At 68.5% G+C, this 56982-nt stretch carries 47 protein-coding genes (2 of these 47 running past the window's edge); 21 read left to right on the top strand and 26 right to left on the bottom strand.

What is annotated here, in order from left to right; all coding sequences use genetic code 11:
* On the top strand, positions 1 to 62 hold the final stretch of the coding sequence (locus ACZ50Q_RS13525) for a surface-adhesin E family protein (RefSeq protein ID WP_464081851.1). It extends 397 nt beyond the left edge of the window; 62 of the gene's 459 nt are visible here — the last part of the coding sequence; the start codon falls outside the window, past its left edge; the stop codon is at positions 60 to 62.
* A 30-nt stretch (positions 63 to 92) separates the two neighbouring features.
* On the opposite strand, the gene ACZ50Q_RS13520 is transcribed toward ACZ50Q_RS13525, so the two are convergent.
* From ACZ50Q_RS13520 to ACZ50Q_RS13445, 16 genes are all read right to left on the bottom strand, one after another.
* Positions 93 to 1388: an O-acetylhomoserine aminocarboxypropyltransferase/cysteine synthase family protein gene (locus ACZ50Q_RS13520; protein WP_464081850.1), complete on the bottom strand. Its 1296-nt coding sequence runs from the start codon at positions 1386 to 1388 to the stop codon at positions 93 to 95.
* A gap of 170 nt (positions 1389 to 1558) precedes the next feature.
* Complete coding sequence (ubiT, locus tag ACZ50Q_RS13515; RefSeq protein ID WP_464081849.1) at positions 1559 to 2005, bottom strand: ubiquinone anaerobic biosynthesis accessory factor UbiT; 447 nt, start codon at positions 2003 to 2005, stop codon at positions 1559 to 1561.
* Entirely contained in the window at positions 2002 to 2895 is an 894-nt protein-coding gene (locus ACZ50Q_RS13510) for a U32 family peptidase (protein ID WP_464081848.1), read from the bottom strand. The genes ubiT and ACZ50Q_RS13510 overlap by 4 nt, the downstream gene beginning before the upstream one ends.
* Positions 2892 to 3908 carry a ubiquinone anaerobic biosynthesis protein UbiU gene (gene ubiU / locus ACZ50Q_RS13505; protein ID WP_092578271.1) on the bottom strand — a complete coding sequence of 339 codons (1017 nt, stop codon included), beginning with the start codon at positions 3906 to 3908 and terminating at the stop codon, positions 2892 to 2894. The genes ACZ50Q_RS13510 and ubiU overlap by 4 nt, the downstream gene beginning before the upstream one ends.
* 102 nt (positions 3909 to 4010) lie before the next feature.
* A complete protein-coding gene (locus tag ACZ50Q_RS13500; RefSeq protein ID WP_076520644.1) occupies positions 4011 to 4673 on the bottom strand; it encodes a response regulator in 663 nt (220 codons plus the stop codon).
* A 14-nt stretch (positions 4674 to 4687) separates the two neighbouring features.
* Entirely contained in the window at positions 4688 to 6625 is a 1938-nt protein-coding gene (locus tag ACZ50Q_RS13495; RefSeq protein ID WP_092578272.1) for a type IV pili methyl-accepting chemotaxis transducer N-terminal domain-containing protein, read from the bottom strand.
* Between the two features lie 78 nt (positions 6626 to 6703).
* Positions 6704 to 7201, bottom strand: coding sequence for a molybdopterin-guanine dinucleotide biosynthesis protein B (gene mobB / locus ACZ50Q_RS13490; protein WP_464081847.1), 498 nt, complete (start codon positions 7199 to 7201; stop codon positions 6704 to 6706).
* Positions 7198 to 7863 (bottom strand): carbonic anhydrase, encoded by a 666-nt coding sequence (locus ACZ50Q_RS13485; protein ID WP_092578276.1) that lies wholly within the window; start codon positions 7861 to 7863, stop codon positions 7198 to 7200. The genes mobB and ACZ50Q_RS13485 overlap by 4 nt, the downstream gene beginning before the upstream one ends.
* Before the next feature lies 1 nt (position 7864).
* Positions 7865 to 8863, bottom strand: a complete 999-nt coding sequence (gene moaA / locus ACZ50Q_RS13480; RefSeq protein WP_464081846.1) for a GTP 3',8-cyclase MoaA — start codon at positions 8861 to 8863, stop codon at positions 7865 to 7867.
* Entirely contained in the window at positions 8860 to 9621 is a 762-nt protein-coding gene (locus tag ACZ50Q_RS13475; RefSeq protein WP_464081845.1) for a peptidylprolyl isomerase, read from the bottom strand. The genes moaA and ACZ50Q_RS13475 overlap by 4 nt, the downstream gene beginning before the upstream one ends.
* 22 nt (positions 9622 to 9643) lie before the next feature.
* Positions 9644 to 10327: a respiratory nitrate reductase subunit gamma gene (narI, locus tag ACZ50Q_RS13470; protein ID WP_076520638.1), complete on the bottom strand. Its 684-nt coding sequence runs from the start codon at positions 10325 to 10327 to the stop codon at positions 9644 to 9646.
* An 18-nt stretch (positions 10328 to 10345) separates the two neighbouring features.
* Positions 10346 to 10993, bottom strand: coding sequence for a nitrate reductase molybdenum cofactor assembly chaperone (narJ, locus tag ACZ50Q_RS13465; RefSeq protein WP_464081844.1), 648 nt, complete (start codon positions 10991 to 10993; stop codon positions 10346 to 10348).
* 15 nt (positions 10994 to 11008) lie between these two features.
* Positions 11009 to 12574, bottom strand: coding sequence for a nitrate reductase subunit beta (gene narH / locus ACZ50Q_RS13460; RefSeq protein ID WP_464081843.1), 1566 nt, complete (start codon positions 12572 to 12574; stop codon positions 11009 to 11011).
* Entirely contained in the window at positions 12571 to 16314 is a 3744-nt protein-coding gene (locus ACZ50Q_RS13455) for a nitrate reductase subunit alpha (protein ID WP_464081842.1), read from the bottom strand. Before ACZ50Q_RS13455 ends, narH begins: the two co-directional genes overlap by 4 nt.
* Positions 16315 to 16494: 180 nt before the next feature.
* Entirely contained in the window at positions 16495 to 17880 is a 1386-nt protein-coding gene (locus ACZ50Q_RS13450) for a NarK family nitrate/nitrite MFS transporter (protein WP_464081841.1), read from the bottom strand.
* A 30-nt stretch (positions 17881 to 17910) separates the two neighbouring features.
* Positions 17911 to 19170 (bottom strand): MFS transporter, encoded by a 1260-nt coding sequence (locus tag ACZ50Q_RS13445; protein WP_076520633.1) that lies wholly within the window; start codon positions 19168 to 19170, stop codon positions 17911 to 17913.
* A 241-nt stretch (positions 19171 to 19411) separates the two neighbouring features.
* On the opposite strand from ACZ50Q_RS13445, the gene ACZ50Q_RS13440 reads away from it, so the two are divergent.
* Entirely contained in the window at positions 19412 to 20668 is a 1257-nt protein-coding gene (locus ACZ50Q_RS13440; RefSeq protein WP_464081840.1) for an NnrS family protein, read from the top strand.
* Between the two features lie 12 nt (positions 20669 to 20680).
* Here the strand turns inward: ACZ50Q_RS13440 and ACZ50Q_RS13435 are convergent, their stop codons facing one another.
* Positions 20681 to 21637 (bottom strand): molecular chaperone DnaJ, encoded by a 957-nt coding sequence (locus tag ACZ50Q_RS13435; protein WP_464081839.1) that lies wholly within the window; start codon positions 21635 to 21637, stop codon positions 20681 to 20683.
* A gap of 174 nt (positions 21638 to 21811) precedes the next feature.
* Here ACZ50Q_RS13435 and ACZ50Q_RS13430 point away from each other — a divergent pair, with 174 nt between their 5' ends.
* The 8 genes from ACZ50Q_RS13430 to ACZ50Q_RS13395 all read left to right on the top strand — a co-directional run bounded on the left by ACZ50Q_RS13430 (position 21812) and on the right by ACZ50Q_RS13395 (position 34911).
* Positions 21812 to 23053: an efflux RND transporter periplasmic adaptor subunit gene (locus ACZ50Q_RS13430; RefSeq protein ID WP_464081838.1), complete on the top strand. Its 1242-nt coding sequence runs from the start codon at positions 21812 to 21814 to the stop codon at positions 23051 to 23053.
* Positions 23054 to 23068: 15 nt separating this feature from the next.
* Positions 23069 to 26149 (top strand): multidrug efflux RND transporter permease subunit, encoded by a 3081-nt coding sequence (locus tag ACZ50Q_RS13425; protein ID WP_464081837.1) that lies wholly within the window; start codon positions 23069 to 23071, stop codon positions 26147 to 26149.
* Entirely contained in the window at positions 26146 to 29220 is a 3075-nt protein-coding gene (locus ACZ50Q_RS13420) for an efflux RND transporter permease subunit (RefSeq protein WP_464081836.1), read from the top strand. Before ACZ50Q_RS13425 ends, ACZ50Q_RS13420 begins: the two co-directional genes overlap by 4 nt.
* Positions 29221 to 29342: 122 nt before the next feature.
* Positions 29343 to 30335: a polysaccharide pyruvyl transferase family protein gene (locus ACZ50Q_RS13415; protein ID WP_464081835.1), complete on the top strand. Its 993-nt coding sequence runs from the start codon at positions 29343 to 29345 to the stop codon at positions 30333 to 30335.
* Positions 30336 to 30625: 290 nt separating this feature from the next.
* Positions 30626 to 32182, top strand: coding sequence for an efflux transporter outer membrane subunit (locus tag ACZ50Q_RS13410; protein ID WP_464081834.1), 1557 nt, complete (start codon positions 30626 to 30628; stop codon positions 32180 to 32182).
* On the top strand, positions 32179 to 33342 hold the full coding sequence (locus tag ACZ50Q_RS13405) for an HlyD family secretion protein (protein ID WP_464081833.1): 1164 nt from the start codon (positions 32179 to 32181) through the stop codon (positions 33340 to 33342). Before ACZ50Q_RS13410 ends, ACZ50Q_RS13405 begins: the two co-directional genes overlap by 4 nt.
* On the top strand, positions 33332 to 34417 hold the full coding sequence (locus ACZ50Q_RS13400) for a DUF2955 domain-containing protein (RefSeq protein WP_464081832.1): 1086 nt from the start codon (positions 33332 to 33334) through the stop codon (positions 34415 to 34417). Before ACZ50Q_RS13405 ends, ACZ50Q_RS13400 begins: the two co-directional genes overlap by 11 nt.
* Positions 34414 to 34911 (top strand): transporter suffix domain-containing protein, encoded by a 498-nt coding sequence (locus tag ACZ50Q_RS13395; RefSeq protein ID WP_464081831.1) that lies wholly within the window; start codon positions 34414 to 34416, stop codon positions 34909 to 34911. The genes ACZ50Q_RS13400 and ACZ50Q_RS13395 overlap by 4 nt, the downstream gene beginning before the upstream one ends.
* Before the next feature lie 53 nt (positions 34912 to 34964).
* Here ACZ50Q_RS13395 and ACZ50Q_RS13390 read toward each other — a convergent pair whose 3' ends face one another.
* The gene (locus tag ACZ50Q_RS13390) at positions 34965 to 35897 is read right to left on the bottom strand and encodes a LysR family transcriptional regulator (protein ID WP_076520620.1); all 933 of its coding nucleotides are present in this window, start codon (positions 35895 to 35897) and stop codon (positions 34965 to 34967) included.
* Positions 35898 to 36009: 112 nt separating this feature from the next.
* Here ACZ50Q_RS13390 and ACZ50Q_RS13385 point away from each other — a divergent pair, with 112 nt between their 5' ends.
* Positions 36010 to 37476, top strand: a complete 1467-nt coding sequence (locus tag ACZ50Q_RS13385) for a M20 family metallopeptidase (protein ID WP_464081830.1) — start codon at positions 36010 to 36012, stop codon at positions 37474 to 37476.
* Positions 37477 to 37493: 17 nt separating this feature from the next.
* Positions 37494 to 38474, top strand: a complete 981-nt coding sequence (locus ACZ50Q_RS13380; protein WP_464081829.1) for a Bug family tripartite tricarboxylate transporter substrate binding protein — start codon at positions 37494 to 37496, stop codon at positions 38472 to 38474.
* A gap of 72 nt (positions 38475 to 38546) precedes the next feature.
* Here ACZ50Q_RS13380 and ACZ50Q_RS13375 read toward each other — a convergent pair whose 3' ends face one another.
* The 3 genes from ACZ50Q_RS13375 to ACZ50Q_RS13365 all read right to left on the bottom strand — a co-directional run bounded on the left by ACZ50Q_RS13375 (position 38547) and on the right by ACZ50Q_RS13365 (position 42245).
* The gene (locus ACZ50Q_RS13375) at positions 38547 to 39125 is read right to left on the bottom strand and encodes a lipid-binding SYLF domain-containing protein (protein ID WP_464081828.1); all 579 of its coding nucleotides are present in this window, start codon (positions 39123 to 39125) and stop codon (positions 38547 to 38549) included.
* Positions 39126 to 39242: 117 nt separating this feature from the next.
* Positions 39243 to 41618 carry a catalase gene (locus ACZ50Q_RS13370; protein ID WP_464081827.1) on the bottom strand — a complete coding sequence of 792 codons (2376 nt, stop codon included), beginning with the start codon at positions 41616 to 41618 and terminating at the stop codon, positions 39243 to 39245.
* A 12-nt stretch (positions 41619 to 41630) separates the two neighbouring features.
* Positions 41631 to 42245, bottom strand: coding sequence for a hypothetical protein (locus ACZ50Q_RS13365; protein WP_092578323.1), 615 nt, complete (start codon positions 42243 to 42245; stop codon positions 41631 to 41633).
* 331 nt (positions 42246 to 42576) lie between these two features.
* Here ACZ50Q_RS13365 and ACZ50Q_RS13360 point away from each other — a divergent pair, with 331 nt between their 5' ends.
* From ACZ50Q_RS13360 to ACZ50Q_RS13345, 4 genes are all read left to right on the top strand, one after another.
* Positions 42577 to 42927, top strand: coding sequence for a DUF3325 domain-containing protein (locus ACZ50Q_RS13360; protein WP_076520614.1), 351 nt, complete (start codon positions 42577 to 42579; stop codon positions 42925 to 42927).
* 171 nt (positions 42928 to 43098) lie between these two features.
* Entirely contained in the window at positions 43099 to 45093 is a 1995-nt protein-coding gene (locus ACZ50Q_RS13355; RefSeq protein ID WP_464081826.1) for a ribonucleoside triphosphate reductase, read from the top strand.
* Positions 45094 to 45188: 95 nt separating this feature from the next.
* The gene (gene nrdD, locus ACZ50Q_RS13350) at positions 45189 to 45371 is read left to right on the top strand and encodes an anaerobic ribonucleoside-triphosphate reductase (RefSeq protein ID WP_464081825.1); all 183 of its coding nucleotides are present in this window, start codon (positions 45189 to 45191) and stop codon (positions 45369 to 45371) included.
* Complete coding sequence (locus tag ACZ50Q_RS13345) at positions 45337 to 46143, top strand: anaerobic ribonucleoside-triphosphate reductase activating protein (protein ID WP_464081824.1); 807 nt, start codon at positions 45337 to 45339, stop codon at positions 46141 to 46143. The genes nrdD and ACZ50Q_RS13345 overlap by 35 nt, the downstream gene beginning before the upstream one ends.
* Here the strand turns inward: ACZ50Q_RS13345 and ACZ50Q_RS13340 are convergent.
* Entirely contained in the window at positions 46134 to 47552 is a 1419-nt protein-coding gene (locus ACZ50Q_RS13340) for an aminotransferase-like domain-containing protein (RefSeq protein WP_464081823.1), read from the bottom strand. The two genes, ACZ50Q_RS13345 and ACZ50Q_RS13340, sit on opposite strands and share 10 nt — an antisense overlap.
* 129 nt (positions 47553 to 47681) lie before the next feature.
* On the opposite strand from ACZ50Q_RS13340, the gene ACZ50Q_RS13335 reads away from it, so the two are divergent.
* The 3 genes from ACZ50Q_RS13335 (at position 47682) to ACZ50Q_RS13325 (ending at position 50912) form a co-directional block, all read left to right on the top strand.
* Entirely contained in the window at positions 47682 to 48971 is a 1290-nt protein-coding gene (locus ACZ50Q_RS13335) for a hydroxymethylglutaryl-CoA reductase, degradative (protein ID WP_464081994.1), read from the top strand.
* A 70-nt stretch (positions 48972 to 49041) separates the two neighbouring features.
* Complete coding sequence (locus ACZ50Q_RS13330; protein ID WP_464081822.1) at positions 49042 to 49527, top strand: hypothetical protein; 486 nt, start codon at positions 49042 to 49044, stop codon at positions 49525 to 49527.
* The gene (locus ACZ50Q_RS13325; RefSeq protein ID WP_076520609.1) at positions 49524 to 50912 is read left to right on the top strand and encodes a tripartite tricarboxylate transporter permease; all 1389 of its coding nucleotides are present in this window, start codon (positions 49524 to 49526) and stop codon (positions 50910 to 50912) included. Before ACZ50Q_RS13330 ends, ACZ50Q_RS13325 begins: the two co-directional genes overlap by 4 nt.
* Here ACZ50Q_RS13325 and ACZ50Q_RS13320 read toward each other — a convergent pair.
* Positions 50896 to 52041 carry a type VI secretion system Vgr family protein gene (locus ACZ50Q_RS13320; RefSeq protein WP_464081821.1) on the bottom strand — a complete coding sequence of 382 codons (1146 nt, stop codon included), beginning with the start codon at positions 52039 to 52041 and terminating at the stop codon, positions 50896 to 50898. The two genes, ACZ50Q_RS13325 and ACZ50Q_RS13320, sit on opposite strands and share 17 nt — an antisense overlap.
* Before the next feature lie 243 nt (positions 52042 to 52284).
* Here ACZ50Q_RS13320 and ACZ50Q_RS13315 point away from each other — a divergent pair, with 243 nt between their 5' ends.
* Complete coding sequence (locus ACZ50Q_RS13315; RefSeq protein ID WP_092578338.1) at positions 52285 to 53442, top strand: NAD(P)H-dependent flavin oxidoreductase; 1158 nt, start codon at positions 52285 to 52287, stop codon at positions 53440 to 53442.
* Positions 53443 to 53455: 13 nt separating this feature from the next.
* Here ACZ50Q_RS13315 and ACZ50Q_RS13310 read toward each other — a convergent pair whose 3' ends face one another.
* Positions 53456 to 54124 (bottom strand): HAD family hydrolase, encoded by a 669-nt coding sequence (locus ACZ50Q_RS13310; RefSeq protein WP_464081820.1) that lies wholly within the window; start codon positions 54122 to 54124, stop codon positions 53456 to 53458.
* 111 nt (positions 54125 to 54235) lie between these two features.
* Entirely contained in the window at positions 54236 to 55444 is a 1209-nt protein-coding gene (locus tag ACZ50Q_RS13305) for an MFS transporter (RefSeq protein ID WP_464081819.1), read from the bottom strand.
* Between the two features lie 118 nt (positions 55445 to 55562).
* Between ACZ50Q_RS13305 and ACZ50Q_RS13300 the strand changes: the two genes are divergently transcribed.
* Positions 55563 to 56474, top strand: a complete 912-nt coding sequence (locus ACZ50Q_RS13300) for a LysR family transcriptional regulator (RefSeq protein ID WP_464081818.1) — start codon at positions 55563 to 55565, stop codon at positions 56472 to 56474.
* Here ACZ50Q_RS13300 and ACZ50Q_RS13295 read toward each other — a convergent pair.
* Positions 56465 to 56982: the 3' portion of a DUF169 domain-containing protein gene (locus ACZ50Q_RS13295; protein WP_464081817.1), read on the bottom strand. Its footprint extends 283 nt past the window's final position; 518 of the gene's 801 nt are visible here — the last part of the coding sequence; its start codon lies off the right edge, out of view — the gene reads right to left on this strand; its stop codon occupies positions 56465 to 56467. The genes ACZ50Q_RS13300 and ACZ50Q_RS13295 overlap by 10 nt on opposite strands.

Raw genomic sequence — 56982 nt, 5'->3', positions numbered from 1 at the left:
CGGTCCAGCGGCGCCTGCGCGACCTTATCTGCGTTGAAAATGGCAAAAGCGCCCGCAAGTAGCGGACGCCTTGCCGGCCGCCGGCGCGGCGATCACACCTGTTCCAGCGCCTGCTCCAGGTCGGCGATCAGGTCGTCGATATGCTCGATGCCGATGGACAGACGCACGGTTTCCTCGCGCACGCCGGCCTTTTGCAGTTCTTCGGGGTTGAGCTGGCGGTGCGTGGTGGATGCCGGATGCGTCGCCAGGGACTTGGAATCGCCAATGTTGACCAGGCGCGTGAAGAGCTGCAGCGCATCCTGGAAGCGCGCGCCGGCCTCGCGGCCGCCCTTCACCCCGAACGTGAACAGGCCGGGGACCTTGCCGCCCAGGTACTTGCGGGCGAGCGCGTGGTCCGGATGGTCCGGCAGGCCCGCGTAGTTCACCCATTCCACCTTCGGATGCTCTTTCAGGTACCCGGCGATCTTGACCGCGTTCTCGACGATGCGGTCCACGCGCAGGGCGAGGGTCTCGATGCCCTGCAGGATCTGGAAGGAATTGAACGGCGAAATGGCCGCACCGGTATTGCGCAGCGGCACCACGCGGGCGCGGCCGATGTAGGCGGCCGGGCCGAAGGCTTCTGTGTAGACCGCGCCGTGATAGCTGACGTCGGGCTCGTTCAGCCGCTTGAACCGCGCCTTGTGCTCGGCCCACGGGAACTTGCCCGAGTCGATGATGGCGCCGCCCAGGCTGGTGCCGTGGCCGCCCAGGTACTTGGTCAGGGACTGCACCACGATGTCGGCGCCGTGTTCGATGGGGCGCAGCAGGTACGGCGAGGGCACGGTGTTGTCGACGATGAGCGGCAGGCCGTGGCGATGGGCCAGCTCGGCCAGCGCGGCGATGTCGGTGATGTTGCCCAGCGGATTGCCGACCGACTCCGCGAAGATGGCCTTGGTGCGGTCGTCGATCTGCGCCTCGAACGCGGCCAGGTCCGAGGGGTCGGCAAAGCGCGTGGTGATGCCGTACTGCGGCAGCGTGTGGGCGAACAGGTTGTAGGTGCCGCCGTACAGCGTGCTGGACGAAACGATGTTGTCGCCGGCCTCGGCGATGGTCATGATGGCGTAGGTGACGGCCGACTGGCCCGACGCCAGCGCCAGCGCGGCGATCCCGCCTTCCAGGGCCGCCACGCGCTGCTCCAGCACGTCGGTGGTGGGATTCATGATGCGGGTGTAGATGTTGCCCGCGACCTTCAGGTCGAAGAGGTCCGCGCCGTGCTGCGTGTCGTCGAACGCGTAGGCCACCGTCTGGTAGATCGGCACCGCTACCGCGCGCGTGGTCGGATCGGGGCGGTAGCCGCCGTGGACGGCCACGGTTTCCAGGCGCCAGTTGGGCTTCTTCGCTTCAGTCATGAGTCTCTCCGGGTAATGCGTTTTTCAAGGGTTCAGATCAGGCGGCAAACGCGCGCGCGGCGCGCGGGATGCCTTCTATGTCTGCCTGGTTGTCATTGGGCCCGTTGGACGGGCGCACGTAACCATACCCCACGATGCGCGCCGCGGCACTAGCCGGCGATCCCGGACCATCACCCCCCCACCCCGCCGCTCAGGCGCTGCAACCACGCGGGCCGGGGCGCCGCGTCCAGCCAGTTCTTCACGATCAGGCCCAGCTCCGTATCGCCCGCGATGCGCAGGCGGCGCTGGAAGAACAAGGTGTCGGCGTCGGTCTGCGCGCGCATCAGCGCCAAAAAGTCGGCCAGCTTCGCGCCCAGTTCCAGGTCGGCGGCCGCCTCGGCCGCGCCGCGGCTCCAGAGCGGCCGGAAAGCCCCGTCCCGCACGATGAAGCGGCTGCGCAGGCCCAGGTCTTCGACCGTGATGGCAAAGCTGCGCCCGTCCAGTTCGGCGGGCGGCTCCAGCCACTTGAGGCGGCGCGCCAGTTCCAGCCCGGCGGCGAAATGCAGCGAGACGAAGGGCCCCGGCACGCGCCGGCCCAGCTTGGCCAGCAGCGGCGGCAGATTCAGGGCGGCGCTCATGCGGCAACCTCCTGCAGCGCGATCCCGGCCTGCCCGTAGTAATAGCCGTTGCAGCGGCCGATGCCGGCCGGCGGCGACACGGCGTCCGGCTTGCCGCCTCGGCGCGTGGCGTCCAGCGCGGCGATCGCTTCCAGCGTGCCGGCCGATTGGGGGCTGACGCGCAGCACCTCGATGCCCATCCCCGCCAGTTCCGCGGCTTCGGCCAACAGGTCCAGGCAGGCGGCCGACTGCACCTGGATGCCGTTGATGCCCAGGAATTCGCGCGATTCGCGCGTGCGCATGTCCAGCCCGTCGGGATGCTCGATGCAGCGAAACCCGCAGTCGTCCTTCTTGAGCCGGAAGTGGCGCGCCGTAAAGCAGCGCGCCGAAAACGCCAGCGCCATCCTGCCCCAGACCATGACTTCGGCCTGCATGCCGGCCGGCCGCTCTTGCAGCAAGCGGGCCAGCGTGGGGCCGTCCATTTCGAGCGGCGCGACAAAGCGCACCGCGCCGCGGTTGGCCAGCCAGGCCAGCGTGCCGCCGTGATAGGCGTTCAGGTGCGGCCCCGCCACGAAACCGCGCCCGCTCAGATGGCGCACCGCGCCCAGTTCGCCGGCTTCCACCATGAAGTCCGGCTGCTCGCACAGCTTCTTGAGGGCGCTGGCCTCGGCCCCGGTTTCGATCAGGGTGCGGCCCGACAGCACGACGGTCTTGCCCTCGGCGCGCAGGTCCCGGGCAAGCCCCAGCCAATCGTCGGCGCGCAGTTCGTGGCGCCGGCTGCAGACGGTTTCGCCCACGTACACGATGTCGGCGGGGCTGTCGGCCACGGCGGCGTAGAAGTCCATGGTGCGCTGGCGCGGCCAGTAGTAGAGCAAGGGACCGACTGAAATCTGGAATGGGAGCAGGTTCATTTCCATGGCCTTTCGAATGCGCCTTGAGTGACTTGGGAGCCCTCGGCATGGCGCGCCAGCATGGCGTTCCATTCGGGGCGCGGCGAGTAGCGCGCGGCGTTCGCGTGCACGCTGTCCAGCGCGGCGCGCAAGGTGGACACCACCTGCGTGACGTAGGCCGGGCTGCGCTGGCGGCCTTCGATCTTGATGGCGGACACGCCCATCTCGGCCAGGCGCGGCAACAGGCCGATGGCGTTCAGGCTGGTGGGCTCTTCCAGCGCGTGGTCGGCGTGCCCGTCCACGTCGAACCGCCCCTTGCACAGCGTGGGATAGGCGGCGGGTTCGCCGGGTTCGTAGCGGTCGATGAGAATGCCCGACAGGCGCGCATCCATGCGGCCGTCCTCTTCCACCCAGCGCACCGCGTGCGCGGGCGAACAGACGCCCTTGTTGTTGGGGGAATCGCCCGTGGCGTACGAGGACAGCAGGCAGCGGCCTTCGGCCATGACGCACAGGCTCCCAAAGCCGAAGACCTCGACCTCGACGCTGACGTTGGCGCAGATGCGAGCCACCTCCGCCAGCGTCAGCACGCGCGGCAGCACCACGCGGCGGATGCCGAACTGTTCCTTCATCAGTTCGATGGCGTCGGCGTGGGTGGCTGAGCCCTGCACGGACAGATGCAGGCGCAGGTCGGGGTAGCGGTCGCTGGCGTACGCGAGCAGACCCGGGTCGGCCATGATGACGGCGTCGGCGCCCAGGTCGTGCGCGGCATCCACCGCCGCCCGCCATTCGGCCATGCGGCCCGCCTGCACGAAGGTGTTGATGGCGAACAGCACCTGCCGGTTGCGGCGATGGGCGAGTTCGACGCCTGCGCGGATGTCTGCTTCGGTGAAATTGAGCCCGGCGAAATTGCGGGCATTGGTGGCGTTCTTGAGCCCGAGATAGACGGTGTCGGCGCCCGCCTCTATCGCTGCCTTCAGCGCGGCCAGGCTGCCCGCCGGGGCCACGAGCTCCATGGGAGTGGTTCGAGTTTGCATGACGGCCAGTCTATGGGCCGCCCGTGCGCCGGGCCTTGTCGAAAATCAAACGGCGCGGCGCCTTCGGGTGTCTGACACCGAAGTGCTCGCAATCGCGGGCGCCTATTCTTCCGTATACAGGCCGCGCTCCACCGCATACACGGCCACCTGCACGCGGCTGGTCAGATTGAGCTTTTTCAGCACGTTCTGCACATGGATCTTGACCGTGCTTTCGCTGACGTCCAGTTCGCGCGCGATGACCTTGTTGCTGGCGCCGCGCGCCAGCCATTGCACGATCTGCGTCTCGCGCGCGGTGAGGCGGTGGCGTTCGGCGGACCCGGGCGGCGGCGGCGTCTGGCTGGCCTGGCCGCGGAACTGCTCGACCAGCTTGGCGGTCATGCTGTCGGCGATCACGGCTTCGCCGTTGGCGGCGCGGCGGATCGCCGACACCAGCGCGTCGGCGTCGATGTTCTTGACGAGGTAGCCGCGGGCGCCATCGCGCAGCGCCTGGCCGAGTTCGTCGGCCTCTTCGGAGACCGTCAGGATGATGACTGCGCACCCGGGCAGGTCCTGCGTCAGGAGCTGCAGCGTTTCCAGCCCCGACAGCCCGGGCAGGTTCAGGTCCAGCAGCACCACGTCGGGCTTGAGCTCCTGGGCGCGCTTCAGGCCCTCCACCCCGTCCCCCGCCTCGGCCACGACTTCGAAGTCGGGCTGGCGCTGCAACAGCAGGCGGACCCCGGAACGGAACAGGGTGTGGTCGTCGATGAGCAGGATGCGGATGGTCATGATGGACAGGAAGGTCAGGCAGCCTGGCGTTCAGCGCCAGGCAGGGTGAGCGCCACGCGCGTGCCGGCGCCGGGCTGCGATTCGAGTTTTATCACGGCGCGCATGCGCGCGGCGCGCTCGCGCATGATGTGCATGCCCACGTGGGATTCGCCGCGTTCGGCGACGTCGGCCGGGTCGTAGCCCTGCCCGTCGTCGGCGATCTGCAGGGTGAAATCGCGGCCGTTCTCGACAGAAATGCGCACGCGGCTGGCTTCGGAATGCTTGCGTACGTTGGACAGGGCCTCCTGCAGGATGAACAGCACCTGGAGCTGCTGCTCGGGCTGCAGCGGCGCGCCCTCGCCCTGGCTGAAGGTGAGCTCGGTCTCGATGGCTGTCTGGCGCCGGAAGCGGGCGACGGTGTCCTCGATGGCGGCCTGCAGATCGCCCTGCGACAGCTTGCTGCGGAAATTGGTCAGCAGTTCGCGCACGTCCTGGTAGCTTTCGTCCACGCCGGTGCGCAGGAGCGGCAGGATCTCGCTGACCTCTTCGTCGTCGCCGCGCTTGATGGCGGCGTCCAGCATCTGCAGTTGCAGGTTCAGGAAGTTCAGCCCCTGGGCCAGGCTGTCGTGCAGGCCTTGCGCGACCAGTCCGCGCTCCTGCACGACGGCAAGCTGGCGGGCCTGCGCGCTCAGGCGCCGGTTGTCCAGCGCCACGCCAAGGTGCTGGCCCAGCGTTTCCAGCAATTGCGACTCCGACGCCATCAGGCGGCGCTGCTGGCGGAAATGCAGCGAATACGAGCCCAATACCTCGTCGCGGGTCACGATGCGGAACACGGCCACGCTGGAGAAGCCCTCGCGCTGGCAGTTCAGGTCCAGCTCCTGCGGCGACTGGCGGAAGTCCTGAATGACGATGACCCCCGCCTGGCGCGTCGCCACGCCGCAGTAGCAGTCGTCCACTTTCATGCAGTGCTCGGCCTGCACCAGTTCGTCGGACAGGCCGACCGACACCACCAGGTTGAGCTTTTCGTTGTTGGGGTCCAGCGCGCGGATGCTGCCGGCGTCCGCGTCGAATTGCAGCATGACGCGGCGCAGAAAGCCGTCGCACATGGCTTCGATCTCATTGGGCTGGTTCAGGAACGCCGCCATGTCGTACAGCGCGCCGATATCGCGGTTCTGCGCCGCCAGCTGCGCGGTCTTTTGCTCCACCCGCTGCTCCAGGCTGGTGTACAGGTCCTGCAGTTCGTCGGCCATGCGGTTGTAGCCGCGCGCCAGCACGCCGAACTCGTCCTGGCTTTCCACCGGCAGCCGGGTGCTGAACTCGCGGTCGGCCATGCGCTGCAGGCCGTCGCGCAGGCGCAGCACGGGAGAGATGATCCACAGGTAAAGCAGGTAGATCATCGCCAGCGTCCCGGCGCTGGCGATCGCCGCCAGCACGCCCTGCGACAGGCGCAGCGACGTGGTCTTGCCGGCGTTGTCCTGTTCGATCATGCGCACCAGCGTGTCGGCCCGGGCCACGAACTCGGGCAGCGTCTCCAGGTACGCCGAGGCGTCCGGCTGGGCGATGGCCCGCAGCGCCGCCGGCTTCATGATGTCGCGCCAGTAGGCCGCCACGTCCTGCCACTGGGCGCGGATGGCGGGGTCGTTGGGGATGAAGAGCGGACGCGCGGGGTTGCCGCGCGCCAGGCGCGCGATGGTCTCGTCCAGCACGGCGATCTGTTCGGCGGTCCGCACGTCGCGGCCGGCTTGCGGGCGCATCAGTTCCACCGCCACGCGGTTCGCGCGCATGCGCAGGCTGCCGGTGTCGTTGATGGCCGCGCCCGCGCCTTCGAGCTGCCACGACAGCCAGAGCGTCCAGCTCACCATGGCAAGCACCACCACCAGCGCCAGCAGCGAACTGGCCACGATGCGCGTGGAAAGGCGGTGCCGGGGCGACGGAAGCGCGTCGGAACGGGCGGCGGTATCGGCGGGCGTCATGGTGGTCGGTGCGAAGAGCGCAATTCGGGCATCAGTGTAGTCCCTTCCCGCTGGCATTCAGACACCATGTTCGCGCGATCATCCCAGCCCGAGGGCGCGGCAGAGAAAGTCCGCGACCCGGGCGGGTTCGTTCAGTGGCAGGCAGGGCAAGGCGATGCCTTGCGGCGCGTCCGTCACGACCGCGAGAAATCCGGGGTCCTCGGTGTGCAGCGGCGGCTTGCCCAGCGCGGGCCGGTAGACCTCGATGCGCGGAATGGACGCCTGCTTGAAGCCTTCGACCAGCACCAGGTCGGCGGGCGACAGGCGCGCCAGTTGCGCGTCCAGCGTGGGTTCGGGCGCGTCGCGCAGCTCATGCACGATGGCGTAGCGGTACGGCGAGGCGATCATGACCTCTTGCGCGCCCGCCGTGCGAAAGCGCGCGCTGTCCTTGCCGGGCGGCTCCATCTGGAAATCGTGATGGCTGTGCTTGATGACGTTCACGCGCAGGCCGCGCGCGCCCAGCAACGGCAGCATGGCTTCGATCAGGGTGGTCTTGCCGCTGCCGGAGCGGCCGGCGATGCCGAATACAGGGGTCATGGGAGGGCAGGTTCCGTCAGCAGAGGGCAAACGATGGGCAGAAACGTATCCGCACGCGGGGAGTATGCCAGCAAAGCGCCGGCCACCAGGTCGAAATACCAGCCGTGCAGCGTCAGGCTGCCGCCGTCCACGGCCCGCCGGACAAAGGGCAGGTCTTCAAGGTTGCGCAGCGAGATCAGGATGGACGCCTGCTCGCAGGCGCGGCGGCGCTCTGCCTGGGAGGCGTGCGGCATCTGCCGCAGCACCTGTTCCCGCGCCGGTTCGGCGATGTCCATCCAGCGCCCGAGATAATCGGTTTCGCCATCGCGGCGGATGCCCCGCTCCATCAGCGCACGGATGCCGCCGCACTGCGCATGCCCAAGCACGATGATGCGGCTGACCTGCAGTTGCTCGACCGCGAACTGAATGGCCGCCAGCACGCCCTGCAGGCCGCGGTCCTTGCTGGACGGGGGCACCAGGTTGGCCACGTTGCGCACGGTGAAGATGTCGCCGGGGTCGCACCCCAGCAGCATGGCCGGGTCCACCCGGGAATCGCAGCAGCCGATCAGGAGCGTGCTGGGATGCTGGCCGTCGCGCAGGTTGCGGTACAGCGATGGCGCGTCTTCGTAATACTGCTGCTGGAAGCGCTGGAAGCCGCCGACCAGCCGTTCGAGGTCTTGCATGTCAGCCTCCCGTCTGCGCCATGAAACGCACGATGCGTTCGGGACGGGCGTTGAATTCGTGGCGCTCCGGCTTGGCGGCGATGCCCGCCACGATGGCCTGGATGAGGTCCGCGTCGCTGGCGCCCGCGCGCAGCAGGCGTCCCAGCGGGACCTGGTCTTCCTGCCCCAGGCAAAGATACAGGGTGCCGTCCACGCCCAGCCGGACGCGGTTGCAGGTGGCGCAGAAATGGCGCGACATCGGCGTGATGACGCCCAGCACGGGCGCGCCCTGCCCGCCCGTCCAGTACCGCGCCGGACCGTTGCGCGATTGCGCCAGCGACGGCACCAGGCCGGCGTCCGCCGCCAGCCGCGCGCCCATCGCGTTCAGGTCGGTGTGCGTGTGGCCCCGTCCGCATTCGCCCATGGGCATGGGCTCGATGAGGCGCAGCACGAAGCCCTGTTCCATCGCGTACGCCAGCAGGCGCCGCACGTCGGATTCGGGCGTGGCGGCGTGCACTACGCTGTTGAGCTTGATCGGGGCAAAGCCGGCCTGCCGCGCCGCCGCCAGTCCGGCCAGCACGGACGCCAGGCAGTCGCGCCCGGTGATCTGCGCGAAGGCCGCGGCGTCCAGCGTGTCCAGGCTGATGTTCAGGCGGTCCACCCCCGCCGCGCGCAGCGACTGCGCATGGCGGGCCAGTTGCGTGGCGTTGGTGGACACGGACAGGTCGCGCAGGCCGGGCATGGCGGCGATGGTGGCGGCCAGCCCGGCCACGCCCTTGCGCAACAGCGGCTCGCCGCCGGTCAGCCGGACCTTGGCGACGCCCAGGCCGACAAACAGCCCGACCAGCCGGGCCATTTCGTCGTGGGACATCCAGTTGGACGGCGTCTCGAACCCCTTGAAATCCTTGGGCAGGCAGTAGCTGCAGCGCAGGTCGCAGCGGTCGGTGACGGACACGCGCAGATAGTCGATGCGGCGGCCGAAGCCGTCCGTCAGGGTGGCAGGCGCAGGCTCGTCCATCATGCGGCGCTCCCGGCGAAGACCCGCTCGGGTTCGCCGTCGTCCAGGTCGATGCCCGAGATCCTGGCCCGCCCCACCAGCAGCTTGGTGTACTGCCGCCAGGCCGTGTCGCGGCTCATGGCGGTGAGCGCCGTGGCGATCTGCCGGGCGACCTGCTCGAAAGGCAGCAGCCGCCCTTCGACACGCCGCGTGACGCGCACGATGTGCAGGCCATGCCGCGTCTGCAGCAATTGCGGCAGCAGCCCGCCTGAGGGCAGCGCGAACACCGCGCGTTCGAATTCCGGCACGGTGTCGCCGCGCCCGAGCTGTCCCAGGTTGCCCCCCACGGCCGCGGACGGGCAGTTGGACTGCGCGCGCGCGACCTCGGCAAAGCGCGACGGGTCCGCCAGCAGGTCGGCCAGCACCACGTTGGCATGCGCTTTCAGCATGTCCAGGTTCACGTCGGGCGTGACCTGGAACAGGATGTGGTCCGCCTCGACCAGCTCGCCCACCATGAAACGCTCGGGGTGCATCTGGTAGAAGCGGCGGCAGGCCGCCTCGTCGGCCTCCGGCGCGGGCGCCTGGCTGGCGAGCAAGGCGCCGATGGCGCTTTCCTCGTCCGAGACGTCCAGGCCCTGGCGGCCGGCCTCGTCCAGCAGCACGCGCCGCAGCACCAGGGCCGTGACGGCCTCGCGCATGGGATTGCCGGCTTCGGCGTGCAGGGGCAGTTCACGTTCCAGATCCGCGTCGTTCAGTTCGACGCCATTGACGATGACAGGCATGGTCGGCTCCTTGGACGAGGGATCAGCGCGGGCGGACCAGCTGCCAGGCGCGGCCCAGATAGCCGACCGACGCGAAGCCGCTCCACACGTGCACCAGGCGGGTGAACGGGAAGATCACGAAGAGCGTCAGGCCCATGAAGAGGTGCGCCTTGAACAGCAGCGGCACGCCGGCGATATAGCTGGCGGCGTCGCCCTGGAAGGTGACGATGTGCTGCGCCCAGGTCATCAGGTGCACCATCATCTCGCCGTCCATGTGGCCGGCCGACAGCACGATGGTGGACAGGCCCAGCAGCAGCGTGACCAGGATCCACAGCAGCAGGAGCTTGTCGCCCGGCCGGGTGGCGCGGGCGATGCGCGGGTCCGTCAGGCGGCGGTGGATCAGGATCAAGAGGCCGATCAGGCACAGCCCGCCCATTACGCCGCCGGCCACCATCGCGACCATCTGCTTCAGGGAATGCGACACGCCCAGCGTGTCCCACACGATGACCGGCGTCAGCAGCCCGACCAGATGCCCGAAGAACAGGCCCAGGATGCCGATGTGGAACAGGATGTTGCCCAGGCGCAGTTGGCCCCGGTGCAGCAGCTGCGAGCTGTCGGACTTCCAGGTGTACTGCTCGCGCTCGAAGCGCGCCAGGCTGCCCAGCAGGAAGACCGTCAGCGCGATGTAGGGATAAATGCCAAAGAGAAACTGATTCAGGGAATTCATGATGCGTCGTCCTGAGCGTTAATGGGTCGCGGGCGAACGGGGATAGAAGCGCACGGTCTGCGCGCCGTCGCCCGAGAACGGCCGCAGCAGCGGCTCCACGCCGTCCGCGCCGGCGCCGAAGATCTCCATCGCCTCGTCCATGTCGCGCACCGGCGCCTCGGTCTGCACGCGCGGGACCACGCGGGATTGGGCCCGCAGCACCGCGAAGATGCAGGCGTAGGGGCTGTCGCCCTTGGCCAGGCGGGCGCCGATGGCCGCGAGCACGTGGATGGCTTCGTCCAGCAGTTCCTGCGCCTTGTCGGGGTCGATGACCCCCAGGAATTCCAGGAACAGCGGCACGTGGTCCGGCAGTTCGGACACCATCGGCTCAAAGCCATGCTCGCGGTAGGTGTCCAGCAGGTCGACCATGGCCTGGCCGCGGTCGCGGCTTTCGCCGTGCACGTGTTCGAACAGGTGCAGCGAGTGCGAGCGGTTGCGGTCGAAGGTGGCGACGTAGTTTTCCTGCAGCGGGATCAGGTCGTTGGCGGCCAGGTAGCCCACCAGCGGCTGCAGGGTTTCCTCGGCGTCCGGATAGGCCGCGATGGCGGCTTCCAGTTCGCCCAGGTGGTCCAGCAGTTCGGGCTCGGGGTAGCACAGCATGGCGGAAAGCAGGCGGTACAGGCTCATGGTTTTCTCCTTTCCTCAGGCCGACACGGCCTTCTTGCGGGACTTGGGCATCTCGATGAAGATTTCGCTGCCTTGCGGCTTGCGGCCGAACAGGGATCCTTCCGACACGCCGCCCGAGCAGCCGTTGCCGAACGTGAAGCCGCAACTGCCCTTTTCGTTGAAGCTGTCCTCGACCACTTCCTTGTGGCTGCTGGGCACGACGAAGCGGTCCTCGTAGTTGGCGATGGCCATGATGCGATACATGTCCTGCACGGTTTCCTCGGACAGGCCCACCTGGTCCAAAAGGGCCGTGTCGCGTTCGCCGTGGACGGTTTCGGACCGCTTGTAGGCGCGCATGGCCAGCATGCGTTCCAGGGCCTGCAGCACCGGCGCTTCCTTGCCGGCGGTCAGCAGGTTGGCCAGGTAGCGCACGGGGATGCGCAACGACGACACGTCGGGGATCATGCCGCTTTTGCCCACGGTGCGCTGCGGCATCTTGCCGGCCTCGGCGGCCGTCTGGATGGGCGACAGCGGCGGGATGTACCAGACCATGGGCAGCGTGCGGTATTCCGGATGCAGCGGGAAGGCGACCTTCCACTGCACGGCCATCTTGTAGACCGGCGAGTTGCGGGCGGCTTCCAGCCACGATTCCGGGATGCCCTGCTCGCGCGCGGCGGCGATCACCTCGGGCGAATGCGGATCCAAAAAGAGACCGAGCTGTTCTTCGTACAGGTCCTGCTCGCTGGCGGTGGACGCGGCGCTTTCGATCTGGTCGGCGTCGTACAGCAGCACGCCCAGGTAACGGATGCGGCCCACGCAGGTTTCCGAGCACACGGTCGGCTGGCCGGCCTCGATGCGCGGATAGCAGAACGTGCACTTCTCGGCCTTGCCGCTGCTCCAGTTGTAGTAGATCTTCTTGTACGGGCAGCCCGAGATGCACATGCGCCAGCCGCGGCACTTGTCCTGGTCGACCAGGACGATGCCGTCGTCTTCGCGCTTGTAGATGGAACCGGACGGGCAGCTCGCGACACAGGCCGGGTTCAGGCAGTGCTCGCACAGGCGCGGCAGGTACATCATGAAGGTGTTCTCGAAGGTCGAGTACATCTCCTTCTGCACGCCTTCAAACAGCGCATCGCGGCTGCGGGCGCTGAATTCGCCGCCCAGGTCGTCTTCCCAGTTCGGGCCCCACTGGATCTTGTCCATCTTCTTGCCGGTCAAGACCGACACCGGACGCGCCGTGGGCGGGGTCTGCGACAGCGGCGCGTTCTGCAGGTGCTCGTAGTCGTAGGTGAACGGCTCGTAGTAGTCGTCGATGGCGGGCAGGTTCGGGTTGGCGAAGAGGTTGGCCAGGATGCGCAGCTTGCCGCCCTGGCGCGGTTCCAGCTTGCCCGCGGCGGTGCGGGTCCAGCCGCCCTTCCACTTTTTCTGGTTCTCCCATTCCTTCGGATAGCCGATGCCGGGCTTGGTTTCCACGTTGTTGAACCAGGCGTATTCGACACCGTCGCGGCTGGTCCAGACGTTCTTGCAGGTGACCGAGCAAGTGTGGCAGCCGATGCACTTGTCCAGGTTCAGCACCATGCCGATTTGGGCGCGTATCCTCATGATTGCTTCTCTTCTTGTTGCAGTTCTTCGACGAGCGGGCCTTCCAGCCAGTCCACCTTGTTCATCTTGCGCACGACCACGAATTCGTCGCGGTTGGCGCCCACGGTGCCGTAGTAGTTGAAGCCGTAGGCCTGCTGGGCGTAGCCGCCGATCATGTGCGTGGGCTTGAGCACGGTGCGCGTGACCGAGTTGTGGATCCCGCCGCGCTTGCCGCTGGTTTCGGCGCCGGGCACGTTCACGATCTTTTCCTGCGCGTGGTACATCAGGCACATGCCGACCGGCACGCGCTGGCTCACGACCACGCGGGCGGTCAGCGTGCCGTTCACGTTGAACACTTCCACCCAGTCGTTGTCGACCAGCCCGGCCTGCTTGGCCTCGGCCTCGGACACCCACACGTGGGGACCGCCGCGCGACAGCGTCAGCATGCGCAGGTTGTCCGAGTACGTGCTGTGGATGCCCCACTTCTGGTGCGGCGTGATCCAGTTCAGGACCAGTTCCTTTTCGCCGTTCGGGTACTTGCCCAGCATGGGCGCGACCGTCTTGGTGTCGATGGCCGGCTTGTACACGCACGAGCCCTCGCCAAAGTCCAGCATCCAGCGGTGATCCTGGTAGAACTGCTGGCGGCCGGTCAGCGTGCGCCATGGGATCAGTTCATGCACGTTGGTATAGCCGGCGTTGTAGCTGACCTCTTCGCTTTCCAGGCCGGACCAGGTGGGCGCCGAGATGATCTTGCGCGGCTGCGCCTGGATGTCGCGGAAACGGATCTTGTCGTGCTCGCGGCCGACGGCCAGGTGCGTGTGGTCGCGTCCGGTGATCTTGCCCAGTGCCTCCCAGGCCTTGACCGACACGTGGCCGTTGGTCTCGGGCGCGAAGGTCAGGATCATTTCGGCCGCGTCGATGGCCGTGTCCAGGCGCGGACGGCCCTGGCTGACGCCGGCTTCGGTGACGCTTTCATTGATGCCGGCCAGTTCGTGGACTTCGTGCTGGGTGTTCCAGTTGATGCCCTTGCCGCCATTGCCCAGCTTGTCCAGCAACGGCCCCACCGACGTGAACTTGCGGTAGATGTCGTTGTAGTCGCGTTCGACCACCGTCATGGACGGCGCGGTCTTGCCGGGGATCAGGTCGCACTCGCCCAGCTTCCAGTCCTTGGGCTCGAAGGCCTGGCCCAGTTCTCCCGGGGTGTCGTGCATCAGCGGGGTCAGCACCAGGTCGCGGCGCTTGCCCAGGTACGGGCCGCCGATGTCGCTGAACTTCTTGGCCAGCAGCTTGTAGATCTCCCAGTCGGTCTTGCTTTCCCAGAGCGGCTGCACGGCTTCGCTCAAGGGGTGGATGAACGGGTGCATGTCGGACGTGTTGAGGTCGTCCTTTTCGTACCAGGTGGCCGTGGGCAACACGATGTCGCCGTACAGGCAGGTGGTGCTCATGCGGAAATCCAGCACCGTCAGCAGGTCCAGCTTGCCTTCGGCGGCGTCTTCCTCGTAGGTGACTTCGGTCGGCTTGATGGCGGCGGCTTCGTCGCCGAACACCGCGTTCTGCGTGCCCAGCAGGTACTTCAGGAAGTACTCGTGGCCCTTGCCGCTGGAGCCCAGGATGTTGGAGCGCCACACGAACATGTTGCGCGGGAAGTTGGCCGGGTCGTCCGGGTTTTCGCAGGACATGCGCAGTTCGCCGGATTTCATCAGCTCGACGGCGTGCGCGACCGGATCCTTGCCCAGGCTGTCGGCCTGCGCCACCACGTCCAGCGGATTGGTGCGCAGCTGCGGGGCCGACGGCAGCCAGCCCATGCGCTCAGCGCGGGCGTTCAGGTCGATCATGCTGAGGTCGCCGTACTTGGCGCGGTCGGCGGTGGGGCCAAGCACTTCCTGCACGTTCAGCTTTTCATGGCGCCACTGGCTGGTGTGCGCATAGAAGAAGGACGTGCCATTCATCTGGCGCGGCGGGCGGACCCAGTCCGCGGCAAAGGCAAGCGGCGCCCAGCCGAACTGCGGACGCAGCTTTTCCTGGCCGACGTAATGTGCCCAGCCGCCGCCGCTCTTGCCCACGCAACCGCACATCATCAGCATGTTGATGATGCCGCGGTAAATCATGTCCATGTGGTACCAGTGGTTCAGGCCGGCGCCGACGATGACCATGGACTTGCCTTCGGTGTCGTGCGCGTTCTGCGCGAACTCGCGCGCCACCTGGATGACCTGCGCGCGCGGCACGCTGGTGTGCTTTTCCTGCCAGGCCGGGGTGTAGGGCACGTCATCGTCGTACGAGGACGCGACGTTGCCGCCGCCCAGGCCGCGGTCCAGGCCGTAGTTGGCCATCTGCAGGTCGTACACCGTGGCGACCAGGGCCTCGCTGCCATCGGCCAGGCGGATGCGGCGGGCCGGCACGTTGCGCACCAGCAGCTCGTCGTGTTCGCTGCCGAAGTACGGGAAGCCCACGCCGACCACCTCGTCCGACTGGCCCACGAGGGTCAGCGTCGGGACGATCTCGCGCCCCGTGCCGCCGTCCTTCGATTCCAGGTTCCAGCGGCCGACCTTCTCGCCGCCGTTCACGGCGCCCTCGCCCCAGCGGAAGCCGATGCTGCCGTTGGGCGCCACCAGGTCGCCGCTGGTCTCGTCCAGCACCAGCGTCTTCCAGTCGGGGTTGTTCTGTTCGCCCAGCGCGTTGTCCAGTTGCGAGGCGCGCAGGAAGTGGTCCGGCGCGTAGAAGCCGTCGCGCTGCTTGAGCTGCACCAGCATCGGCATGTCGGTGTAGCGGCGCACGTAGTCCGTGAAATAGGCCGACTTGCCCGACAGGTGGAATTCCTTGAGGATCACGTGGCCCATGGCCATGGCCAGCGCGGCGTCGGTGCCCTGCTTGGGCGCCAGCCAGATGTCGCCGAACTTGACCATTTCACCGAAGTCGCTGGACACGGCCACCGTCTTGGTGCCTTTGTAGCGGACTTCCGTGTAGAAGTGCGCGTCCGGCGTGCGGGTCTGCGGGACGTTCGAGCCCCACACCATCAGGTAGGTCGAGTTGTACCAGTCGGCCGATTCCGGCACGTCGGTCTGCTCGCCCCAGATCTGCGGGCTGGCGGGGGGAAGGTCGCAATACCAGTCGTAGAAGCTGAGGCAGGCTCCGCCCAAGAGGCTCAGGTAGCGGGCGCCGGCGGCGTAGCTGACCATGGACATGGCGGGGATGGGCGAGAAGCCGATCACGCGGTCCGGACCGTACTTCTTGATGGTGAGCGCGTTGGCGGCGGCAATGATCTCCGTGGCCGTGTCCCAGTCCGCGCGCACGAAGCCGCCCAGGCCGCGCACCGACTTGTAGCGCTTGGCGCGCTTGGGGTCCTGGCTGATCCATTCCCAGGCCGCGATCGGGTCCATGGTCTTGCGGGCCTCGCGCCACATTTCGATCAGGCGGCCGCGGATCATGGGGTACTTCACGCGTTGCGCCGAGTACACGTACCAGCTGTACGACGCGCCGCGGGGACAGCCGCGCGGCTCGTGGTTGGGCAGGTCGGGCCGCGTGCGCGGGTAATCCGTCTGCTGCGTTTCCCAGGTGATCAGGCCGTTCTTGACATACACCTTCCAGGAGCAGGAGCCGGTGCAGTTCACGCCGTGCGTGGAGCGCACCACCTTGTCGTGCTGCCAGCGGGCGCGGTAGGCGTTCTCCCACTTGCGGTCTTCGTTGACCGTTTCGCCGTGACCGTCCGCGAAGGTGGACTTCACCCGCGACATGAACTTCAACCGGTCCAGAAAATGACTCATTGTGTTTCTCCAAGAACGCCGGGCTTCCCGGCGCGTACTGCGATCGATGCTGTTGAAACCACTTTAGGGCTGGGGCGTGCGCCGGACCATTCGCCGGTGGCACAACCAGGGGTCGGCAGAGTGACTAGACACCCGGGCGGGCCGGACTAGCCGGTCCCGGTCCCGGTCCCCATCCGGCCGTCAGCACGGCACGGGCGCGTTGCGGCGCGCGTAGTACCACCAGGTGATGACCATGCAGGTGGCGTAGAAGGCGATGAAGCAGTACAGCGCGGTCTGCACGCTGCCCGTCATCTCCAGCGACGTGCCGAAGCTGCGCGGAATGAAGAAGCCCCCGTACGCCCCGATGGCGCCCGAGAAGCCCAGCACCGCCGCCGATTCCTTGGCGGCGTCCGCCGTGGCCTGCTTTTGCGCGGCCGGCCCCTTGCCCTGGGCGGCCTGCGTGCGCTCACGCAGGAAGATCACGGGAATCATGCGGAACGTCGAGCCATTGCCCACGCCGGTCAGCGCGAACAGCACGATGAACATCGACAGGAAGCCATTGAAGTCGCCCGCGCGGCCGCCGGCCGGCAGGAACATCATCACGCCGGCCACCGCCGCGATCATCCCGGCGAAGGTGAACAGCGTGACCCGCGCGCCGCCCAGCTTGTCCGAGATCCAGCCCCCCACGGGGCGCGTCAGGGACCCCACCAGCGGGCCCAGGAACGCATAGGCCATCGGGTTCACCGTCGGGAACAGGGTCTTGGTCAGCATGGCGAAACCCGCCGAGAAGCCGATGAAGGACCCGAAGGTGCCCACGTACAGCCAGCACATCAGCCAGTTGTGCTTGCGCTTGAAGATCACGGCCTGGTCGGCGAAAGAGGCGCGCGCGTCGGCGATGTCGTTCATGCCGAACCACGCCGCGATCGACGCCAGCGCGATGGGCAGCACCCAGATGAAGCCGGCGTTCTGCAGCCACAGGTTCTGCTGCGCGCCGTTGGCGGTGATGACCTGGGGCTCGCCGCCGGCCACGCCGAAGACGCCCACCGAGATCACGACCGGCACCACGAACTGCACCAGCGACACGCCCAGGTTGCCGATCCCCGCGTTCAGGCCGGTGGCCAGGCCCTTCTTTTCCTTGGGAAAGAAGAAGCTGATGTTGGCCATGCTGGAACTGAAGTTGCCGCCGCCCAAGCCGCACAAGAGCGCCAGGATCAGCAGCGTCGGAAACGAGGTGGTCGGGTCGCGCAGCGCGAAGCCCATGCCCAGCGCCGGAATCAGCAGCGAGGCGGTCGAGATGGCGGTCCACTTGCGCCCGCCGAAGACGGGCACCAGGAAGGAGTAGAAGATACGCAGCGTGGCGCCCGACAGCGCGGGCAGCGCCGTCAGCCAGAAAAGCTGGTTCTTGGACAGCATGAAGCCGGCGCGGTCCAGGTTGACCACGACCACGCTCCACAGCATCCAGATGCTGAACGCCAGCATCAGCGCCGGGATCGAGATCCACAGATTGCGGTTGGCGACGCGCGCGCCGGTCTGTTTCCAGAAACCGGGATTATCCGGTTCCCAGCGCGCAAGAACATGAGTGGACATGGGATTCTCTCAGGGGGTGGGGGTGGTGGGTCAGGCGGCTTGCTGCCGGGCGATGGCCGCGCTTTCGGGCCGGAAACTGAAATGCATGAAGACGAGCGAAACGCAGACGGTGCCGTACAGCAGCATGAACGCGCTGGAGCGGATGCCCGTCAGGTCCAGCAGCACGCCGAACATGATGGGGAGCACGAAGCCGCCCAGGCCGCCGGCCAGGCCGACGATGCCGGACACGGCGCCGATGTTGCCGCTGAACTCATCGGAGATGAACTTGAAGACCGAGGCCTTGCCGATGGCCATCGCGATGCCCACGATGAACAGCAGGATCGTGAACGTGACGGGGCCCAGGGCGATGCCGAACGAGCGCGGGCCGCCGGCGGTCAGAATGGTGAACTCGGTTTGCGGGTAGCTCAGGATGAAGAACGCGACCCAGCACACCCACATCACCCACCAGGTGGTCTTGTAGGCGCCGTAGCGGTCGGAGATCCAGCCGCCCAAGGCGCGCAGCACGCCGCCGGGCAGCGAGAAACATGCGGCCAGCAGCGCGGCCAGCTTCATGTCGAAGCCGTATTCGCCGATGTAGTACTTGGTCATCCAGAGCGCCAGCGCCACGTAGCCGCCGAACACCACCGAGTAGTACTGGCAGTAGCGCCAGACGCGCGGGTCCTTGAGCATGGCGAACTGGGCCGACAGCGACGCGCCGCCTGCGACGCGGTGCGAGGGATCGGACGACGAAAACAGCCAGAAGAGGATCGCGGTGACCAGCAGCGCCACGGCGTACACCTGCGGCACGATGACCCACGCGCCGCCGGCGGAGGCGATCAGCGCGGGCGCCACGAACTTGGTGATGGCCGAGCCGGAATTGCCGGCGCCGAAGACGCCCATCGCCAGGCCCTGCTTGTTGCGCGGGAACCAGCGGGCCACGTAGGGCGTACCCACCGAGAACGAACCGCCGGTCAGGCCGACGAAAAGCGCCAGCACCAGGAAGTGCCAGTACTCGGTGGCGTAGGACAGCAGCCAGATCGGCGCCACCGCCAGCAGCATCAGCACAAAGAACACGGGACGGCCGCCGTAGCGGTCGGTCCAGATGCCCAGGGGCACCCGGACAAGAGAGCCGGTCAGGACCGGCATGGCGGCCAGCAGGCCGAATTGCGTTTCGGACAGGCCGAGCTGGTTCTTGATGGGAATGCCCAGCACGGCGAAGATCATCCACACCGCAAAGCAGATGGTGAAGGCAAACGTACTGGATATCAGGACCCGCATCGGCGCGCCGGCCGAGGATTGATGTGCTGCCATGGTTAGTCTCGCTTTTGCTGACGAATTCCTATGTGGCTAGCCTAAGGAGGCCGCCTACGGCTCACCATTCCCCAGCCGGCCAAAGGGGCATTTCCGATGTGCCTAGTCATGCGGGCGATCCGGCCAGGCTTGCGCTGGATCAATTCCAGCCGACACGGCGGCCGGCCCGCGGAGTTAATATGTATTTCAAATACACGTTCAAAACCGCAACCCCGCGCCGGCATGGCGCAAGGGCCAGACCATGACGACGCTGCTCTCCATCGAAGAACCCGCACGGCCCGCGCGCCGCCCGCCGCCCTCCTGGGCCGCTTTCACCGAAATGGGGTTTCGCCCGCTCTACCTGGCCGGGTGTTGCTGGGCGCTGATTTCCGTGCTGCTGTGGGTGCATGCGCCCGCGCGCCTGACGGGCGTGCTGAACGGCATGTTCTGGCACGCGCACGAAATGCTGTGGGGCTTTGTGGCGACGATTGCCGTGGGCTTTCTGCTGACGGCGGGGGCCAACTGGACCGGTAGGAACCCGCTGCGCGGCAATCCGCTGGCCGTCCTGTGCGCACTGTGGATCGTGGCGCGCGTGGGCTACCTCGTGCCCGGCCGGCCCGCCTTCCTGGTCGCCGCGGCGGTCGATGTGCTGTTCTTCGCGTGGGCGGCCGGCGCGCTGGGACGCGCGGTCGCCGTCACGCGCAATCAGCGCAACTACGGCGTGCCCTTCCTGCTGCTGGCGCTGGGCGCGACCAACGCGCTGTATCTCTGGGCCACGGTCCAGGGCGACTACCTGACGCTGATGCGCTATTTCAACGCCGGCCTGCTGTCCATGGCCGTGCTGACCCTGCTGATCGCGCGCCGCGTCATGCCGTTTTTCGCCAAGCGCGCCGTCGCCGGGCTGGACATTCCCCCCCACACCCGCAGCGGCCATTGGCAATTGGGCGCCGGCATCGTCGCCATCGCCTGCCTGCTGGCGGGCGCGCAGCAGGCCGCCGCGCTGGCGCTGGCGGCAAGCGGCGCGGTCGCGCTGGTCCAGTGGGTGTCATGGAAACCGTGGGCCGTGCGCCGCGTGCCGTTGCTGTGGATCCTCTATGCCGGCTACCTCGGCCTGGGCATCGGCTTGCTGGTGGGCGCCGCGCAACTGGGCGGATTTGTTGTGCGGCAGGCGTGGCCGGCCCACGTCATCGGCGTTGCGGGATTCTCGGTGCTGATCCTGGGTATGGTGACGCGCACCGCGCTGGGCCACCTGGGCCGCCCGCTGCAGACGGACCGCAGCATGGTCGTGAGCTACGCGCTGATGATCCTGGCGGCCCTGCTGCGGCTGGCGGCCTTGCTGCCCACGGCCGCCACGCTGGGCCTGCTGCATGCGTCGGCCACCGCCTGGGCGCTGGCGCTGGGCCTGTACCTGTGGCGGTTCTTCCCGATGATGATCCGGCCGCGCGCGGACGCCGCGGCCAGGCCGGCGGCGCCGGTCATGCGGGTGATGCCGGTGTCGCGGCCCAAGGGCGCCGATTGACGGCAGGACCCGTCAACGCCGCCCTTCGCGGCGCTCCATCGCGGCGACTTCGCGCCGCATCGCCTTCACCCAGGCCTTGAGCAGCGACTCGTCCGAGAACTGCATGACCTCGTGCTCCAGCTCCTGGATGTATTCCTGGACATCCTTGATGTCGGCATCCAGCTCTTCCATCACCGTGTCCGGGTCAAAGGACGCGAACGGGTCCAGTTCATAGCGCAGCTTGAAGCCTTCCTCGGCGAACTCGACCTGGCTGAGAACCTCATCGAGCTGGGCGGCGAGCACCGCGTTGGCCTCCTGCAGCCCGCTGTCGGGAATGTCGCTGGCAGGCTGCACGACGGCCTGCAACGCGGGGGCCTGCGCGGCCTGGGCCAGCCGGTCGTGTTCGGCCTGCTGCAACGCCTGCCAGGCCGCGGCGTTCGGCACGGACGGCAGCTTCACGGCGCGGGCGTACTCCAGCAATTCTTCCGCGTCCTCGTCGTCGTATTGATCCTGAATGACCTGCAGCAACTGCATGGGCGACAGCGTGTCCAGGTCGGCGTCGTCCAGGTCCAGCGCGTCGGCCAGCTCGTCGCGCGCGCTTTCCACCAGTCCGGCCAGATGCGCATCGTAGTCGGCGCGGCTGTGCTTCTTGTAGAGCGTCCTGAGCCGCGCCGTGTCGCAGCCTGCGGGCAGCTCGGTCTTGGCCGACAGCACCAGCAGCTCTTCCGCGAATTCCGTGACCAGTTCGGACACGAACTGGCGTTCGGACTTGGACAGGCCCATTTCCTTGTTCGCGTGATCAAAACACAGCACCAGCTTGTAGCGCAGCTGATTGAGCTTTTCTTCCAGCGGACGCAGCGCCTGCGTGTACTTGCGCTGGTATTCCGATTCGACCTGCTGCCACTGCGCCAGCCGGGCGCGCTCGGCCGCCAGCCTTTCCTGCAGGCGCTCGCATAACTCACGCGGACTTTCGAGGGATTTTTCGCCCATGGACCCACTCCTTGCAAACTCGGTATTGAAAACAGCCGCCACTCTAAACGATACCGGCGCCCAAGGCCGGCGCGATACGCGCAAACCCTGCTTGATCGTCGGCCTTAATAACGCTAATCATTATTATTAATATAGAATCTCGCCTGTCCGCTACCCCCTTGCCTGGCAGCCCTGATGTCCCTGCGCTCCCTTGCGGGCCCCTCCCCTACACGCTCCCGCCTGATCCTGATCGCGGCCGCCCTGTTGCTGGCCCTGCTGATCGGAGCGGCGGCCTGGCTCGCGGGCGACAAGGGCTCTGCTGCTCCGCCGTTGCCCAACTACGGAAAACTGCCCGTCGCGGTCAGCGTCGCCGCCGCGCGCATCGGCCCGCTGCAGCGCGACCTGCACGCGCTGGGCACCATCACCCCGCTGGCGCAGGTCACCGTACGCAGCCAGGTCGACGGCGAACTGATCCGGCTGCACTACACCGAAGGCCAGGCCGTGGCCCGGGGCCAGTTGCTGGCGGAGATCGATCCGCGCCCGTACCTGACCGCGCTGGCGTCGGCCGAGGGCGAACTGGCGCAGACGCAGGCGCTGCTGGACAACGCCGAAGCGGACCTGCGGCGTTACCGCAAGCTGGCGCGCCAGGAGGCCGTGGCGGGCCAGCAGCTCGATGCCGCCGAAGCCCAGGTGCGCGCCTATGCCGCGCAGCGCCAGAAGCACCAGGCGCAGGTCGCCGATGCCCGGCGCCTTCTGGACCTGACCCGCATCGTCGCGCCGCACGCCGGCCGTGTCGGGCTGCGGCGCGTCGACGCGGGCAACCAGGTGCGCGCGGCCGACGCCGACGGCTTGACCACCCTGGTGCAGATGGCGCCCATCTCGGCCCTGTTCAGCATTTCGGAGACCCGCCTGGACATCCTGCGACGAGCCCAGGCCGACAACCCGGTACTGCGCGTGCAGGCCTGGGACGCCGATGACCGCCGGATCCTTGCCGAAGGCACGCTGGAGGCGCTGGACAACCGCATCCAGGCCGCCAGCGGCACGGTGCGGCTGCGCGCCCGCTTCGACAATGCCGACGAATCGCTGTTTCCCAATCAGTTCGTGAACATCCGGCTGGCCGTGGTGCAGCGGGACAACGTGGTGACCATCCCGAGCGCCGCGGTGCAGTACGGTTCCGAAGGCGCGTTCGTGTTCGTCATCGGCGACGATGCCCGGGCGACGCGCCGGGTGCTGGAACTGGGCCCGGCCAACGCCGGCCGCATCGTCGTGCTGGCGGGCCTGGCCCCGGACGAGCGCGTCGTGGTCGAAGGCGTGGACCGCCTGCACGATGGCCGCGCCGTGCAGGTCGTCGACCAGCACATCGCCCCGCACATCGACCCGCAAGTCGACCCGCAAATTGCCCCGCAAGCTGCCCGGCGCATCGACCCGCAAGGCTAGCAAAAGGAATCCCGCATGAGCCTGTCGCGCCCCTTCATCCTGCGCCCGGTCGCCACGTCCTTCCTGATGATCGCCCTGCTGCTGTCGGGCCTGTTGGCCCTGCGCATGCTGCCCGTGGCCGCGCTGCCGCAGGTCGACTACCCCATCATCCAGGTGACCACGCCGTATCCCGGCGCCAGTCCCAACGTGACCGCGCGCGCCGTCACGGCGCCGCTGGAGCGCCGCTTCGGGCAGATCCCGGGCCTCAAGCAGATGTCCTCCACCAGCGGCAGCGGCATCTCGGTCATCACGCTGCAGTTCGCCCTGGACGTGCCGCTGGGCGTGGCGGAACAGGAGGTGCAGGCGGCCATCAGCGCCAGCGATTCGCTGCTGCCGAACGACCTGCCCACGCCGCCCGTCTACCGCAAGGTCAACCCGGCGGACGTGCCGATCCTGACGCTGGCGGTCACGTCCGATTCCCTGCCCCTGCCCAAGGTCTACGATCTGGTCGACACGCGCATGACCCAGCGGCTGTCGCAGCTCTCGGGCGTGGGCATGGTCAGCCTGGCCGGCGGACAGCGCCCGGCCGTGCGCGTGCAGGTCAATCCGATGGCGCTGGCCGCGCGCGGGCTGCAGTTGTCAGACGTGCAGGAGGCCATCGCCAAGGCCAATTCCAACCAGCCCAAGGGCAGCTTCGATGGTCCGGTGCGGTCCGTCATCATGGACGCCAATGACCAGCTCCAGAGCGCCGAGGAATACCGCGAGCTGATCGTCGCCTGGAAGAACGGCGCGCCGGTTCGCCTGGGCCAGATCGCCACGGTCGAGGACGGGGCCGAGGACCGCTACCTGGCCGCCTGGGTCGACAGCCAGCCCGCCGTGCTGGTGAACATCCAGCGCCAGCCCGGCGCCAACGTCATCGCCGTGGCCGACCAGGTCAAGGCGCTGCTGCCGCAACTGACCGCCAGCCTGCCCGCGGCCGTGCAGGTCCGCATCCTGACCGACCGCACCGACAGCATCCGCGCGTCGGTGCGCGGGGTGCAGTGGGAGCTGGCCTTCGCCGTGGGCCTGGTGGTGCTGGTGACGTTCCTGTTCCTGCGCAACCTGCCCGCCACCCTGATCCCCAGCCTGGCCGTGCCGCTCTCCCTGATCGGCACCTTCGGCTTCATGTACCTGGCCGGCTTTTCCACCAACAACCTCACGCTGATGGCGCTGACGATCGGCGCGGGCTTCGTCGTGGACGACGCCATCGTCATGCTGGAGAACATCGCGCGCTACCGCGAACAAGGCCACAGCCCCATGGCCGCCGCGCTCAAGGGCGCGGGGCAGATCGGCTTTACGCTGGTGTCCCTGACCCTGTCGCTGATCGCGGTGCTGATTCCGCTGCTCTTCATGGAAGACGTGGTGGGCCGGCTGTTCCGCGAGTTCGCCATCACCCTGGCCGTCGCCATCCTGATCTCGCTGGCGGTGTCGCTGACCTTGACGCCCATGATGTGCGCGCGGCTGCTGCCCGCGCACGCCCCCGCGCGGCCCGGGCTGCTGGACCGCTTGCAGGCGCGCTATGCCGGATGGCTGGACGTGACGCTGCGCCACCAGCGGCTGACCCTGCTGGCGATGCTGGCAACCGTGGCGCTCACCGGCCTGCTGTACCTGGCGGTGCCCAAGGGCTTCTTCCCGGTGCAGGACGGCGGCGTGCTGCAGGGCGTGACCCAGTCGGCGCAAAGCACGTCGTTCGACGCCATGTCGCGCCGCCAGCAGGCGGTGGCGCAGCGCCTGCTGGCCGATCCGGACGTCGCCACCCTGTCGTCCTTCATCGGCATCGACGGCATGAACGCCACGCTGAACACGGGGCGGCTGCTGGTCAACCTCAAGCCCTGGCACGAACGCAGCGCGCCGCTGGCCGACATCATGGCGCGGCTGGACGCGCGCGCCCGCGAGGTGCAGGGCATTTCGCTCTATCTGCAACCCGTGCAGGAACTCAACATCGAAGACCGCGTCAGCCGCGGCCAATACCAGTTCAGCCTGACCTCGCCCGACGGCGCGCTGCTGTCGCGCTGGACCGCCGCGCTGATGCAGCGGCTGGCCCAGGCGCCCGAGCTGGCCGATGTGTCGTCCGATCTGCAGGGCGGAGGGCGACAGGCGTATCTGGAGGTCTCGCGCGACGCCGCCGCGCGCCTGGGCGTCACGATGGACGACGTGGCGCAGGCGCTCTACAACGCCTTCGGCCAGCGCCAGGTCGCCACGCTGTTCACCCAGTCCAACCAGTACCGCGTGGTGCTGGAAGTGGACCGGTCGATGGCGACCAGCCCCGAGGCGCTGGAACGCATCCATCTGCAGACGGAAAACGGGCAGGCCATTCCGCTGTCCGCCCTGGCCACCGTGAGCGAGCGCGCCGCGCCGCTGGCGGTCAATCACCTGTCCCAGTTCCCGGCGGTGAACCTGTCGTTCAACCTGCCGCCCGGCGGCTCGCTGGGCCAGACCATCGCCGCCATCGAGGCGGCCCGGCAAGAGATCGGCATGCCCGAAAGCGTGGAGCTGCGCCTGCAGGGCGCGGCGTCCGCCTTCCAGGCGTCGCTGTCCAACACGCTGTGGCTGATGCTGGCGGCGGTGGTGACCATGTACCTGGTGCTGGGCATGCTGTATGAAAGCGCGATCCATCCGGTCACCATTCTGTCCACCCTGCCCTCGGCCACCGTGGGCGCGCTGCTGGCCCTGCTGATCACGGGCCGGCCGCTGGACCTGATCGCCGTCATCGGCATCATCCTCCTGATCGGACTGGTCAAGAAGAACGGCATCATGATGGTGGACTTTGCGCTGGAGGCCGAGCGCACGCGCGGCCTCGCGCCCCAGGACGCGATCCGCGAGGCCGCGCTGCTGCGGCTGCGGCCCATCTTGATGACGACGCTGGCCGCCCTGTTCGGCGCGCTGCCGCTGATGCTGGCGACGGGTTCCGGCGCCGAACTGCGCCAGCCGCTGGGCTGGGTCATGGTTGGAGGACTGCTGGTCAGCCAGGTCCTGACGCTGTTCACCACGCCCGCCGTCTACCTCTTCTTCCACCGTCTGGGCCATCGGCGCGCCCAGGCCACGCCCGCGCCCGGCGCCGAAGGCCCCGCCCCATGATCCGGGCGCTGCTGCACCGGCCGGTCGCCTGCATTTTCCTGGCGCTGGCGCTGACCCTGCTTGGCGCCGTCGCCTGGCGGCTGCTGCCGGTGGCGCCGCTGCCCCAGGTGGATTTTCCGACCATCGAGGTGCGGGCCGACCTGCCGGGCGCCAGCCCCGAGAGCATGGCCAGCACGGTGGCCGCGCCGCTGGAGCGGGCGCTGGGCAGCATCGCGGGCGTCAGTTCCATGAGTTCGTCCAGCAACCAGGGATCGACCCGCGTGCAGCTTCAGTTCGAGCTGGACCGGAACATCGACGAAGCCGCGCGCGACGTGCAGGCCGCGATCAACGCCGCGCGGGCCGAACTGCCCGCGGGCATGCCCGGCAATCCCACTTACCGCAAGGTCAACCCGTCGCAGGCGCCCATCATGGCGCTGGCGATCAGCTCCGCCACCCGGCCCGCCGGCCAGCTCTACGACCTGGGGTCGACGGTGCTGGCGCAGAAGATTTCGCAGATCGGCGGCGTGGGCGAAGTGACCCTGGGCGGCAGCTCGCTGCCCGCGGTGCGGGTGCAGGTCAATCCCAATGCGCTGGCCCACTACGGCGTGGCGCTGGACGACGTGCGGGAGGCGATTTCGGACGCCGCGCCCATGGGCCCGCAAGGCCAGCTCGATTCGGCCGCGCGGCGCTGGGAAGTCGGCACGCCCGAGCAGCCGCGCCGCGCGAGCGACTACGACAGCCTGATCGTGCGCTACCAGAACGGCGCCGTGATCCGGCTGTCGCAGGTGGCGCGCGTCAGCGACTCGGTCGAAAACCGCTACAGCAGCGGTTTCCACAACGGCAATCCGGCGGTGGTGCTGACGATCAGCCGCCAGCCGGGTTCGAACATCATTGAAACCATCGAGGCCATCAACCAGGCGCTGCCAGGCCTGCGCCAGCTGATGCCCGCCGACGTGGACCTGACCGTGGCGCTGGACCGTTCGCCGGGTATCAAGGCCACGCTGCGCGAAGCCCACATCACCTTGGCGCTGGCCGCCGGGCTGGTGATCCTGGTGGTGTGGCTGTTCCTGGGCAACGCCCGCGCCGCCGCGATTCCCAGCGTGGCGATTCCCGTGTGCCTGATCGCCACGTTTGCCGTCATGTTCGCGTGGGGCTTTTCGCTGAACAACCTGTCGCTGATGGCGCTGATCGTGGCGGCGGGGCTGGTGGTGGACGACGCCATCGTCGTGCTGGAGAACATCTCGCGCCACCTCGAACGCGGGCTCACCCCGGTCAAGGCCGCGCTGCGCGGCGTGCGCGAAGTGGGCTTCACCCTGGTCGCCATGACGGTGGCGCTGAGCGTGGTTTTCGTGTCCATCCTCTTCATGGGCGGGCTGGTGGAGCGGCTGTTCCGCGAGTTCTCCATCACGCTGGTGGCCGCCACCGTGATTTCGCTGGTGGTGTCCGTGGCCATCATCCCGGCGCTGTGCGCGCGCTGGCTGCGCCCCGCGGGCCACGTCGCGCCGCGGCCTTCGCGCCTGCAGGCGGCCTTTGCCCGCGTGCACCACTGGTACGGGACGTCGTTGGCGCGCGTGCTGGGCCATGCCCGGCTGACGCTGCTGATCCTGGCCGGCGTCGTCGGCCTGAATGTCTATCTGTACGTCCAGGCCCCCAAGGGCTTTCTGCCGGTCCAGGACACCGGCCAGCTCATGGGCTTCGTGCGCGGCGACGACGGCTTTTCGTTCCAGGTCATGCAGCCCAAGATCGACCAATACCGGCAACTGGTGCTCAAGCACCCGGCCGTGCAGGACGTCATCGGCTACAACGGCGGCGGCCTGGGCATCAGCAATTCGCTCTTCCTGATCCGCCTGAAGCCCGCGTCCGAACGCAAGGAGTCCTCCACCGAGGTCATCAACTGGATGCGCATGAACACCCCCGCGGTGCCAGGCGGGATGTTCTTCCTGAACGTGGACCAGGACCTGCGCATGCCCGGCGGCCTCGGCAATTCCGGCGACCACGAACTGGCCATCATGGCCAGCGACGTGCCGGCTTTGCGCGAATGGTCGCGCAAGATCTCCCGCGCCATGCAGGACATCCCCGAACTGCGCGACGTGGACGCCCAGGGCGACGGCGCCACGCAGCAGGTCGTGATCGACATCGACCGCAGCGGCGCACAGCGGCTGGGGGTGGACATGGAGACCGTCAGCAGCGTGCTGAGCAATTCATTCAGCCAGCGCCAGGTCGCCACCCTGTACGACGCCATGAACCAGTACCGCGTCGTGCTGGAGCTGGACCCGCGCTACACCGAAGACCCCGAAGTCCTGGAGCAGGTGCATGTGGTGGCGGCGGACGGCAGCCGCGTCCCGCTGACCGCCTTTGCCACCTACGACAACGGGCTGGTCAACGACCGCGTCTACCACGACGGCCTCTTCGCGGCCGTGTGGGTGGGCTTTTCGTTGGCCCCGGGCGTGTCGCTGGAACAGGGGCTGGCCGCCATCGACGCCGCCATGGCGAAACTGATGGTGCCCTCGCACATCCAGACCCGGCTGGGCGGCGATGCCCGCAACTTCCAGCAAAGCCTGCAGGACCAGCCCTGGCTGATCCTGGCCGTGCTGGTCGCCATCTATCTGGTGCTGGGCATCCTGTATGAAAGCCCCCTGCATCCGCTGACCATCCTGTCCACGCTGCCCTCCGCGGGCGTGGGCGCGCTGCTGGCGTTGCGGCTGGCCGGCATCGAATTCACCCTGATCGCGCTGCTGGGCCTGTTCCTGCTGGTTGGCATCGTCATGAAAAACGCCATCCTGATGATCGACTTCGCCCTCAGCCTGGAGCGCCGCGAAAACCTGACCCCCGAACAGGCCATCCACCGTGCCGCCCTGCTGCGCCTGCGGCCCATCGTCATGACCAACCTGGCCGGCCTGCTCGGCGCCTTGCCGCTGGTGCTGGGCATGGGCGAAGGCTCTGAACTGCGCCGCCCGCTCGGCGTCGCCATCGTGGGCGGGTTGATGATCAGCCAGTTCCTGACGCTGTACACGACGCCGATCGTGTATCTGGCGCTGGAGCGGCTGCGCCTGCGATTCGGGTCGGCGTGGCGGCGGCGAGCGCCGCGCTGACGGGCGCCGGCGCGACGGGCGCGGAACCGCCGCCCAGGACGCACATCTCAATAATTTACAATTTGTGGCGGACGTAATCACCGATGACCGGTCACCGTCCGGACTCCACCCACGCAGAACCTATGACCACGCAGAAAATCGGCTACCTCGAATTCAGATACGGCGCCAACCCGAAGCGCCGCACCGCCAACGTCGGCGACAGCATCCAGTCCATCGCCGTACGACGCTTGCTCAAGCGCCTGGGCGTCGACGACGCCAACATCGTCGGCATCGATCGCGATTCCCTGCGCAACTACGATGGCGCGCCGGTCAAGCTCATCATGAACGGCTGTTTCCACGAGGGCTGCTTTCCCCTGTCCCCCCAGATCGAGCCTGTTTTCTTCGGCTTCAACGCCGAAAGCGAATCGGTCGTCGCCGACAACAAGGCGCTGTTTCGCAAGCACCAACCCATCGGCTGCCGGGACAACGCCACCAAACGCCTGTTCGACAAGCATCGCATCGCGGCCTTCGTGACGGGCTGCGCGACGCTCACCCTCGACCGGCGCGAACATGCCGTGGAAGGCGGCAAGCCGGTCATCGCGTTCGGCGCGGGATCCGGCGTGCTGCAGCAAAAGCTGCTCGAGAACATTCCCAAGCCCATCCTGGAACGCGCGCGCCTCATCTACCAGCGCGAACCGGTCAGCGAGATCCCGCTGAGCGACGCGTCGGTCGCCAAGATGGACGATTTGGCGCAGTCCTATCTGGACATCTACAAGAACGAGGCGTCCATCGTCGTGACGCCGCTGCTGCACGTTGCCAGTCCCTGCATCGCCATGGGCATTCCGGTCGTGCTGGCGCGGCGCGACCGGGACGACCGGTTTACGGCGATCGACCGGCTGCTTCCGGTGTATACGCCCGCCGAGTTCTCATCCATCGACTGGCAAGTGCGGACCCTGAACGTCGAGGAACTGAAAGCCGCCATGGTGAACGTGGCGCGCCAACTGCTGCAGGACGCCCCGCCCGCGCAGGGCGATCTCGACGTCCTGGCCACGCGCTACGGCGCGCCCCCGTTGCTGCAGCCGCCCCACGCCTCGTCTCCTGGCTGGCGACTGCGCAAACTCTTCGGCCGGCGTTGACCCGCACGCCCGCCGGCGACGGCCCGATCCGGCGGGCGGCCTGGCCAAAAAACGTTTTGCTGGCACCGGCGGAAAAAGCTCAATAGAATCGATTGGCATGCGGACGCAAGCCCGTTCGCCCCGGCCGCTCGCGGATCCCGCGCGGGGCCGGCGCGCACCGGCCGCTTCCCCGCCGGCACAGGCGCCGCCTTGGCGCCCGCGCCAGGCAATCCGGCATCCATGCCGCGCGGCAACATCGGGCCGCCCGACCTGGGTCGTTGCAGTTAGGCTTTTGACAGACCTGGTGCCCAATGTGGCCGATGACTGGTTCGAATCGACTGCTGCTGACCGGCGTGCTCTGCCTCGGCGGTTGCGTGCAAGTGGGGCCGGACTTCGAGCCTCAGCGGGTCGCTTGGTCCGACCAATGGGACACCCCGGCGCTGCAACAGGCCACCGCAGCCGGCGCCCAGCCCGATGCCCGCGAGTGGTGGCGCATCTTTGACGACCCCATCCTCGAATCGCTGATCGCACAGGCCGACGCGCACAATCCCGGCGTGCAGGTGGCCGGCCTGCAGATCATGGAGGCGCGCGCGCAGCTTGGCATTGCCCGCAGCGGCGCCTATCCGCAAACCCAGGTCATCGGCGCGGATGCGTTCTACCAGCGCCGCTCGTCCCGGTCCGCCGAGGGCAATCCCCGGCCCAGCAGTTTCTGGCAATACAGCGCGGGGTTCGACATCGGCTGGGAACTCGATTTCTGGGGCCGCTTCAGCCGCGCCATCGAATCCGCCGACGCGGCGTACTTCGCGTCCGAGGCCAACCGCGAGGACGTGCTGGTGCTGCTGCACGCGCAGGTGGCCGACAGCTACTATGCGCTGCGCACGACCGAGGCCCGCCTGCGCATCGCCCGCGACAACGCGGCCATCCAGAAGCGCAGCTACGAGATCACCGAGCGCCTGTTCAACAGCGGCGAAACCGACGAATTGGACCTGCAGCAGGCGCGCACCCAGTATCTCGGTACGCTTGGCACCATCCCCGAGTTCGAAAGCCAGATCGCCCGCACCCGTAACGCGCTCGCCGTGCTGGTGGGCAAGCCGCCCGGCCCGATGCCCGAGCTGCCGGACCTGTCGGCGCAGGAAGCGGTCATCCCGCTGATCGACCGGGCGGTCCTGCAGGACGTGCCCGCCAACCTGCTGCTGCGGCGTCCCGACATCCGGGCCGCGGAGCTGCGGATCGCGGCGCAGTCGGCGCAGGTGGGCGTGGCCAAAGCAGACCTCTACCCGTCGCTGACCCTGTTGGGCAGCATCGTCTGGACCGCCACGTCGCTGGCCGGCACTTCCGGCGCCTCGGCGCTGCTGGGCGGCCCCAGCCTGACCTGGAACGTGTTCGACCACGGCCGGATCACCAACACGGTGCGGGTGCAGGACGCCCGGTTGCAGCAGCTCATCGTCGTCTACCAGGACGCCGTGCGCCAGGCGGCGCGGGAAGCCGACGATGCGGCCACGGGGCTGATCAAGTCCCTGGAACGCGACGGCATCCTGTATGACGCGGCGCTGGCGGCCAAGCGCTCGCTGACGCTGGCCAACGCCCTGTACCGCGAGGGCTATTCCGACTTCCAGCGGGTGCTCGATGCCCAGCGCGCCCTGGCCACGCAGCAGGACACCTATCTGGTGAACCGGGGCAATGCCGTGCGCGACCTGATCGCGCTGTACAAGGCCCTGGGCGGCGGCTGGCACAGCGACCAGCCGCTGCTGGATCCGGCCACACGAGAGCAGATGCAGCAACGCACCAACTGGGGCGACCTGCTGTCCGACGCCGGACGGCCAACGCCCGTTTCCACGCGCCCCCCGACACCGAGGCGATCCCCATGACTAGTCCCAGGTCCGCGGCGTCCGCGCCCTCGTCGGCCAGATCCGCCACACCCGCCCCGCCCGAACCGCCCGCCGCCCCGCCGCCGCCCGCGGATCCGGCCAGGAAGGGCATCCGCTGGGTGTTGCTGGTGATCGTCCTGAGCCTGGTCTGGTATCTGCTGGCCGACCGCTACACGCCCTATACGCAGCAGGCGCGCGTGGAGGCTTTCGTGGTGCCGGTGGCCTCGGAGGTATCGGGCCGCGTCGCCAAGGTGCACGTGCGCAACAACCAGGACGTGCCGGCGGGCGCGGTGCTGTTCGACGTCGACCCGGAGCAGTACCGGATCGCCCTGGACCGCGCCCGGGCCGACCTGGACGCCACGCGCCGCCAGATCGGCGCCAGCACGGCGGGCATCGATTCGGCCCAGGCCTCGCTGCGCGCCGCGCAGGCCAATGAGGTGCGGGCGCGGCAGGACAGCACCCGCCTCGAGCGCCTGTACCGCGAGGACCGGGGCACGATCTCGCTGCGCCGGCTGGAGATCGCGCGCGCGACCCTGGCACAGGCGGTGGCCCAGGTCGCGGCGGCGCGCGCCGAGGTCCAGCGCGCGCGCGAGCAGGAAGGCGGCAGCGAGGAAGACAACGCCAAGCTGCGCAGCGCGGCCGCGGCGGTCGAGAAGGCCGAGCTCGATCTGGCCAACACGCAGGTGCGCGCCCGCGCGGCGGGCCTGGTCACGGACCTGCGCACCGACGCGGGCCAGTTCGCGTCCGCGGGCAAGCCGGTGATGACGCTGATCGCCATCCACGACGTGTGGATCAACGCCGACATGACGGAGAACAATCTGGGCCATGTCGAACCGGGCACGCCCGTGGCCATCATCCTGGATGCGTTGCCCGGACGGGTCTTCGAAGGCCGGGTGCGCAGCGTGGGCTACGGCGTGAGCGTGGGCGCCGCCACGCCGCCAGGCACCCTGCCCACCGTGCAGAACAGCCGCGACTGGCTGCGACCGGCGCAGCGCTTTCCGGTCGCCATCGACCTCGATCCCGGGCAGCTCCCGTCCCTGCGCGGCATCCGGGTCGGCGGCCAGGCCGAAGTCATGGCGTTTCCCCGGCCCGGCAATCCGCTCAACCCGCTGGGCCGCGTGTACCTGCGGCTGATGAGCTGGCTTTCCTATGCCTACTGACGCCCCGCCCCTTCCCCGCGATCCCCGCGGCCAGCGTGCCATGCGCCTGGGGGTCGGGACGGCGCTCTGCCTGGCCGTCAGTTTCGGCCTGGACATGCCGATCCCGATGGTCGCGCCGGTGCTCGGGGTCTTCCTGCTGGCGCAGATGAACCGGCCGCTGTCCCTGAAGGCCGGCCTGGGGCTGGCGCTGGTGGCGATGTTCACCACTGGCACCGGCCTGCTGCTGATCCCCTTGCTGCGCTACTACCCGGCCTGCGGCGTGCTGCTCGTCGGCCTGTGCCTGTTCCTGGCGTTCCGGCATGGCTTGCGCGGCGGCAACAATCTGGTGTCCACCTTTCTCATCATCGGCCTGACCATGATTTCCGCGGCCGGCACCTTCGACTTCGGCCTGGCCGTGACGGTGATCGAGGCGCTGGTCAAGGGCCTGCTCCTGGCCGCGCTGGTGCTGGGCGTGTGCCACGGGCTGTTTCCCGAGCCGCCCGGCGTGCCGGCGCCGCCGCCCGCCCCCGTCCTGCCCGCGGCCGAGGCGACCCGCATGGCCTTGCGCGCGGCGCTGGTGGTCCTGCCGGCCTTCCTGCTGGCGCTGACCGATCCGCTGGGCTACATGCCCATCATCCTGAAAGCGGTCGGCCTGGGCCGCCAAAGCTGCGTCACCGCGGCGCACGGCGCCGCCCGCGAGATCCTGGGATCGACGCTGCTGGCGGGCGTGCTGGCCGTGGCGTTCTGGGCCGCGCTGCGGCCCTTCCCCAGCCTGTGGATGTACTTCCTGTGGATGCTGCTGTTCGCCCTGGTGATCGCGCGCAAGCTCTATCGGCTGAGTCCCACGCCCCATGCGCCCAGCTTCTGGCTGAACACGCTGGTCACGCTGATCATCCTGCTGGGCCAGTCGGTGCAGGACAGCATCGCCGGCAAGGACGTCTACACGGCGTTCGCCGTGCGCATGGGGCTGTTCATCGCCGTCACGCTGTATGCCTGCCTGATGCTGCAGTTGCTCGAACCCCGGCCGCACGCGCCGCGCCAGTCCCGTTTTTCGTTCCGCCGACCGTTCACACGACTCAAGAGGAGCCCGCCATGACTACCCAAGACATGCCCACCCCACCCGCGCCGGCGATGGGCTGGCGCTTCAAATGCGGCATCGGATTGTTCATCCTGGCGTTCGCGCTGTGGTTCCTGATCCCCGTCGGTGCCGCCATGGACATTCCCGGCTCACGTATCGCGGCGCTGACCGGGGCCATCTTCATCGCCAACAAAGTCCTGTTGATCACCTGCATCGCCGTGATGGGCAAAGAGGGATTCCAGCAGCTCAAGGCCATCATCGGCGGCCACGCGAAAAAGCTCGCGCCCGTGCAAAAGGTGGGGCCGGTGCGCCACGCCATCGGGCTGGTGATGTTCATCCTGCCCCTCCTGACCTCGATGCTGGAACCCTACGTGGACCAGATCTGGCCGGGCCTGCGGCCCAATCTGTGGCAGGCGCAGTTGCTGGGCGACGCCATGCTGGTCGCCAGCTTTTTCGTGCTGGGCGGCGACTTCTGGAGCAAACTGCGCGCGCTGTTCGTGCGGTCGGTGTAGCGGCGCGAGCCCGCACCGCCCTGGCGCGCAGCCCCTGCGCTTAGCCCCTGCGCTTAGCCCCTCGCCCCGCCGCCGTCCTGGTCCGGCGCCCGCGGCGCGGCGGTCAGCCGCCGCGCCATGAATTCCAGGAACTCCTTGGCCAGCGGCGGCAAGGTGCGGCCCTGCAGCGTCACCGCCTGGATGCTGCGCTGGCGCATTTCCGGATTGCTGAACGGCACTGCCGCCAGCGCCGCGCCCTGCGGATCGCCCATCAGGGTCAGGTAGCCGGACAGCGCGACGATCCGGCTGCCCGGCAGCATGGGCAGGAAGGCCGCGGAATGATTGGATACGTAGGCGGGCTCAATGTGCAGGCCGGCGTTGGCGCAGGCCGTGTCAAACAGCTGCCGCACCGTGGTGCCCTGGTCGCCCAGCGACAGCGGCACGTCCGCGAGATCCCGCAGGCTGATCGTGCGCCGGCTGGCGAGCGGGTGCTGGCGGCACATGACCGCGTACACCGGCGCGCGGGTCAGCAGCTCGGTCTTCAGCCGGTCGTCCTGCCCGACCGTGTAGCGCAGCGCGATCTGCGACAGGCCCTCCAGGATCAGGCGCGTGACCTCGTCCGGACGCTCCACATGCAGATGAAAGCGCGCCTCGGGGCGAAGCTGCTTGAAATCGGCCATGCACATCGGCATGAAACGGTGCGCGAACCCTTCCGTGCAGGCCAGCCGGATCGTCACGTCGCCCAGGGCGCTGCGCCGCCGGATGTCGGTGGTGACGCGCTCGGCCTCCAGGGCGGCGGCCTGGGCATAGGCCGCGAGCTGGCGGCCCGCTTCGCTCAGCGTCATGCCGCGCGCCTGCCGCTCGAAGAGCACGATGCCCAGGCTGTCCTCCAGCTTGGCGATCTGGCGGCTGACGGCCGACGCCGCGACGTGCTGCGCTGCCGCCGCGCCCGCGATCGAGCCGCAGCGGGCCACTTCCAGGAAATATCTGAGACTCAGGGAAATCACGGATGCCTCGGTGTGGGATGCCTTTATGGCAACGCTAAAGTGCGAATTATCTAATTGTGGCACGCGACGAAGCGTAATAACTTTGTGCCTCCCCACCGCACGAAGAACCGCCGTGACCCGCGAACAAGCCATCCTCCAAGCCGTGCAAGCCTATGACAGCGGCGCCCTGCAGTCCGCGCTGGCGCGCCGCGTCGCCTTCGCGACCGAAAGCGAAGTGCCCGAGCAGGCCCCCGCCCAGCACGCCTACCTGAACGACGAGCTGGTCCCGCTGCTGTCGGCACTGGGCTTTGCCTGTGAAGTCCATGCCAATCCGGCCGGCGTCGATCTGCCGATCCTGGTGGCGCGCCGCATCGAGGCGCCCGGATTGCCGACCGTCCTGATGTACGGCCACGGCGACGTGGTGCGCGGCAACGCCGCCAAATGGGCAGACGGCCGCGACCCCTGGCGCCTGCAGGTCGACGGCGACCGCTGGTACGGACGCGGCACGGCCGACAACAAGGGCCAGCATTCAATCAACCTGGAGGCCCTGGCCCGGACGCTCGCCGCGCGCGGCGGCGCGTTGGGATTCAACACCACCTGGCTCATCGAGACCGGAGAAGAAGCCGGTTCGCCCGGCCTGGCCGCCTTCTGCGAGGCGCAGCGCGACCTCCTGGCCGCCGACGTCTTCATCGCCAGCGACGGACCGCGCCTGCATGCCGAACGGCCGACGCTGTTCATGGGTTCGCGCGGCGCCGTGAATTTCGAACTGAAAGTGCGGGCGCGCGAACGCGGCTACCACTCGGGCAACTGGGGCGGGCTGCTGTCCAATCCGGCCATCCGGCTCATGCACGCGATCGGCTCGCTGGTCGACGCCCAGGGCCGCATCGCCGTGCCCGGACTGCGCCCGCCGCCCATCCCCGAGGCGGTCGCCGCCGCGCTCGCCGACCTGGACGTGGGCGGCGGCGAAGACGATCCCGAGATCAACGCATGGTGGGGCGAACCCGGCCTGTCCGCGCCCGAAAAGGTGTTCGGCTGGAACAGCCTGGACGTGCTGACCTTCGGCGCCGGCGACCCGGCCAAGCCCGTCAACGCCATCCCGCCGGAAGCCGTGGCCTGGTGCCAGTTGCGCTTTGTCGTGGGCACCGACTGGCGCGCGCTGCGCACCCACGTCGCCGAGCACCTGCGCCAGGGAGGTTTCGACGATGTCGAGATCCGCGTTGGCATGCAGGCGGGCGCGACCCGCCTGTCGCCCGACAGCCCGTGGGTGCGCTGGGCCGCCGCATCGCTGCAACGCACCACCGGCAAGCGGCCGGCGCTGCTCCCCAACCTGGGCGGCTCGCTGCCCAACGACATCTTCGTCGACCAGCTCGGCCTGCCCACCCTGTGGGTGCCCCACTCCTATCCCGCGTGCGCGCAGCATGCGCCCAACGAGCATCTGCTGGGCAGCGTCGCCCGCGAGGGCCTGGCCATCATGGCGGGCCTCTTCTGGGACCTGGGCGACCAGGGCAGCTCAGTACGCGATTCCGTACGCGATTCGGCAAGCGATTCGGCAAGCGATTCCGCACGCGAGCTTGCCGCCTCCTCTTCCGCCAACGCCTGACCCTGACCGAGCCCCCCATGACCGCTAGATTCTGCACCGCCCTGTTGGCGTTCACGCTTGCCGCCGCCGCCCATCCCGGGGACGCCCATGCCGCGTACCCGGACCAGGCCATCAAGATCGTCGTGCCCTTCACGCCGGGCGGCGCCACCGACGCCGTGGCGCGCCTGCTCGCCACCCGCCTGTCGGGCAAGCTGGGCCAGCCCGTCATCGTGGAAAACCGCCCTGGCGCGTCCACGGTCATCGGCGCCGACGCGGTGGCGCGCGCCAAGCCCGACGGCTACACGCTGATGCTCTCCGGCAGCACCACCTACACCGTGCTGCCGGCGCTCAAGCCGTCGCTGCCCTACGATCCCGTGCGCAGCTTTGAACACATCGGCATTGTCGCCATGGCGCCCATCGTGCTGCTGGCGCAGAACGCGGTGCCCGCGACCACCCTGCAAGAGGCCGCGGCGCTCGCCCGCGAGCAAAGCGCCAAAGGCGGGCTGATGTACGGCACCTTCGGCCCCGGCTCGGCCCCCCACCTGGCCGGCGAGATGTTCGCGCAGGCCGCGGGCGCCAAGATGATGCCGGTGCCGTACAAGGGCAGCGCGCAACTCGTCACCGCATTGATCGGCGGCGAGGTCGCCCTGGGCGTGGACACGGTGTCCTCGGCCGCCCCGCAGGCGCGCGCCGGCAAGCTCCGCGCGCTGGCGGTCTCTGGCGATCGCCGCGTGCCGCAACTGCCCGACGTGCCGACGTTTGCCGAGGCCGGCATGGCGGACGCGGCGTTCGTCGGCTGGTATGGATTGGTCGCGCCCGCGCAAACGCCGGCCCCGGTGGTGGATACGCTGAACCGCGCCGTCGCCGAAATCATGCAGGACGAGCAGGTGCGCAAGACCGTGTCGGACCTGTCGCTGGACCCGGTGTTCCTGCCCGGCAAGGCGTTCCGCGACCAGATCGCCAAGGAGGTCGGCACCTTTACCGCTGTCGCGGCGCGCGCGGGCATTACGCTGGATTGACCCGCGCACGAGGCGCGCGGCCGCAGCCCTGCCCAGCCGCCCGGCCCGGCCGTCATGGCGACGGCAACGGGTTCAGTTCGGATTGATGCGGCTGATCTTGGAGCCTTGCAGCCCCATCCCGGCCATCAGGCCCTGTTCGCCGAACGGCACGGCGTACACGTCCTGCGTCAGCGTGGTGGTCGTGATGCTGGCGGCATAGCCCTGGTCCACCACCACCAGGCTGGGCCCCGCGCCCAGCGACCAGCCATCGCTCTTGTCCAGATAGGCCATCGCCGCCTCGTTCATGAAGAAGAGCGCGTAGCTGAACTGCTGCGCGCCGGCCTGGAATCCGAAAGACAGGGCCGAAATCGAGTAATACCCCTCGACCTGCCCGCGGCGGATCAGCGCGCCTTCGCCGCGCTCGCCGCCCACCAGCAGCCCCCCCTTGATGATGCTGGGAAACACCAGCACCCCGACGGCCTTTTCGCCCAGCTCGCGCGTGCGCGGCGCCTGCGCGTAGAGCTGCTCCAGCGCGGCCAGCGAATCGGCGCTGAGCTCCGCCGCCGAGGCCGCGTGCGCGGGCGGCGACACCCAGGCGAGGGCCGAAAACGTCAAAAGGCTGGCGCAAAGCCAGCCCAGAAACTTCACAGGCAACACGGACGCACGGTTCATACGGCCCTCCGGGGTAAGGAGGGCGAGCGCCGGTTGCGCTCGCCCGACCTGCCAACGCAGTATTCGCAGCCGCCACGTCGGTGTCAATGGTCCTTCCTTACCCGTGCTGCCGCGCCCTCATACCTTGGGCGGTGTCGTCTCCCGCTCCGGATGGCGGTGCTTGCCCAGCGCTTCAATGAACGCCTTGGGCGCCTCGCCGCCCAGCAGCAGGCCGCCGTCGTTCGGGTCCGGATCGATGCCCGCCGCGGCGAACACCTGCACGCCGTCCCCGACGCCCATCAGCGTCTTGCCGTGGCGATAGGCGTCGCGCAGGAATTCCAGCGCCCGCCCGTCCGCCGCAAGGCTCGCCATGGCCGCCGCCCCGCCGGGCACGACCGCGCCGTCGAACAGTCCCGACGGGTGATTGTCCAGCGAGGCGTCCGCGTCAAAGCTGCCGCCGTCGGCCGCCTGCACGGGGCCGATGCGCTGGCCCACCAGCCGAACGACGGCGCCCGCCTGGATGAGGGCATCGGCCACGGCGGACACCGCCTTGCCATCCACGCCTTCGGCCGCCAGGATGGCCACCTTGCGCGTCGCCACGCCGCCATCCCCGGGTCGCGCGGTCAACGACAGCGTCGGCGACACCTCGACTTCGGACTTGGGCGGATTCGGCATGGCGCGCGGCATCGGATCGGGCAGAGGCATGCCCAGTTGCTGCGCCACGCTCTGCGCCAGCTCGTCGGACACATTGCGCAGCGACGACACCATGCGCGCCCGGATCTGCGGCACCGTCACCTTGCTCAGTTCAAACGCAAAGGCATCGACGATGTGCTGCCGTTCCCATGCGGTCTGGCTGTTGTAGAACAGCGTGGCCTGGTTGTAGTGCTCGGCGAATTTCTCCGGATGCCCGCGCAGCTCATCGCTCGTCACCGGCTCCGGGAACGACACGAACCCGTCCATGCCCGCCTGGAACGGACAGCCGCCGGCCAGGGAATTGGGCTCATACGCCACCCGGCCGCGATGGATGGTCTGCCGGTGCATGCCGTCGCGCTGGTTGTTGTGCACCGGCGCCAGCGGCGCGTTGATCGGGATCTCGTGGAAGTTCGGGCCGCCCAGACGCGAGATCTGCGTGTCGACGTAGGAATGGATGCGGCCAGCCAGCAGAGGATCATTGGTGAAGTCCACACCGGGCACCACATGCGCGGCGCAGAACGCCACCTGCTCGGTCTCGGCGAAGAAGTTGTCGGGATTGCGGTCCAGCACCATGCGCCCGATGGGCACGACCGGCACCAGTTCCTCGGGCACGATCTTGGTGGCATCCAGCACGTCGAAACTGAAACCTTCCGCCTGGTCGTCGGTAAACACCTGGACGCCAAGCTCCCATTGCGGGCCGTGGCCGGCGTCGATCGCCTCCCATAGGTCGCGCCGGTGATAGTCGGGATCGGCGCCCGACACCTTGACCGCTTCGTTCCACACCTGCGAATGCGTGCCCAGGATGGGATTCCAATGGAACTTCACCAGCCGCGATTCGCCCTGGGCGTTCACAAAGCGGAAGGTATGCACGCCAAAGCCCTGCATCATGCGGTAGCTGCGCGGAATCGCCCGGTCCGACATCACCCACATCAGCATGTGGGTCGATTCGGGCATGAGCGACACGAAATCCCAGAAGGTGTCGTGCGCGGACGCCGCCTGCGGCATGCCGTGATGCGGTTCGGGCTTGACCGCGTGGACCAGATCCGGGAACTTCATCGCGTCCTGGATGAAGAACACCGGCATGTTGTTGCCCACCAGATCCCAGTTGCCCTCGTCCGTATAGAACTTCACGGCAAAGCCCCGGACATCGCGCGCGGTGTCCTTGGACCCGCGTTCCCCGGCCACCGTGGAAAAGCGCACGAACACCGGCGTGCGCTTGCCCGCTTCGGCGAACAGCGACGCGGCGGTCAGGTCGGTGAGCGGCTTGTAGCACTCGAAGTACCCATGGGCGGCCGAACCGCGCGCGTGCACGATGCGCTCGGGGATCCGCTCATGGTCGAAATGCGTGATCTTCTCGCGCAGGATGAAGTCCTTGAGCAGCGCGGGTCCGCGCAGCCCGGCCTTGAGCGAATGCTGGTTGTCGCTGACGCGCACGCCCTGGTTCGTGGTCAGTTCCTGACCGCTGGCGTCCGCGCGCACGCGGGGCAGCGTGCCGTCGACCTGATTCACGCCGGGCGTGGCCGCGTCCCCGGTCTTGGCCGAGGTCTCGCTTTCGGACAGCGAGCTCGCGCTCACGGCCGGGTCGACCGCGCCAACGTGCGCGCCCGCGTAGGGACAGCGCGCCGCCTCTTCGCCGTACTCGGCCTCCTTGTTCGTGTTGTGGGGCATGGCGCCCGCCGTGGCGCCCACGGCCGCCGCGCGCTTGAGCGCGGGATGCGAGGGCTTGCCGGCCGGCCCGCTGGCGGGGCCGCTGTCGGTGTTCATGTATGCGGTATCGAGCGCGCCGCCCGATCCACCCTTGCCTGGCTTCTTGCTTGCCATGAGTCGTTCTCCTTAATGGGCCAGCATCGAATCGCGCGCCTGTTCGGCGCGGGATGCGCCAATGGCGGTTTCCACCTTCTTGACCTCTTCGGGCGGCGGCAGCACGGCCGGAAAGCCGAGCGATTCGATCCACAGCTCGCGAGACCAGCCCTGCGTGTGATAGAGGTGATGGTCCTCGTCGGTCGCCACGGCGTCATAGGCCTGCTTGAGGATCTTGGCCTGCTCGCCCGACTGCTGCTCGGCGATCAGTCCGATCAGCGACCAGTTGGCGTGGTCCTTGGTTTCGGCCAGCACCACGCATTCGGTGGCGACCAGCTGGGCGGCCTGCGCATCGCCCGCGCTCAGCGCCATCTTCATGGCCCGCACGAGCGATTCGCCCATATGCCGCACCACGTCGCGGCCCGGCGAACTGGCTTGCGGGTCCAGCTTGAGCTGCTCGAACACGGTCATCAGCACGCGGCGATGCGTCCGCGTTTCTTCCAGATAGCCCAGCCATTCCTTCTTCAGGTCTTCATTGACGGCACAGGTCACCGCAGTCTCGTAGATCGCGAGGCCGCCGATTTCCGTCTCCAGGGCCTGGTACAGCAGTTCCTTGATTTGTGCGGCGTTTCCGGCTTTGCGTTTCATGGTGGCGCTCCTTTGTGTTGGGTCATCGCGGGGTCATCGCTTGGCTCATCGCCTGGGCCGTCGCCCGGACCTTCGGCAATCGGCATGGCAACGATCAACCCGGCTGAAGGCGCGTATTCAGCAACTGCCGTTCCTGCTTGCCGCGGCGGCCGCGCGCGCGCCCGCAGGCGCATCGCCCCGGCCCGCCGGGCCAGGCACCGTGAAAAAAATACAAAGTCCCGGCGCCCGGGTCGCGTCGCCGATTCCCGTAGAATCGGGGTCATTACCCACCACCGCGCAAGGGCGCCGACCCACCCGGCCGGCGCCGAGACCCGCGCATGACTGCAGCCGCATGCCCATGAATGACTTCGTCGCCATCGCGATGGCCCTGCTGCTGATCTACGCCGGCATGGCCTGCCTGGCCCTGGCGGCGCCCCGCCACTACGACCAGGTCTGGACGCGCGATCCCCGCGCCGGCCACACGCGCGTGCTGCGCGGGGCCGGCGTATTGCTCCTGGGCCTGGCCATCCTGCCCTGCGTGGGGCTGTGGGGCGACACGCACGGCATGGTGGCCTGGCTGGGCTGGCTGTCGGCGGGTGCGCTGCTGTGGATCGGCAAGCTCTCGTGGGCGCCGCATCCGGCGGCCACCGCCGCGGCCCTGGCGGTGGCGATATCGCTGGTGGGCGTCGGCATCGGTTTTTGACCGGGCGGCGGCCATCGCGCCGCGCCTGCACGCGCCGTGTTGCGCGATTTCGCAGCCGCATGCGGGCGTTTGACGCGGGTCAATCCGCGCGCATATCCGCCCATCCCTTTCCGAATTCAGCACCATATGTGGTGGTAGAGTTTTCGCACTCCACTACATATGGTGCCAACAATGAAAATCCAACACATCCTCAAGCGCGACGGCCGCGTCGTTGCATTCGATAGCGAGAAGATCGCGCAGGCCATGGCGGCGGCGGGCCAGAGCACGGGGGAGTTGGACCTGGAAGGCGCCCGGGCGCTGACCGGCCCGGTGATCGCGGCGCTGGCCGGCAACGTCTGCCCCGGCGTCGAAACCATCCAGAACCGCGTGGAGGAAGCCCTGGTCCAGGCCGGCCACTGGCGCACGGCGCGCGCCTACATCGTGTACCGCGAACAGCACGCCCGCCTGCGCGCGCTGCGCCACACGCTGGTGGACGTCGAAAGCGCCATGGAAGAGTACCTGGAGCAGCGCGACTGGCGCGTCAATGCCAACGCCAACCAGGGCTACAGCCTGGGCGGCCTGATCCTGAACGTGGCGGGCAAGGTCACCGCCAACTACTGGCTGTCGAACGTCTTCACGCCCGAGGCCGGGCAGGCACACCGCGAAGGCGACATCCACATCCATGACCTGGACATGCTCAGCGGCTACTGCGCCGGCTGGTCGCTGCGCCAGTTGCTGACCGAAGGCTTCAACGGCATCCCGGGCAAAGTCGAGTCCACGCCCCCGAAGCACATGTCGGCCGCCATCGGCCAGATCGTGAACTTCCTGGGCACGCTGCAGAACGAATGGGCCGGCGCGCAGGCGTTCAGCTCGTTCGACACCTACATGGCGCCCTTCATCCGCCGCGACGCCATGACCTACGCGGACGTAAAGCAATCCATCCAGGAACTGATCTTCAACCTGAACGTGCCCAGCCGCTGGGGCACGCAGACGCCGTTCACCAATCTCACGTTCGACTGGACCTGCCCGGCCGACCTGAAGGACCAGATCCCCTATGTGGGCGGCGAGGAAATGCCCTTCTCCTACGGCGAGCTGCAGGCTGAGATGGACATGATCAACCGCGCCTACATCGAGGTCATGATGGCGGGCGACGCGAAGGGACGCGTGTTCACCTTCCCGATTCCCACCTACAACATCACGCCCGACTTCGACTGGGACCACCCCAACACCGAACGCCTTTTCGAAATGACGGCGCGCTATGGGCTGCCCTACTTCCAGAATTTCCTGAATTCCGACCTGGAGCCGCACATGGTGCGCTCCATGTGCTGCCGCCTGCAGCTCGACCTGCGCGAACTCCTCAAGCGCGGCAACGGCCTGTTCGGCTCGGCCGAGCAGACCGGCTCGGTCGGCGTGGTCACCGTGAACTGCGCCCGCCTGGGCCACACCTGCCGGGGCGACGAGGCGCTGCTGATGGAACGCCTGGACTACCTGCTGGGGCTGGGCCGCGACGTGCTGGAAACCAAGCGCAAGGTGGTGCAGCGCTACATCGACCAGGGCCTGTATCCCTACACCCGACGCTACCTGGGCACGCTGCGCAACCACTTCAGCACGCTGGGCGTGAACGGCATCAACGAAATGATCCGCAACTTCACGGGCGACGCCGACGACGTCACCACGCCAGCCGGCCACGCACTCGCCGTGCGCCTGCTGGACCGCGTGCGCCAGCGCATGACCGAGTTCCAGGAAGAAACCGGCCACCTGTACAACCTGGAAGCCACGCCGGCCGAAGGCACCACCTACCGCTTCGCGCGCGAAGACCGCAAGCGCTACCCCGGCATCCTGCAGGCCGGCACCGACGCCCAGCCCTACTACACCAACTCCAGCCAGTTGCCGGTGGGCTACACGGACGATCCCTTCCACGCGCTGCAACTGCAGGAAGCGCTGCAAGGCAAGTACACCGGCGGCACGGTGCTGCACCTGTACATGAACGAAGCCGTGTCGTCCGCCCAGGCCTGCAAGCAGCTCGTGCGCCGCGCGCTCAGCAACTTCCGGCTGCCCTACATCACGGTCACGCCGACGTTCTCGATCTGCCCCCATCACGGTTACCTGGCCGGGCATCACGAGTTCTGCCCCAAGTGCGATGCGGAACTGCTGGCCAGGCAATCGGCGTGCTGCGCCCCGGCCTAGCCACGCCTTCACCCGGGCCGGCGCGCGACCCTCACGGCGCGCGCCGGCCTCCATCCCGCCGGACCTGCGCCCGGCATCCCTACCGAGGAAATCCTATGCAAACCTTGACCGCCCCCATCGCCGCCTCTGCGCCCGCCGTCCAGCTGGACGACAGCCAGCGCGTGCGCTGCGAAGTCTGGACCCGGGTGATGGGCTATCACCGCCCGGTCTCTTCTTTCAACACCGGCAAACAGGGCGAATTCAATGAACGCCGCTTCTTCGTCGAACGCAGTGCCTGAAGGCGTTTCGCCCAAGGGCGCCGGCCCCGCCACGCAGGCCGTGCGCCGGCTGGCGGACCGGCCGGCCTACGCCGCGCCGCCCCAGCCGGTCATCCAGCCCCTGCCCCGGCACTCGGCCGCCGTGGGCGGGCTGGTGCCCTTTTCCACCGTGGACTGGCCCGGCCAGCTTGCCGCGGTGGTGTTCATCTCGGGCTGCCCGTGGCGCTGCCACTACTGTCACAACACTGAACTGCAGACGCGCGCCGCCCGCTACGACTGGCGCGAGGTCCGTGCGTTCCTCGAAACCCGCAAGGGCCTCCTGGACGCGGTGGTGTTTTCCGGCGGCGAGCCGCTCAGCGAACCGCGCCTGCCCGCCATGATCCGCGACGTCAAGCGCATGGGATATCGCGTGGGCCTGCACACCGCGGGCATCTATCCGCTGCGGCTGGCGGACGTGCTGCGCCACCTGGACTGGGTGGGCATGGACATCAAGGCCGATGCCAAAGGCTATGACGACATCACGGGCCGGCGGGATTCGCAGCGCCCGGCGCTGGCATGCCTGACGCAATTGCTGTCGGCCGGGGCCGACTTCGAGTGCCGCATCACCTGGCATCCCGACTGGCTGGACGAAGCGCGCCTCCTGGCATTGGCGCGCGAACTCGCCCGCCGGGGCGTGCGCCGCTTTGCGGTGCAGGCGGCGCGCAGCGGCCCCTGCACGCCGGCCGCGCGGGCCTTGAGCACCGCCGCGCAGGCCGAGTTGCGGCAGGCTTTCCAGGAATTCGCCTATCGCTGAGCCAGGTGCGCGGACAGCGTGGCGTGGAACCGCGGCGACACCACGGCGCCGACATTGCAGCGGGACCACGGCGACACGGCCGTGGGATCGACGCTGAACACACGCCCCGGCGCCATGATGACCTTTTCGGGCATCAGCGCCTCGGCCATCGTCAAGGAGTCTTCCACGCCCGGAAACGACGACCACAGATAAAGCGAACTCGTCGGCCGAGTGAACACGCGCGCGCCCAGCGCGTCCAGCACCTGCAAGGCCTGTCCGGTCGCGGCCTCCAGCCGCTGGCGCAGGCGCACCAGATGCCGCTCGTAGTGGCCTTCGCGCAGCATCACGTCCACCATGCGCTCGCAATACTCCGAGCTGCTGACGTGCACAAGCGCCTTCAGGTCCGCCAGGTCGCTGGCCAGCGCCGCATTGCAGGCAATGAACCCCACGCGCAGCGCCGCCGAGAAGGACTTCGAGAAGCTGCCGATGTAGATCGTCCGCTCCAACTGGTCCAGCGCCGACAGGCGGACGGACGACGTCGGCTTGAAATCCGCCAGCGGATCGTTTTCGACCAGCATCAGGTTGTAGCGCTCGGACAACTGCAGGACCTTGTAGGCCTTGGCCGGGGAAATGTCCGAGCCGGTCGGGTTATGCGCGATCGACTGCGTGAAGAACAGGCGAGGCTTTTCGCGCTGCAACAACGCTTCCAGCGCGGCCAGGTCGGGACCGTCCGGCAGGCGCGGCACGCCCAGCATTCTCACCCCGGCCAGCTTCAGTTTGCCAAAGAGCGGGTAATAGCCGGGGTTGTCCACCAGCACGGTCGAGCCCGGGGGCAGGAAATACCGGATCACCAGATCCATCGCCTCGTTCGCGCCATGCGTGAGCACGAGCTGCGAGGGCGCCGCGCTGATGCCCACGTCGCCCAGCTTGCGCACCAGGCTTTCGCGCAGCGGCGCATAGCCGAAGCGGCTTCCGTAGCGGAACAAGGCGCCCAGCCCGGTGCGCACCACCTTCTGGTGATAGCGGTCCATGCGCATGTCGGCCAGCCACTCCACCGGCGGAAAGCCATCGCCCACCGCCACCGCGTCGGGCTGGGTCTTGAGCTGTTCGCGCATGAGCCAGACGATGTCCATCGCCCGGCTTAACTGCCCGGGCTCTTCGTCCGTCGCCGGGCCCGCATGCTTGACGTCCAGCACATAAAAGCCCGAACCGCGCCGGGGCTCCACTAGCCCGCGCGCCACCAGCAGTTCAAAGGCCACCACCACCGTGTTCTTGGCATAGCGGTGCAGTTGCGCCAGCTCGCGCAAGGAGGGCAGCTTGTCGCCCGCGCGATAGACGCCATCGGCAATCTGCTGGCCGATCAGGTTGGCCAGGCTCTCGGCGATAGGCGCCGCGCGTTGCGGCCTGCCGGGCGGTTTGGCTGGTTCCACGCGAATTCCCCGTTCGTTTATGGCCAAAATTGGTGCAGTGCGATGGTACTGTTTGCCCAAACTGTACCTCTCAATGGCGGTACAGTTTACCTAGAATCGGGCCACTCGATTTCTATACGGAGACATGCCATCGTGGCCGATTCACGCCTGCCCAACTTCCGGGCCCTCACCCCCGCCCAACGTCTCGCCGCCATCGCGGACGCCGCCTCGCTCACGGCCGAAGAGCGGCAATTGCTTGCCGCGCCCGGCGCCCTGGGCCTGGCCCGCGCCGACGGCATGATCGAAAACGTGCTGGGCACGTTCGAGCTGCCGTTGGGAGTGGCGGGCAACTTCCAGGTCAACGGGCGCGACGTGCTGGTGCCCATGGCGGTGGAAGAACCGTCCGTGGTCGCCGCCGCGTCCTACATGGCCAAGCTGGCGCGTGAATGCGGCGGCTTCGAGACGTCCAGCACCCGACCGCTGATGCGCGCGCAGGTGCAGGTCCTGGGCCTGACCGACCCGCATGGCGCGCGCCTGGCCCTGCTGCGCGAGCGCGAACGCATCCTGGCGCGGGCCAACAGCCGCGACAAGGTGCTGATCGAACTGGGTGGCGGCTGCCAGGACATCGAGGTCCACGTCTTCCCGGACACGCCGCGCGGCCCGATGATCGTGATGCACCTGATCGTCGACGTGCGCGACGCCATGGGCGCCAACACCGTCAACACCATGGCCGAGGCCGTGGCCCCGCTGGTCGAGGAAATCGTCGGCGGGTCGGTGCGCCTGCGCATCCTGTCCAACCTGGCCGACCTGCGCCTGGCCCGCGCCCGCGTGCGCCTGACGCCGCAGGCGCTGGACACGAAGGACCGCAGCGGCGCCGAGATCATCGAAGGCGTGCTGGACGCGTACACGTTCGCCGCCATCGACCCGTACCGGGCCGCCACGCACAACAAGGGCATCATGAACGGCATCGACCCCATCATCGTGGCCACCGGCAACGACTGGCGCGCAGTCGAGGCCGGCGCGCATGCCTACGCCAGCCGCTCGGGCCGCTACACGTCCCTCACCCACTGGGAGAAGGACACGTCGGGCGCGCTGGTCGGCACCATTGAAATGCCGATGCCCGTCGGCCTGGTGGGCGGCGCCACCAAGACGCATCCGCTGGCGCGCCTGGCGCTCAAGATCATGGACGTCCGCTCGGCGCAGGAACTGGGCGAAGTCGCCGTGGCCGTCGGCCTGGCGCAAAACCTGGGCGCGCTGCGCGCACTGGCCACCGAAGGCATCCAGCGCGGCCACATGGCGCTGCATGCCCGCAACATCGCGCTGGTGGCGGGCGCAACCGGCGCGGAGATCGACGAGGTCGCCAAGCGCATGGCCGCGGAGCAGGACGTCCGCACCGACCGCGCGCTGGCTTTGCTGGAGGAACTGCGCGCTTCCCGATAATTCCGCCGGACAAGAAACCGAGGCGGCGCCGGAAATTCCCGCGCGCCGCCCGCAGACCTAGGAGAGAGACATGAAACACATCCCCCCGGCGCCCTCCGCGCGCCTGGCTGAAGTCTGGAGCGACACCGTGGACCTCAGGCACCTGGCCTGGGCAATCGGTATCGGCATCTCGGTCAGCGTGGCCGGATTCTTCGCCGCCAGCCGTTGGCTGCGCGGCGTGGTCGCGTCGCCCGAACTGGCCCACGCCTACGCCATGCTGGCCGGACTGGCGGGCTGCGTGCTGGCCGGCGTCATCTGCGCCCGCCTGTTCCCCCCCAAGCGCGAAGTCCTCGAGCACAGCGCCACGCACGACCCGGCCTGGCGCGCCGAAGTGCTGGCCGAACTGGCCGAGCAGCCTGGCGGCCTGGGCACGCTGGCCGACCTGCCCGATGCGGTGGTGCGCGAACTGAAAGAGCTGGACCTGTACGACCTCTTTGCGCAACCGGCGGCCCAGTCCGCCATGCCCGCCGCCGCGGAAACGACGCGGCGCGGCGCCGGCAAGGAGGCGCTGGCATGAGCGACCCCGTGCTGCTTGAACAAATCATGGTGGCCGCCGGGATGGGGCTGCTGGGCGCGGTGGTGTTTGCCGCGATCGGACTGGTGTCCGGCACGGACGAAACCACCACCCTGGCGCCGCTGACCCTGCTGGTGGTGCTGCTGGGAGTGCCGCCCGCCGGCGTCTTCACCTTCTTCCTGGCCGGCGCGGTCGCCAAGCACATGACGCACGCCGTGCCCACCGCGCTATTGGGCATTCCGGGCGACACCATGGCCACTCCCTTGCTGCAGGACGCGAACATGCTGCGCAAGCTGGGCGTGCCGCACATCGCGCTGCGCAAGATGGTGTCGGGGGCCATTGTCGCGGCCTTCGTCGCGGTGCCCCTGGCGGTGCTGTTCGCGGTGCTGCTGGCGCCGTTCGGCGCGGCGATCACCAAGTCCGCGCCGTGGATCTTCCTGGCCGCGGCGCTGCTGATCGCGTACTTTTCGGCCGGACGCTGGGCCGCCGTGGCGCTGCTGGTGCCCTTCGTCATGGTCATCATCGCGCTGCAGAGCCTGACCGCGAAGTACGGCGTCAAGCTCAGCATCAGCTACTTCCTGGGCATCGCCATCGGACCGCTGATCGCCGACCTGTTCACCGTGCTCTCGCCCCAGGGACGCGGCAAGATGCTGCGCGACAAGGTGCGCACGTTCTCGCTGGCGCCCGACGTGAAGGGCTGGTCGGGCTACTTCCCCAACCCGCTCAAGGTGATGGACCGCGTGCAGACCCGCTGGACGCTCGCCACCGCCGCCGTGTCCAGCGCCACGTTCGTGTTCAGCCCGGTCGCCATGACCGTCGTCCTGGGTGAACTGGTGGGCTCGCGGGTCAAGCATGCCTATCACCGCCTGACCACCGTGCTCAGCGCGCGCAACGGCGTCACCGAGGCCACCTACATCGCCGAGGCGCTGATTCCGCTGATCGCCTTCGGCCTGCCCCTGAGCCCGGTGGCCGCGGGTCCTGCGGCGCCGCTGTTCAACGCGCCGCCGCGGTTCACCGTGGATGCGGCGACCGGCCAGACGCACAACCTGCACAACCTGCTGAACCACTGGGAGTTCCTGGGCTACGGCATGCTGGCCGTGCTGCTGGCGGCGGTCGTGTCCTACCCCTTCGCGATGAACTTCGCGCGCCGCGCCGCGCTGTTCGTGTCGCGCAAGGTCAGCCACGAGGCCATCATCGCCACCTTCGTCGGGTTGATCATCGTGATCAGCGTGTGGGAAGGCCAGTTCCTGGGCCTGCTCGTCATCCTGACCATGGGCCTGATCGGCGGCCTGCTGTCGCGCCTTTTTGGCTTTAACACCGGCGTGCAGTTCATGGGCTACTACACCGCCGTGCTGTCCGTGCCGGCGATCGTCAAGCTGTTTGGCTGAAGCGGTCTGGCTGCAGCGGGGCGGATGGGCGGGGCTTGGGACCGGGCTCGGGTTTCCAGTCGGCCGTCTCGGGGATGAGTTCGGCGGCGCAGTGGTACCGCGTGCCGCGTTTCCCGCCCGCCCCCGCTTCGTCGTGGCCGCCGGGCTGCACGCCTTGATGGCGCAAGCGCACCGGCCGCCACGCCTTGTTCCATTCTTGCCGCGGATGTCCGATCAGATTGAACGCCAGGCCGGGGACGAGGCGCGCGTCGTCGCCCTGCGCGAAAGCCACGCGCGCATCGCGGCGCAGTCCCGGCAGCAGCGACGGCGTGAACGGCTTGCCGGCCTCGTTGCGCTGGTATGCCCCGGGGTAGACGTAGCGACCTGGGCGCGCGTCATGCATGCCCAGGTCGGCGGCGACGCGGGCGGACTGCGGGACGTAGCGCAGATTCGTGTAGGCGGCGTCGCGATGGAGCGGCACGCTGGTGCGCACCCGGACGGCGAACGTGAACCGGCGCAACGCGGGTTCGCGCGGCGCGCCGCCGCAGGCGGCGTTGTAGACGACGGGGCCGCCCTGGATTTCGCCCAGGCCGTGGATGCGATCGGCATGAATGAGGCGATGACTGCGCTCGGTGTGGTCAAAGCGGTAGAGATAGCCTTCTTCGGCGGCCAGGCGGTTCAGGAACTGCAGGTCCGTGTCGCCGGCCTGCACGCAATACGCCCGCCGCGGATGATCGGCGGCGGTGTGTTGCTCGTAGTCGGCGATGCCCAGGCGCTGGACGACGTCCGCCATGATCTCGGGCGCCGTCAGATACTGATAGACGCGCCAGCCGGAACAGCGGGCCGCGCGGACCAGCGACGGCGCCATCACGGCCCGGTAGCATGTCCGCCGACACCCGGTATCGGCCCGTTCGCATTCCGACACGATGCCATGGATATGCCGTATGGGCTGCCCGCCGCGCCAGATCGTGAACAGCGCGGGCTGGTCCAGCAGCGCGCCGGCATTCGCCGCAGCGTCAAGGCTGGAAAGCTGCACGCACAACCGGTAGGGCTCGGACAGGGCCTCCTCGAACGTGAACGCATTGACCTCGAACGCCCCGCCGTGCTCAGGCACGAAAGTGAAGCGCAGGTCTCTTGAATACGCAGGCAATACCCCACCTGGGCGGAAACGGAATTGTCGACATGTTCCTCGCTGGCGATCCGCCCTGTCCATCGGACGCGTCTGATGGGAAGGAGAAAAGCCCGAATCTGGGGCCGGAGCCGGGCCTTGGAAACCCCGGGCGCGCCGGCCGCCAGGTCTGGCCCCATTGCCGCGCCACTTGATCCTTCGCAAGGCGGCGCACCCTGCCTTGCTCTAGCCTCTGGTCTCTTGACCAGAGGAAAGACTCATATCATGACGTGGTTCAAATCACTCTCCCTCGCCGGACGCGAGTTGCTGCCCATCGTGCAGGGCGGCATGGGCGTCGGCGTATCTGCCCACCGCCTGGCCGGCGCGGTTGCCAGCCAGAACGGCGTAGGCACCATCGCCAGCGTCGATTTGCGCCATCACCACGCCGATCTCGTGGAGCAGACCGAAAAATGCAATGACCGCGACACGATCGACACCGCCAACCGCGAGGCCTTGCACCGCGAGGTGCGCGCCGCGCTGGAGACCGCGCAGGGCCGCGGCCTGGTGGCCGTGAACGTCATGAAGGCGGTGCGCGACCATCCCGCGCTGGTGCGCCAGGCGTGCGAAAGCGGCGCGCAAGCCATCGTCATGGGCGCGGGCCTGCCCCTGGACCTGCCCGAGATGACGGCCGATTTCCCCAAGGTGGCCCTGGTGCCCATCCTGTCCGAAGCGCGCGGCGTGGCTGCTGTGCTGAAAAAGTGGATGAAAAAAGGCCGGCTGGCCGACGCCGTGGTCATCGAACACCCGGGCTACGCCGGCGGCCATCTGGGCGCGGCGCGGCTGGACGACCTGCACAGCGAACGCTTCGACTTCAAGCGCGTGCTGGCCGATTGCCACTCGCTCTTTAGCGAATTGCAGCTCGGCCGCGATGCGCCGCGGCTGATCGTGGCGGGCGGCGTCGGCAGCCATGAGCAGGTGCGCCACTGGCTGACCCACGGCGCCGACGGCGTGCAGGTGGGCACCGCGTTCGCCGTCACCCACGAAGGCGATGCGCACGAAAACTTCAAGCGCGTGCTGATCGACGCCGATCCCGACCAGCTCGCCGAATTCACCAGCGTGGCCGGCCTGCCCGCGCGCGCGGTGGCCACGCCTTGGCTCACGCGCTATCTGCGCCAGGAAGGCACGCTGCAGGCCAATACGCGCGCCGATCCGCGGCGCTGCAGCCAGCGCATGGACTGCCTGACGCAATGCGGCCTGCGCGACGGCATCGCCAAGTTCGGCCAGTTCTGCATCGATTTGAAGCTGGCAGCGGCCATGCGCGGCGAGGTCAGCCGGGGCCTCTTCTTCCGCGGCGCGTCCAAGCTGCCGTTCGGCAATGCCATGCGCTCCGTGCGCGAACTGATGGACTACCTGTTGCACGGACAGATGCCCGCGACGGCGTAGTCCGGCAGGCGGCTCAGATGATCTCCGGCAGCCGCCGCAGGTCGTCGATGACCTCGAAAGCGCCCTCGTCCAGCAAGCGCTGCCGCTGCTGCGGCCCGTTGTGCGAGGCGCCCACGAAGCCCACCGCCCGCATGCGCGCCGCGCGGGCGGCGCGCACGCCCGGCACGCTGTCCTCGACCACCACGCAATCCAGCACCGCCGCCCGCATCTGCCGCGCGGCGTAAAGAAAGACGTCGGGGGCCGGCTTGCCCTTGGCCACCTGCGCGGTGCTGAACACGTGGGGCGCAAAGGCATCCCACAGGCCCACCATTTTGAGCGCCGCTTCCAGCTTGCGCGGCGTGCTGCTCGAGGCCACGCACAGGTCCAGGCCGCGTTCGCGCAGGATCGTCAAGGTTTCATGCACGTGCGGCAAGGCGCGCAGCTCGGTGCGGAAAGTGTGCTCCAGCCGGTCGGCGTACTGGCGCGCGAATTCCTCGGGCAGCGCGCAGCCATTTTCCGCCTGCAGCGTGCGCCACATGTCCGCATCCGGGATTCCGGCAAAGCGCGACGCCGCTTCTTCGGGCGTGATCGTGATGCCATGTTCGGCCAGCGCGCGGGACTGGGCCCGGGCGGCAATGATTTCGCTATCGATAAGGACGCCGTCGCAATCGAAGATGACCAGGCGTGGGGCGGACGTGTGCATGTAACCTCCAACGTGTCGTCCGAGCCATGATAGGCCAGCCGGGTTACCGCGGCATGCCAGCCGCTGCGCGCCCGGCTGGCAAGCGCCCCGCGCCGCCACCGCCGCGCGTGGTCAAAGCCGCGCGCCGTCGACCCGCCGCAGGCGCCACGCGATCGCCACGCCCGCCAGCCCCGCCGCCGCCACGATGAACGACGCGGACGTCCAGCCAAAGCGGTCGATGGCCCCGCCCACCGCCACCGGCCCGATCACCTGTCCCAGGTTGCTCCCCTGCATGACCAGCCCCACCGACGCCGCGCCGAGCGCCGGGCGCGGCGCCACCAGCGGCGCGGTGCCCAGCAGCGTGGCCGGAATCAGCCCGCCCACTGCCGAAAACAGCACGCACAACAGAAAGGTCGGCATGGCCGGCAGCGCGGACCCGAAGATCAGCAGCGCCACGGCCGCCATCGCCGCGCTGGCGCAGGCGATCAGCGTGGACCGCCGCCACCCGCGCGCCAGCAGCACCCCGGCGCCCAGGTTGCCGATCACGTTGGCGGCGCTGGCCAGCGCGCTGTACAGGCCGGCCGCGGCAAGCGTCAATCCCAGCGCCTCCATGAGCAGCACCGGCAGGAAGGTGAACAACGCAAAGAACATCACGCTGTACAGCGTGAAGGACAGCGCCAGCAGCGCGGGACCGGCGGCGCCCAGGGTATCGGCGGTGTCCTGGCGCAGGCCACGCCAGGACAGCCTGCCCCCGCCCGGCGTGGGCGGCGACAGCAGCGCCACGCAGACCAGCGCCACGCCCGCGGCGATCCCCGCGCACCACCAGTAGGCGTGCCAATCGGAAAACGCCTGCGAGGCCAGCATCGCAATCGCCATCCCGGCGGGCATATAGCAACTCCACAGGGCAAAGGCGAAGTCGCGCCGGCCGCCCGTGACAATGCGCTGCAGCAAAGCGGGACCCGCCACCGTGATCATCAGGAAACCCAGCCCTTCAAGCACCCGCGTCGCCAGCAGCACGCCGTAACCGGGGGCCAGCGCGCCCGCCGCCGTGCCGCAGGCCGTGGCGGCCAGCCCCAGGATCAGCATGCGCCGGGCGCCAAAGCGCGCGATCACGCCCCCCGCCGCAATGCCCCCGACCATGCCCAGGAGGGAGAACACCGCCGTGAGCGTGCCGATGGACGCCAGGTCCAGTCCCATGTCCTTGCGCAGCAGCGGCGCCGCGATGATGACTTTGCCGACCTGCAGGGCCGCCACCACCCCCGCGCCGACGACGGCCGCCACGGCGCCCCAGCGGACCTGCGCCGCGGGACCGCTTGCCATTGCGAATTCGACTTTTTCCATGCTGACCTCGATGTCCAGACGATCCCGGCATCATGCCGGCTTGAGCCTATCCTGCGAAGTGATAATCTTTTGACGTTCTTGATCGAAAAAATAGATCACTGCTTCAGCCACCGCTGCCATGATCGACGCCCTCACCCTGGACCAATTGCGCGTGTTCGCCGCCGTCGCGGACACGGGCAGCTTCCGCGCCGCGGCCCGCCGGTTGTCGCGCGTGCAATCGGCCGTCAGCCATGCCATTGCCAACATGGAGGCGCAGCTTGGCGTGCCGCTCTTTGACCGCGGCGGGCATCGCCCCGTCATGACGCCGCAGGGCCAGGCCCTGCTGGCCAATGCCCGCGACATCCTCCTGCGCGTGGACGCCCTGCGCGCCCGCGCGCAAGGGCTGGGCGAAGGCGTGGAACTGGCGCTGTCGCTGGCGGTGGATACGCTGTTCCCGATCGAACACGCCGGCGCGGCGCTGGTCCGGATGCGCGCGGCGTATCCCTCGGTCGCCATACGCGTGTCGGTGCTGCCCCTGGGCGGCCCGGTCGAGGCCCTGCTGGATGGCACGCACACCCTGGGCATCCTGGCCGGCGAACACTTCCGGCATCCCCGCATCGCCGTGCAGGCGCTGGGCGCGGTGCAGATGGTGGCGGTCGTCGGCGCCGCGCATCCGCTGGCGCGGTTGGCGCGCACCGGCGCCGCATTGGCGGAGGCCGACCTGGCGGATCATCTGCAGATCGTGCAGGTCGATCCGTCGCCCCTCTCCGAAGGCCGCGATTTCGCGGTCCTGTCGCCCCAGACCTGCCGCGTCAGCGGGCAGGACACCAAGCACGCGCTGATCCGCGCCGGGCTGGGTTGGGGCCGGCTGCCGTTCTGGCAGGTCGAGCGCGACCTGGCCGAGGGCCGCCTGCTGCGCGTCCCCGCCGCCAGCCTGGGGCGCGACAGCCAGATCGCCACCGAGACCTATCTCGCGCATCGCATCGACCGTCCGCTCGGCCCGGCGGCGCGCGCCCTTGCGGAGGCGCTGCACGCGCAGGCTCAACCCTGAGCCCTGGGCGCCTGCGCGTAGCTCACGCCCATGCCCGCGCGCACGTCGTTCTGGATGCCATAGGGCGCGATGGGATAGCGCAGCCCATTGGCCGACAGCGCCTTCATGCCTTCGATGGCAATGGGCAGATAGCGCGGCGGCAAGGCCATCAGCATCTCTTCGTCGGGCACGCCGCCGTAGCGGCGCTCGGCGAAACAGGGCAAAGACAGGCTGGGCTCCCCGGTGGCAAGCGCCCGGCCCCAGGAATCCGCACAGGCCGTCTCGCCCACCACGCTCCAGTCAAAGCGCCGGTAGTTCTTCCATTGCAGGCCGTTGATCAGGATGATCATCTGGCCGGGCGTCGCGTACACCAGGCAGATGTCGGGCGGATCGAGGCGGCCGGACGCCAGCGGCGACACCACCATGGCGCGATATTTTCCCGCGGGCACACAGGACAGCGCCTCCTGCCGCGCCTGCGCGTCCGCCTGCGTCGCGTGCCACACGCCCACGTAGTCCTCGCCGCGCTTCC

The organism is Achromobacter sp. T5-5, assembly GCF_055397965.1.
Note: the sequence above shows the minus strand (reverse complement) of the source record. Positions and strands in the feature narration are given on the sequence as shown.

Excerpts from the sequence above, each read along its gene's own strand:
- ACZ50Q_RS13380 (WP_464081829.1), top strand. The coding sequence starts at position 37,494 with ATGACCGCTAGATTCTGCACCGCCCTGTTGGCGTTCACGCTTGCCGCC.
- ACZ50Q_RS13425 (WP_464081837.1), top strand. The coding sequence starts at position 23,069 with ATGAGCCTGTCGCGCCCCTTCATCCTGCGCCCGGTCGCCACGTCCTTC.
- ACZ50Q_RS13400 (WP_464081832.1), top strand. The coding sequence starts at position 33,332 with ATGCCTACTGACGCCCCGCCCCTTCCCCGCGATCCCCGCGGCCAGCGT.
- ACZ50Q_RS13520 (WP_464081850.1), bottom strand. The coding sequence starts at position 1,388 with ATGACTGAAGCGAAGAAGCCCAACTGGCGCCTGGAAACCGTGGCCGTC.
- ACZ50Q_RS13475 (WP_464081845.1), bottom strand. The coding sequence starts at position 9,621 with ATGCCTGTCATCGTCAATGGCGTCGAACTGAACGACGCGGATCTGGAA.
- ubiT (WP_464081849.1), bottom strand. The coding sequence starts at position 2,005 with ATGAGCGCCGCCCTGAATCTGCCGCCGCTGCTGGCCAAGCTGGGCCGG.
- moaA (WP_464081846.1), bottom strand. The coding sequence starts at position 8,863 with ATGATGGACGAGCCTGCGCCTGCCACCCTGACGGACGGCTTCGGCCGC.
- narJ (WP_464081844.1), bottom strand. The coding sequence starts at position 10,993 with ATGAGCCTGTACCGCCTGCTTTCCGCCATGCTGTGCTACCCCGAGCCC.
- ACZ50Q_RS13360 (WP_076520614.1), top strand. The coding sequence starts at position 42,577 with ATGCCCATGAATGACTTCGTCGCCATCGCGATGGCCCTGCTGCTGATC.
- ACZ50Q_RS13455 (WP_464081842.1), bottom strand. The coding sequence starts at position 16,314 with ATGAGTCATTTTCTGGACCGGTTGAAGTTCATGTCGCGGGTGAAGTCC.
- ACZ50Q_RS13305 (WP_464081819.1), bottom strand. The coding sequence starts at position 55,444 with ATGGAAAAAGTCGAATTCGCAATGGCAAGCGGTCCCGCGGCGCAGGTC.
- narI (WP_076520638.1), bottom strand. The coding sequence starts at position 10,327 with ATGAATTCCCTGAATCAGTTTCTCTTTGGCATTTATCCCTACATCGCG.
- ACZ50Q_RS13435 (WP_464081839.1), bottom strand. The coding sequence starts at position 21,637 with ATGGGCGAAAAATCCCTCGAAAGTCCGCGTGAGTTATGCGAGCGCCTG.
- ACZ50Q_RS13300 (WP_464081818.1), top strand. The coding sequence starts at position 55,563 with ATGATCGACGCCCTCACCCTGGACCAATTGCGCGTGTTCGCCGCCGTC.
- ACZ50Q_RS13440 (WP_464081840.1), top strand. The coding sequence starts at position 19,412 with ATGACGACGCTGCTCTCCATCGAAGAACCCGCACGGCCCGCGCGCCGC.
- ACZ50Q_RS13375 (WP_464081828.1), bottom strand. The coding sequence starts at position 39,125 with ATGAACCGTGCGTCCGTGTTGCCTGTGAAGTTTCTGGGCTGGCTTTGC.
- ACZ50Q_RS13370 (WP_464081827.1), bottom strand. The coding sequence starts at position 41,618 with ATGGCAAGCAAGAAGCCAGGCAAGGGTGGATCGGGCGGCGCGCTCGAT.
- ACZ50Q_RS13445 (WP_076520633.1), bottom strand. The coding sequence starts at position 19,170 with ATGGCAGCACATCAATCCTCGGCCGGCGCGCCGATGCGGGTCCTGATA.
- ACZ50Q_RS13330 (WP_464081822.1), top strand. The coding sequence starts at position 49,042 with ATGAAACACATCCCCCCGGCGCCCTCCGCGCGCCTGGCTGAAGTCTGG.
- narH (WP_464081843.1), bottom strand. The coding sequence starts at position 12,574 with ATGAGGATACGCGCCCAAATCGGCATGGTGCTGAACCTGGACAAGTGC.
- nrdD (WP_464081825.1), top strand. The coding sequence starts at position 45,189 with ATGCAAACCTTGACCGCCCCCATCGCCGCCTCTGCGCCCGCCGTCCAG.
- ACZ50Q_RS13430 (WP_464081838.1), top strand. The coding sequence starts at position 21,812 with ATGTCCCTGCGCTCCCTTGCGGGCCCCTCCCCTACACGCTCCCGCCTG.
- ACZ50Q_RS13495 (WP_092578272.1), bottom strand. The coding sequence starts at position 6,625 with ATGACGCCCGCCGATACCGCCGCCCGTTCCGACGCGCTTCCGTCGCCC.
- ACZ50Q_RS13325 (WP_076520609.1), top strand. The coding sequence starts at position 49,524 with ATGAGCGACCCCGTGCTGCTTGAACAAATCATGGTGGCCGCCGGGATG.
- ubiU (WP_092578271.1), bottom strand. The coding sequence starts at position 3,908 with ATGCAAACTCGAACCACTCCCATGGAGCTCGTGGCCCCGGCGGGCAGC.
- ACZ50Q_RS13415 (WP_464081835.1), top strand. The coding sequence starts at position 29,343 with ATGACCACGCAGAAAATCGGCTACCTCGAATTCAGATACGGCGCCAAC.
- ACZ50Q_RS13310 (WP_464081820.1), bottom strand. The coding sequence starts at position 54,124 with ATGCACACGTCCGCCCCACGCCTGGTCATCTTCGATTGCGACGGCGTC.
- ACZ50Q_RS13365 (WP_092578323.1), bottom strand. The coding sequence starts at position 42,245 with ATGAAACGCAAAGCCGGAAACGCCGCACAAATCAAGGAACTGCTGTAC.
- mobB (WP_464081847.1), bottom strand. The coding sequence starts at position 7,201 with ATGACCCCTGTATTCGGCATCGCCGGCCGCTCCGGCAGCGGCAAGACC.
- ACZ50Q_RS13485 (WP_092578276.1), bottom strand. The coding sequence starts at position 7,863 with ATGCAAGACCTCGAACGGCTGGTCGGCGGCTTCCAGCGCTTCCAGCAG.
- ACZ50Q_RS13315 (WP_092578338.1), top strand. The coding sequence starts at position 52,285 with ATGACGTGGTTCAAATCACTCTCCCTCGCCGGACGCGAGTTGCTGCCC.
- ACZ50Q_RS13410 (WP_464081834.1), top strand. The coding sequence starts at position 30,626 with ATGTGGCCGATGACTGGTTCGAATCGACTGCTGCTGACCGGCGTGCTC.
- ACZ50Q_RS13395 (WP_464081831.1), top strand. The coding sequence starts at position 34,414 with ATGACTACCCAAGACATGCCCACCCCACCCGCGCCGGCGATGGGCTGG.
- ACZ50Q_RS13500 (WP_076520644.1), bottom strand. The coding sequence starts at position 4,673 with ATGACCATCCGCATCCTGCTCATCGACGACCACACCCTGTTCCGTTCC.
- ACZ50Q_RS13510 (WP_464081848.1), bottom strand. The coding sequence starts at position 2,895 with ATGAACCTGCTCCCATTCCAGATTTCAGTCGGTCCCTTGCTCTACTAC.
- ACZ50Q_RS13345 (WP_464081824.1), top strand. The coding sequence starts at position 45,337 with ATGAACGCCGCTTCTTCGTCGAACGCAGTGCCTGAAGGCGTTTCGCCC.
- ACZ50Q_RS13355 (WP_464081826.1), top strand. The coding sequence starts at position 43,099 with ATGAAAATCCAACACATCCTCAAGCGCGACGGCCGCGTCGTTGCATTC.
- ACZ50Q_RS13405 (WP_464081833.1), top strand. The coding sequence starts at position 32,179 with ATGACTAGTCCCAGGTCCGCGGCGTCCGCGCCCTCGTCGGCCAGATCC.
- ACZ50Q_RS13450 (WP_464081841.1), bottom strand. The coding sequence starts at position 17,880 with ATGTCCACTCATGTTCTTGCGCGCTGGGAACCGGATAATCCCGGTTTC.
- ACZ50Q_RS13420 (WP_464081836.1), top strand. The coding sequence starts at position 26,146 with ATGATCCGGGCGCTGCTGCACCGGCCGGTCGCCTGCATTTTCCTGGCG.